Source organism: Methylobacterium platani, assembly GCF_001653715.1.
GTDB lineage: Bacteria > Pseudomonadota > Alphaproteobacteria > Rhizobiales > Beijerinckiaceae > Methylobacterium > Methylobacterium platani.
This window is the reverse complement of sequence record NZ_LWHQ01000018.1, coordinates 1-49043: the sequence shown is the minus strand read 5'-3', so window position 1 is coordinate 49043 and position 49043 is coordinate 1. Positions and strand designations below refer to the sequence as shown.

Sequence of the window (49043 nt, the reverse complement as noted above, 5' to 3'; positions counted from 1 at the left end):
AGGCCGGCCTCCTGCTCGTCGTCCTGGCGCTCGGCCTCGGCGGCATCGCGTGGGTGTTCCGGGCCGTCACCGGGCCGCTCGCCGCCATGACCGCCGCCATGCGCCGGCTGGCCGGCGGCGACACCGGATCGGCGATCCCCGGCAGCGGGCGGCGCGACGAGATCGGTGCCATGGCGGATGCCCTGGCGGTGTTCCGCGACGGCATGATCCGCACCCGCCGGCTGGAGGAGGAGACCGCGCTGGCGCGTGCCTCGGCCGAGGAACAGCGCCGGCTCGGCATGCGCCAGATGGCCGACGGCTTCGAGCAGGCGGTCGGCGGCATCGTCGGGACGGTCTCCGCCGCGGCGGGCGAGCTGCAGGCCACCGCCGGGACGATGAGCACCACCGCCGACGCGACGGCGCGCCGCTCGAGCGGCGCCGCCGTCGCCGCCGACCGGGCGGCCGCCAATGTCGGCACCGTCGCGGTCGCCGCCGAGGAGCTCGGGACCTCGGTGTCCGAGATCGCCCGCCAGGTCACCGACACGTCCGGCCTCGCGCAGGCCGCCGTGGTCGAGGCGAACGCCACCGCGGGGCTGGTGCAGGACCTGGCGCAGGCGGCAAGCCGCATCGGCGACGTGGTGAGCCTGATCTCGTCGATCGCCGAGCAGACCAACCTTCTCGCACTGAACGCTACCATCGAGGCGGCCCGCGCCGGGGCGGCGGGACGCGGCTTCGCGGTCGTCGCCGCCGAGGTCAAGCAGCTCGCCGGCCAGACCGCCCGGGCCACCGAGGAGATCTCCGGCCAGATCGGCCGGATCCAGGGCTCGACCGGCGAGGCGGTCACGGCCATCGCGGGAATCGGGACGCGCATCCGTGAGATCGCCGGCGTCGCGGCCGCGGTCGCCGCCACGGTCGAGCAGCAGGGCGCGGCGACGCAGGAGATCGCCCGCAACGTCGCGGAGGCCGCCGCCGGGACCGGGGCCGTGACGACCTCCATCGTCGGCGTCGCCGGGGCGGCGGAGGAGACGGGTGCGGCGGCGGGCCGGGTGCTGGTCTCGGCCGCCGCGCTGTCGCGCCAGTCCGAGCATCTCGCCGCCGAGGTGCGGCGGTTCCTGGCCGGGGTGCGGGCGGCGTGAGGGGCGCCCGGTCCTGGAACCGATCGGGCGGGATGCTCCCGCTCTCGACGCCTGTTCGACGGGATCAGAGCCTGCTCGAGCGGGGTCGTCTTCCACGAAACAGAAAGCAGCAGGACATACCCTAACCCTCGGCCTCATCCTGAGGGTCTGTTTGAGCGATTTCTTTGTCGATGAAATTTGGATGACCAGGGATATCCTGTCCTTCCACCTCATCCTGAGGCGTCCAGCAGGTACAGCGTTCCCTGAAACCTGCTTTCAAGGTCAGCCGATCACGTCGGATGCGATCCACGATCGCTACCATCTCGAGACCGGGGGACCGGGAGAGGGCGCCGCAGTGCCGCCTCCCCACCTCGCGCCTATTCTTCCTTCGGCAAGTCCCGCACCACCACGCGCCCGCCCTCGGCCGAGAGCGCCAGGCGCCCGGCCTTGAGCGCCAGCGCCTTCTCGCCGAACAGGCCGCGGCGCCAGCCGTGCAGCACCGGCACGTCGGCCGCATCGTCCTCGGCGAGCGCTTCGAGATCGTCGACGGTGGCGATGATCTTGGGTGCCACGCGCTCGTCCTCGCAGACCGCCTTGAGCAGCACCTTGAGCAGTTCGACGAGGGCCCCGTTGCCGCCGCTGCGGGCGCGGCCGCGCTCGGGCGTCGGGACGGTCGAGGGATCGCGCGACAGGCCGCGCTCGACGGCGGCCAGAATGTCGGCGCCGGTGCGCGAGCGCTCGAACCCGGCGGGAATGGTGCGCAGGCGACCGAGCGCCTCGACGTTGCGCGGGGCCGAGGTGGCGAGGTCGATCACCGCCTCGTCCTTCAGGATGCGCCCGCGCGGCACGTTGCGGGTCTGCGCCTCCCGCTCGCGCCAGGCCGCGACCTCCATCAGCACCGCGATCTCGCGGGCCTTGCGCATGCGGGAGCTCAGGCGCCGCCAGGCCTGGTCCGGATCGGCCCGGTAGGTGTCGGGGGAGGTGAGGACCCCCATCTCCTCGTCGAGCCAGGCGCCGCGATCGGTCGCGATCAGCTCGCGGGCGAGCACCTCGTAGACCTTGACCAGGTGGGTGACGTCCGACAGGGCGTAGCTCAGCTGCGCGTCCGAGAGCGGCCGGCGCGACCAGTCGGTGAAGCGCGACGACTTGTCGATCTTCGCCTTGGCGACGTCGTTGACCAGCTGCTCGTACGACACGGAATCGCCGTAGCCGCAGACCATCGCGGCGACCTGGGTGTCGAAGAACGGCTGCGGCAGCAGCCCGCCGAGCAGCCAGATGATCTCGAGGTCCTGTCGCGCCGAGTGGAAGACCTTCAGCACGCCCTCGTCGCCCATGAGCGCGAAGAACGGCGCGAGGTCGATGTCCGGCGCCAGAGGATCGACGAGCGCGGTCGAGCCGTCCGGCGCCGCGATCTGGATCAGGCACAGCTTCGGGTAGTAGGTCGTCTCGCGCATGAACTCCGTGTCGACGGTCACGAAGGGTTGCGTGGCGAAGCGCGCGCAGGCGGAGGCGAGTTCTTCCGTCGAAGTAATCAGCTTCATGACGTCCGGCTATAGCGGAGCCCGCCGCCGAGGGCGAGAGACCGGCGACGTGAGTTGTGGGGATTGGGCGACGCGGTGCACCGGAATCAGGCGGCGCGGGCCCCGCTCCGGCGCCCCGCCCGTCCGGCCGCCCGGCGCATGGCCGCCGCCCGGGCCCGGCGCGTGCCCTCCGCCCGGCGGGTGAGCCAGTCGAGGATGTTGCGCTCGACCCGCTCGCCGGTGTCGCGGTCGGTCAGGCGGTGGATGCGGTCGGCGCGAAAGCCCCGGTAGCCGTCCCGGTCCCGGTCGGTGCCGCCGACGAGCACCCGGCCGGGCCCGATCTTGAGCTCGTGCGCCTGCAGCCGGCGCACGCTCCAGGCGCCGTTGCCGTCCTCGTAGACGATCTCGAACCGGCCCTCGATCGGCAGCACCCTCCAGGCGCCGTCCTGGCGTTCCAGGAACGCATCCCGGCGTTCGACGGACGCGGCCCGACGGCCGGCCGGCATGGCACGGGCCTCCGGGGCGGGTGGCCCGACCGGAACGGAGGCCTCGCCGGGCGGGTCCGGCAGGGTGTCGGGCAGCGCGCCCGGATGGGGCTCGAACGAGCCGAAAAAGCTGTGCTGATCCATGAGGATAATATATGTGTTCGATGTTTGTTCTACAAGCACGAACGCCCCCGTGCAGGCCTGGTTCCAGCGCCTCGCGCTTGACTTCGCGCACCCCCTTCGCGAATGGGTGCCGCACGCTTTCGCGTGGGCGTCTCGCCCGCGCACCCGGCCGGCAGGGCCGGTCGAGACGGCCGAGATCCTGGCAAGAATTCTGGACAGCGAAGACACGCCCATGCACCGCTATCGTTCCCATACCTGCGGGGCGCTCCGCCCGTCCGAGATCGGCGCGACCGTCCGCCTCTCCGGCTGGTGTCACCGCGTCCGCGACCACGGCGGCGTGCTGTTCATCGACCTGCGCGACCATTACGGCATCACGCAATGCGTGATCGATCCCGATTCCGCGGCCTTCAAGGCGGCGGAGGCGGTGCGCTCGGAGTGGGTGATCCGCATCGACGGGCGGGTGCGCCAGCGGCCGGCCGGCACCGAGAACGCGGAACTGCCGACCGGCGCGGTCGAGGTCTACATCACCGACCTCGAGGTGCTCGGCGCCGCCGGCGAGTTGCCGATGCCGGTCTTCGGCGACCAGGAATACCCGGAGGAGACGCGGCTGAAGTACCGCTTCCTCGACCTGCGCCGCGAGAAGCTGCACGCCAACATCATGCGCCGCGGCGCGATCATCGATTCGCTGCGCCGGCGGATGCGCGAGGGCGGGTTCTTCGAGTTCCAGACCCCGATCCTCACCGCCTCCTCGCCGGAGGGCGCGCGCGACTTCCTGGTGCCGTCGCGCCTGCATCCGGGCAAGTTCTACGCCCTGCCGCAGGCCCCGCAGCAGTTCAAGCAGCTGACCATGATCGCCGGCTTCGACCGGTACTTCCAGATCGCACCCTGCTTCCGCGACGAGGACGCCCGGGCCGACCGCTCGCCGGGCGAGTTCTACCAGCTCGACATCGAGATGAGCTTCGTCACCCAGGAGGACGTGTTCCAGGCCGTCGAGCCGGTGCTGCGCTCGGTCTTCGAGGAGTTCGCGGAGGGCAAGCGCGTCTCGCCGAGCTTCGTGCGCATCCCCTACGCCGAGGCGATGCTGAAATACGGCGTCGACAAGCCGGACCTGCGCAACCCGCTCGTCATCGCCGACGTGACGGACGAGTTCCTGCGCGAGGACGTGACCTTCAACGCCTTCAAGAACGCCATCAAGGCCGGCGGCGTGGTCCGCGCCGTGCCGGCCCCGGGTGCGGCGTCGCAGCCGCGCTCGTTCTTCGACAAGCTCAACGACTGGGCCCGCTCCGAGGGCGCGCCCGGCCTCGGCTACATCGTGTTCGAGGAGGAGGGCGGCCAGCTCACCGGGCGCGGGCCGATCGCCAAGTTCGTGCCGGCGGCGGCGCAAGCCGCCATCGCGGCGAAGGCGGGGCTCAAGGCGGGCGACGCGGTGTTCTTCTCCGCCGGGCCCGAGGCCAAGGCGGCGGGGCTCGCCGGCAAGGCCCGCATCCGCGTCGGCGACGAGCTCGCCCTGTGCGACAAGGATCAGTTCGCCTTCTGCTGGATCACCGACTTCCCGATGTACGAGTGGAACGAGGACGAGAAGCGGGTCGATTTCTCGCACAACCCGTTCTCGATGCCGAACTTCGACCACGACGCCTTCATGGCCCTCGACCCGGAGGACCACGCGACGATCCTCGGCATCAAGGCGTTCCAGTACGACATCGTCTGCAACGGCATCGAATTGTCGTCGGGCGCGATCCGCAACCATCGCCCCGAGGTGATGGAGAAGGCCTTCGGCCTCGCCGGCTACCCGAAGGAGGTTCTGGAGGAGAAGTTCGGCGGCATGCTGAACGCGCTCAAGATGGGGGCGCCGCCGCACGGCGGCATCGCGCCGGGCGTCGACCGCATCGTGATGCTGCTCTGCAACGAGCCGAACATCCGCGAGGTGGTGCTGTTCCCGATGAACCAGCGCGCCGAGGACCTGATGATGGGCGCGCCCTCCGAGGTCGGGCTCAAGCAGCTGCGCGAGCTGCACATCCGCCTCAACCTGCCGCAGAAGCAGGGCTGATCGGCGCCGGTGCCCGGTCTCGTCGCGGTCGTCGTCGCGCATGACAGTGCCGGCGTCCTGCCGGCCTGCCTCGCGGCGCTCGCCCGCGAGCACGTGCCGGCGCTCGTCGTCGACAATGCCAGCCGCGACGGCTCGGCGGACCTCGCCGCCGCCTTGGGCGCGCGGGTGCTGCGGCTGCCCCGCAACGAGGGCTACGGCCGGGCGAACAATGCCGGGATCTGGGCGGCGGGGCGGGCCGAGTACGCTCTGATCGTCAATCCGGACGTCGAGCTCCAGCCGGGCGCGGCCGACGCGCTGCTGGCGGCGGCCGCCGCCTACCCGGATGCGGGGCTGTTCGCGCCCCGCATCGTCGAGCCGGACGGGCGCTTCTTCTACCAGCCGCGCTCGCTGCTCGCGCCCTACCTCACCAATCCGGGGGCTAAGCTCCAGCCGCCGGAGGGCGATGCCTGCGCGCCGTTCCTGTCCGGCGCCTGCCTGATGGTGCGGCGCGATCTGTTCCTGTCGCTCGGCGGGTTCGACCCGAACATCTTCCTGTTCTACGAGGACGACGACCTCTGCCGCCGGATCGCCGATGCGGGCCGGGCGCTCGTCCACGTCCACGGCGCGGTGGCTTTGCACGGGCGCGGCGCGTCGAGCGCGCCGGAGCGGGGGAGGGTGCGCCGCTCGCGCTGGCACCAGGCGTGGTCGCGGGGTTACGTCTCGCGCAAGTACGGCCTGCCCGACCCGACGGGGGCGATGCTGGCGAAGAACGGCGCGAAGGCGCTGCTCGCCGCCCTGGCCTTCCGCCGCTCCGGCCTCGAGCGCTACGGCGGCTCGGTCGCCGGCGCCTGGGCGGCCCGGAAAGGCCGGTCCGCCCTGGCGCGGGAAGGGCTGGCCGAGGAAATCCCCGCGGGATCGCCGGAGGCCGGCGCATGACCCGCACCGTCGCCGCCGGCCTCGCGCGGCCCCACAACGCCTTCGGGGCGGTCCGCCTCGCGCTGGCGCTCCTCGTCGTGGTCTCCCACGCCTTCAGCGTCACCACCGGCGCCGTCCTCGACGAGCCTCTGGCGCGCCTGACCGGCTACACGCTGGGCGAGCACGCGGTGAACGGCTTCTTCGCCGTCTCGGGCTTCCTCGTCACCATGAGCCTGATGCGCCGGGGGGCGCGCGACTACGTCGTCGCCCGGGCGCTGCGCATCGCCCCCGGGCTGGTGGCGGCGACGCTCGCCGTGGCGCTCGGCCTCGGCAGCCTGATGACGAGCCTGTCCCTCTCCGCCTACTGGTCCGATCCGGGGCTGTGGCGGTTCATCCAGGGCACCCTTACCACCTTCAAGAGCAACGCCGCCCTGCCGGGGGTCTTTTCGGAGAATCCGTTCCGCTTCCCGATGGGCACGGTCTGGACGCTGAAATACGAGGTCCTGTGCTATCTCGGCCTGCTGGCGGCGGGGCTCCTCGGGACGCTGCGCCGGCGCTGGCTCTGCCCGCTCCTCGTCGCCGGCCTCGCGGTGGCGCTGGCGGCGGCGGGATTGCGGGCGGGCGAGATGCCGAAGGCCCTCGAGACGTCCCTGCGCCTGCCGCTGATCTTCGCCGCCGGCGCCGCGCTGTTCCTCTACGCCGACCGGGCCCCCTTGAGCTGGCCGCTGGCGCTCGCCCTCGTCGCCCTGGCATGGCTCGTCCACGGCACCGCGCTCTATCCGCCGCTGCTGTTCCTCGCCGAGGCCTACGGCGTGCTCTGCCTCGGTCTCGCTCCGCCGGTGCGCCACCCGGCCCTCGACCCGCGGGCCGACCTGTCCTACGGCACCTACCTGTACGGCTGGCCGGTGCAGCAGAGCCTGCACGCGCTGGTCCCAACGGCCTCGGCCTGGTGGCTGCTGGGGCCGTCGCTGGTCCTCACGCTGGCGGTGGCGGCCCTGTCCTGGCGCTTCGTCGAGCGGCCGGCCCTGGGGTGGAAGGCGCGGCTGATCGGGAAGCGGGAGGCGGTGGGATGAGGGCTGCCCGTGGTCTCGCGTCGGGCCGTGCGCTATCATGGACGCATGACCCGCGACGACGCCGTCTCACACCTCGAGGCGCATGCCGACAGCGTGCGGGCCATGGGCGCGACCGCGCTTTACCTGTTCGGATCGACGGTTCGGAACGAGGCCCGAGCTGACAGCGATCTCGATCTCTTCATCGACTACGATTCCGAGAGCCGGTTCAGCGGCTTCGACCTCGTCGGCATCAAGCTCTTCCTCGAGGACCGGTTGGGTACCGCGGTCGACGTGACCACCCGCGACAGCCTGCATCCGCGGTTGCGCGAGCGCATCGAACGCTCGGCGGTTCGCGTTTTCTGACGTCGACGCCAGATCGCGGCTCAACGTTCGCGCTTGGCTTCGTCCGGCAGGGACACAGCCAGTTCGAGCGCACGGCGGATGAACCGCTGGTACGGCATCCCCTCTCGTGAGGCCGACGCCTTGACGGCATCGAGCAGGTCTTTGGGCAAGCGCATGTTGACGCGCTCCGTTTTGGGCGAGAACTCGAACTGGGCCGGCTTGAATTGCGAAAAATCTAGACCGGACAGATCCTGATCGAGAAAAGCTTCGGCCTCCTCATCGGTGGCGAATTCAGGAACCCTGATGCTCATAGGATGCAACCTCCTTACGGTGCATGTAGCGAGCGCTGATCGGACGGATCGATGTCTCATCGCCATACTGCCTGATCGTGAAGGCAACGAAGATCGATCGACCGGCGGGCGTACGTCCGATGGCAATCAGGCGGTGCTCCGTCGCCGAATGCTTCAGATCGGGCGCGATCCGTGGCCGCCCACGCAAGGCGTCCTCGATCTCCGCGATCGAGACACCATGCTTCTGGCATTTCTCGCGATTGCCATCGTCCCACTCGATCCTGACCACCGGCACAGGCTGCTCCCGCCCATGATGCACACAAATGTATGTACAGAGCCAGGGTGGCGCCACAGTTAACGAAATGGGAGATTTCATCAGGCACGACACACGGAGACCCGCGCCCGCCGCTCCGACGCCGGGCGCCCGAGATCACGCCCGAACACCGTCCACGTCACGAGCGTCCATGCCCCCGACCCGCGACCCCGCCCTCGACGACCTCGACCCCAAGAGCGCGCAGAGCCTCCACGCCGCCCTCTCGGCGGAGATCGCGGAGCATGACCGGCGCTATCACGGCGAGGATGCGCCGACGATCTCGGATGCCGAGTACGATGCCCTGCGGCGCCGGCTCGAGGCGATCGAGGCGCGGTTTCCCGATCTCGCCGGCACCGGCGAGGCCTCGGCCAGCGTCGGCGCCAAGGCGTCGGACAAGTTCGCCAAGGTGCGGCACGCCGTGCCGATGCTGTCGCTCGGCAACGCCTTCTCGGACGAGGAGATCGGCGACTTCGTCGAGCGCGTCCGCCGCTTCCTCGGCCTGGCCGCGACCGACCCGGTCGCCTTCACGGCCGAGCCGAAGATCGACGGGCTGTCGCTGTCGCTCCGCTACGAGGGGGGCCGCCTCGTCACCGCGGCGACGCGGGGCGACGGCGAGGTCGGCGAGGACGTGACCGCCAACGTGCGCACCATCCGGGAGATTCCCGAGGTGCTGGCGGGCACGGACTGGCCGGCGATCTGCGAAATTCGCGGCGAGGTCTACCTGTCGCACGCCGATTTCGCCGGCATCAACGCGCGCCAGGAGGCGGCCGGCAAGCCGCTCTTCGCCAACCCGCGCAACGCCGCCGCCGGCTCGCTGCGCCAGCTCGATGCCGGCATCACCGCCTCGCGGCCGCTGCGGTTCTTCGCCTACGCCGCCGGCGAGATGTCCGACCAGCCGGCGGACAGTCAGTACGAGATGATCGAGGCGTTCCGGGACTGGGGCCTGCCGGTGAACCCGTTGACGGTCCTGTGCAGCGGCGCCTCCGAGATGCTGGCGCATTACCGCGCGATCGAGGCCGGTCGCGCCGATCTCGGCTACGACATCGACGGCGTCGTCTACAAGGTGGACTCGTTCGCGCTGCAGCGCCGCCTCGGCTTCGTGGCGCGTGCCCCGCGCTGGGCGCTCGCCCACAAGTTCCCGGCCCAGCGCGCCACGACCGTGGTCGAGGCGATCGACATCAATGTCGGGCGTACCGGCTCGCTCAACCCGCTGGCGCGCCTGAAGCCGGTGACGGTCGGCGGCGTCGTGGTGTCGAACGCCACGCTCCACAACGAGGACTACGTCCACGGCGTCGATGCCGACGGCCAGCCGATCCGCAGCGGCGTTCCGGTCTGGCACGGCCAGTCCTTGCGGGAAGGCGCCGACCTCGCGCAGGGCTCGGACGTCCGCGTCGGCGACACCGTGGTGGTGCTGCGCGCCGGCGACGTGATCCCGAAGGTCGCCGACGTGGTGCTGGAGCGCCGGCCCGCGGATGCCGTGCCCTACCGCTTCCCCGAGACCTGCCCGGCCTGCGGCAGCCACGCGGTGCGCGGCCTCAACCCCCGCACGGGCAAGCTCGACGCGGTGCGCCGCTGCACCGGCGGGCTGATCTGCCCGGCGCAAGGGCAGGAGCGGCTGAAGCACTTCGTCTCGCGCAACGCCTTCGACATCGAGGGCTTCGGCGAGACCTACATCGAGACCCTGTTCGAGGCCGGCCTGGTGCGCCAGCCCGCCGACCTGTTCCGGCTCGACTTCGAGCCCCTGAAGGCCGCCGTGGTGGCGCGGCGCCAGACGCTCTCGGCCGAGCGGGCGCTCGCCGCCGGCAAGGAGGTCAAGAAGGCGGGGAAGAAGAAGGACGACGAGGACAAGGCGATCAAGAACCTGCTCGCCGGGGTCGAGGCGCGCCGACACATCCCGCTCAACCGGTTCATCTTCGCGCTCGGCATCGAGCAGGTCGGCGATGCGACCGCCAAGGCGCTGGCCAAGCATTTCCCCGACATGCCGGCCCTGATGGCGGGCGTCGCGGCGGCCGCCGCCTGCCAGCCCGGGCCGGACTGGATCGCGCTCGAAACCCTGGACCGCGTCGGCGCCACCACCCGCGACCGGCTCGTCGCCGCGGCGGCCGAGGCGCCCGAGGCCGACCTGCTGGCCGGCGGCACCGTCGCGCGCCTGTCGGCGCCCCAGCGCGCCGCCCTGGTCGAGGCCTACGGCGACCCGGCCGGCGTGCGGGCGGCGGTGGAGCGGGCCGCCGCCCAGGTCCCGGGCGACGCCTACCGGGCGCTCGCCGACGACGGCGAGATCGGTGCGGTGACCACCGCCTCGCTGATCCAGTTCTTCTCCGAGGCGCACAACGTCGCGGCGGTGGAGGCGCTGCTCGCCGAGGTCGAGACCGAGCGGGCGGCGGCGCCGGCGCAGGGAGCGGCGTTCGGCGGCAAGACCGTGGTGTTCACCGGCAGCCTGGAGAGGATGACCCGCAGCGAGGCCAAGGCGACGGCCGAGCGCCTCGGCGCCAAGGTCTCGGGCTCGGTCTCGGCGAAGACCGACCTCGTGGTGGCCGGGCCCGGCGCCGGCAGCAAGCTCAAGGATGCCGAGAAGCACGGGGTCAGGGTGATCTCGGAGGAGGAGTGGCTCGCGATGGTGGCCGCCGCCTGAAAAACGGCGCCTTCTCGCGGAACAGGGCCGGCATGACCGGCCTCCGCACCCTCGCGATCGACTTCGAGACCGCCAACGAGCGCCGCGACAGCCCCTGCGCGGTCGGCCTCGCCTGGATCGAGGGCGGCCGCGTGGTAAGACGGGAGACGCGGCTGATCCGCCCGGCCGAGATGCGCTTCTCGCCGGGCAACATCCGGGTCCACGGCATCCGGCCGCGGGACGTGGAGCGGGCCCCGAGCTTCCCGGAGGCGATGGCGCCGTTCCTGCCGGAGATCGCCGGCAGCCTCGTGCTCGCCCACAACGCGAGCTTCGATGTCGGCGTCCTCGCGGCGACGTTGCGCGCCTACGGGCTGCCGCAGCCAGCCTACGCCTCGCTCTGCACGGTGCAGCTCGCCCGGCGGCACTGGCCCGGGGAGGGCGGGCAGGGGCAGGGCACCTACCGGCTCTCCTCGCTCGCCGCCCGCGTCGGCGTGACGTTTCGCCACCACGATGCCGGCGAGGACGCCTATGCCTGTGCGGAGATCGCGCTCGCGGTGATGCGGGAGGCGGGCGCGCCCGACATCGCCAGTCTCGCCCGCCGCCTCGGCCTCGCCCGGGACCGGGCCGGGGAGGGCGCCCGTGCGCCGGACGGCATCGCCGCGAGGGCCCTGCGGGGGGTGGCGCCGAGCCGAGCCCGCGCGCCGGTCCTGCACTTCGTCGTCCGGGGCAGCACGGGCACCCCCTACGACGTGCGGCTGGTCGAGGGCCGCGACGGCCTGCGCCTGCGCTGCTCCTGCGCCGGGGCACGGTTCCGCCCCGATTGCCGCCACGTCCGGGCGCTCGCCAACGGCGAGATCGACGCGCTCCTGTCGGACAATCCGGGTGACGTCGCGGCCCTGGCCGGGCTGCTGCGGGTGGGCTGAGGACCGTCCGGACACGACAAAGGCGGGTCCGCGCTCACGCGCGGCCCGCCTCGTACGATGACGGCGGTCTGGGTGACCTCGCGAGACCTCAGTGGGATTCGCGAAGGGCCACGGCGTTCGGCGTCAGGCCGAAGCGCTCGGCGAGGTGCCAGCGCAGCTCGCGGGACGAGTGATAGCCGTAGCTCTTGTCGATCAAATGGCTGACGTCGATCGGGCTTCTGCCCTCGCCGAAACGGCTGATCTGGTCGACATGAAAGGTAGAACCGTCGTTGAAGACGGTCGGCGCGCCGTCGCGCCGGGTGAACTCGAACAACATGATGTCTTTTCTTCTATCGTTGCGCCGCTCCTGAGCGGAGCGACTGTGCGTGGCAGGCGGCCATGCGGCCGCCGGCGGAGCCGTGGCGAGCCCGCAGGCTCACAACGCTCCAGTGCGGCCGAGGTTCCGTAATCTTAACGGGATTATCGTTAAGGCCACGTAAACCCGGGCCGGAAGGCCGCCTTCAGGCGACCTGCAGGTTCACGGCCGACATCTTCGTGCTGTCGCGCCGGTCGGCCTGCAGCTCGTACGAGACCTTCTGGCCTTCGACGAGGCCGCGCAGGCCGGCCCGCTCCACCGCGGAGATGTGGACGAACACGTCCTTGCCCCCGTTATCCGGCTGGATGAAGCCGAAGCCCTTCTGGTCGTTGAACCACTTGACAGTACCAGTATTCACGCGGTCGTCCTCGTCTCGTTAGAAGTCGCAGCGGACGGCCCTCGCACGAGGGCAGCACGGCGCGACGGCGCCAATTGTCCGGTCGGGGGCTTCGTGTGGTGGGCTCGGAAATCCCTCTCGGGACCCGTCGCCCGAGGCCGCCCGCCCGTTGCCGCTGACACCCATGTAGGAAGCCAGTCTGTCCGGAACAAGGCAGGGCGGCCATCATCGACGCGCGTCGTCCGCGTGTCAGCGGTTCGTGCGCCCGCGCTGGTTGGGATCGATCCCGCCCTGCGCCGTGGTGTCGTTCGCCACGTCGCCCTCGTCGGTGTTGGCCCCGGCCAGGTCCTCCGGGTCGCCGCCGGACATCGTCATGCCCTTCGAGGTGCCGATGCCGGGATTGCCCTTCAGGTCGGCGTCGGTCGGCGTGGTGGTCTTGGGCTGCTTCGAGGTCATGCGGTGCTCCGGGGGAATGATCGCGCTCAACGGTTGAGGGCCTGTTCCAGTTCGCCCCGGCTCATGCGCGAGCGGCCCTTGATGTCGCGGCGCTTCGCCTCGTCGTAGAGCGCGGCGCGGGTCGCATGGGACCGCGTGTCGCGCTCCTTGGCCCGGGTGCGGCGGAAGTTCGACCGGTTGTCGGCCGGGCTCTCCCGGTCCGAGGCGCCGGCCTCGCGCAGCGCGATGGCGATCGCCTGCCGGCGGTCGGTCACCGGCTCGCCGTCGTTGCGCTCCAGCTCGCCCTCCTTGAACTCGTGCATCACCCGGGCGATCGTGCCCTTCTGGGCCTCGGTGGTGGTCTTGCGTGCGGCCATCGGCGTCATCCGCTCCGTCCGGGGCGCGCGCTGCGCCCATGATGACCGGTCAACGCCCGCGACGCCGGGGCGTTTCGGCCGCTGCGGGACGGCCCTGCGTGGAATTCCCTGTCGCGTCCGGCAGATTGCTCCCATATAGGGGCGACATCGTACAGTGTCGGACGCTCCATGGCGGGTATCTCGGTTTCCCTCGAAGGTTCCAACATCCAGCTCTCGTTCCAGAAGGACGATCAGGCCACCGCGGTCATCATGGATGCCAGCGCGGCCCGCGCCCTCGTGCGCGCGGTGGGCCAGCTCCTCACGGTCATGCACGAGCCGGACGAGGGCGAGGCGGACGAGCTCGGCGACGACGAGTCGGCGATGCTCGACGTGACCTCCCCGGCGATCGAGGTCGGCACCGACGAGCAGGGCCAGGCCGTGGTGGCGCTCCAGGCCGGCGGGCTGCCGCCGTTCCAGCTCCGCCTGACCGACGAGGAGGCGCGGCACGTCGCCGCCTCCCTCAACGAGATCCTCAACGCGCCCCGCGACGTGCGCAGCTCGCATGGCGGGCACTGATCCGCGCTTGCGATCGTCGCCAACGAGAAAGGGCGCCCCGGAGGGCGCCCTTTCGTCGTTCTAGAACCGCGTGCCGGGATTGGCCGGGCCGCCCGGCAGGTAATCCGGCTCGGAGCCCGGCCCGGTCGGATCGGTGATGCCGGGATCGTTGACCGGGTAGGGCGAGCGCGGCCCGGTCGGGCCGGTATCGGGCAGCTCGTCGGGAGCGACCGGCGGCGGGATGTCGCCCGGGATGCCGCCGCCCGGGTTCGGCTCGTGGCCGGGCAGGCCTGGATTGGCCAAGCCGAGATCGGCCAAGTCGAGATCGGCCATGTCGTGCCTCCTCTGGGGATGGGATCGTGGGGATTCAACCGGCCCGGCCTGGGGCGGTTCCGTCGCGGCAGGCCCTCGGAACCGGCCTGACCCAGGGTCGTTGCCGGGCATCTCATGCTCTCTCGGAGAACGCTCCCGTGCCCAGCATCAAGACGGCCAGGATCCTCATCATGGCGACCGACGGCTTCGAGCAGGCCGAGCTCGAGGTGCCGAAGGCGAGGCTCGCCGAGGCCGGCGCCCAGGTCACCGTCGCCGCCCCGCAATCGCGGCAGAAGCCCGACAGCATCCGCGGCTGGGACGAGACCGACTGGGGCCGCCCGGTGACGGTCGACGCCGACATCGAGAACATCGACCCGGCCGCCTACGACGCCCTGGTGCTGCCGGGCGGCCAGATCAACCCGGACAAGCTGCGCCTGGAGCCGAAGGCGCTGGAGATCCTGCGCAGCTTCCTTGCCGGCGGCAAGGTCGTCGCCGCGATCTGCCACGCGCCCTGGCTGCTGGTCGAGGTCGGCGCCGCCAAGGGCCGCAAGATGACCTCGTTCGCCTCGATCAAGACCGACGTGATCAACGCCGGCGCCGAGTGGCACGACCTGCCGGTGGTGACCGACAAGGGCATCGTCACGAGCCGCAACCCGGGCGACCTCGACGCCTTCTCGGCCAAGATCATCGAGGAGGTGCAGGAGGGCCGCCACGACCGCGCCGCGGCCTGACCGACGGCGACCCGAAACGGGACAGGCCCGTGCGGCGGGTGCCGCGCGGGCCTGTCTCATGGGTGGAGAGCGTCCGGAGAGAGAGCCTCCCCTGCTACCCGATGTTGCCGGCGCCGAAGGTGGTGTCGCCGAAGCGCTCGCGGCCCTCGACCGCGCCGTATTGCAGGTAGTGCTGCATCGGGTCGATCCTGGCCTGCGCCACGTCGCCGTAGGCCCCGAGATACGCCGTGGTGTCGAAGCCCATCGAGGGATCGCGGCCCTCCTTCCAGCCGTACTGGTCGTAGTGCATCAGCGGGTCGATGCCCGCCGCCTTCACGTCCCCGTAGGCGTCGAGGTAGCCCTTGGTGTCGAACACCGCGTTCGGGTTGCGCCCCTCCTTCCAGCCGTAGGTCCGGTAGTGCTGGTAGGCGAAGGCGTAGGTGTCTCCCCCCGCCGCGCTCGCGGCGCGGGCCACGTCGGGGTTCGACAGCAGGTAGTACTCGGCGTCGAAACCCGGATGCACGGCGAGGTCGGGGGTGCGGCCGATCGCATCGGAGATCGCGCGGCCCTCGCCCTGGCCGTACTCGATGTAGTGCTTGAGCGGATCGATGCCTGCCGCCTTCACGTCCGCGTTGCGGGCGAGGTAGAGCTCGTTGTCGAAACGCGCCGACGGGTCGCGGCCCTCCTTCCAGCCGTACTGGTCGTAATGCTGGAGCGGATCGATGCCGGCGGCGCGCACGTCCGGGTTGGCGGCGAGGTAGCCGGAGGTGGAGAACAGCGCGTTCGGATCGCGGCCCTCCTTCCATCCGTAGGTCGCGTAGTGGGCGTCGGCGTCCTGGCCGGCGGCGAGCACGTCCTTGTTGCCGGCGAGGTAGAACAGGTCGTCGACCAGCGGCGCGCCGTCGCCGGTCACCACCGTCGCGTCGCTGAACAGGTAGCGCTCGAACCCGGTGACCCGGTCCTGGCCCTCCGGCCCGACGATCAGCGTGTAGGCGCCGTCGCGGGTCACGGTGGTGTCGGCGAGGCGGGAGTTGAACACCAGGGTGTCGTTGCCGGTCGGGCCGGTGAGGGACCGGCCGCCGAGCAGGATGTCGTTGCCGGGCGAGTTGACGATGACGTCGTCGCCGGCGCCGCCGCTGATCAGGTCGTCGAAGGCCGTGCCGGTCAGAACGTCGTTGCCGTCGGTGCCGGTCCGGCTGATCCCGCGGTCGAGCACCGTGTCGCCGCGCGCGGCGAGGTTCTGGATCCGGGTATCGCCGGCCGGCGTCGTATCGGCGGTGCCGTAGGGGGTCTTGGTGGTGAAGGCGCGCAGGTACTCGGCCAGCGCGTCCTGCTCGGTGCCCTGCGCGGCGAAGGTCGCGGAGTTCGGCAGCGAGGCGCCCGGCCGGGCGGAGGCCAGCGCCACCTTGTTCTCGCCGTAGGCCGGGAACGGGTAGTTGTCGCCCCCCAAGCCCGGCGCGGTCGCGGTGCCGGTGGCCAGGAAGTCGAGGGTGACGGTGCGGATGCCGCGATTCGGGTCGCCGACGATCTGGCCGTTCTGCACCAGCGTGTCGACGATCCGGCCGGCCTCGTCGACGATCGCCGCGTTGAGGATCCGCTGGCCCTCGCGGGTGACGGAGCCGTTGGCGTCGAGGGTCTGCGAGGTCCGGGTGGCGTCGAAGGAGAAGCTCAGGCCGCCGATCTGCGGGAACTGGCCCGGGGTCGCGCCGGCGGCGGTCGCCGAGACCGCGTGCTCCAGGATCCGCTTCATCTCCAGCGCCGAGACCGTGGTGACGGCGAGCGCGTTGTTGAAGCGCAGCGAGTTGGTGACGTCGAGCTGCGAGATGTCGCCCGCCTGCTTGCCCGCGGACGGGTTCGCCGCCGGGGGCAGCTCGGCGGTCCCGCCGCCGGCGGTCGAGAACGAGCCGATCGAGTCGCGCAGGCCGCCGCCGTTCTTGATCGAGACCGCGACCGAGGAATCGTACTGCTTGGCGTACCAGAGGTTGGCATCCGCCGAGAGGTCGCCGAGGTTGGTCTCCTCGGTGCGGACCTCGCCGCGGCGTCCCTCGAGGTAGACGCTGGTGCGACCGAGGATGTTGCCGTCCTGCTGGCGGATGATGTCGGCGACGCCGGCGGTCTCCTGGACGCCGTCGTTGTTGACGTCGAGACCCTCGATCATCTCACGCGCGAGGAAGCCCTTGGTGCCGGGGGCGAAGGCCGCGGCGGTCGAGCCCCAGAGCTGCGCCACGCTGGTGTCGTCGACCGCGACGGCGCCGGAATTCTGCGGCGTGATCGAGTCGCGGATGATGTTGCCCTGGTCGTCGAAGGTGACGGTCAGGCGGCCGACATACGAGTACTCGGAGGCGGTGTTGACCAGCGCCAGGGTCTGGCCCGAGGCGTTGGTGAAGAACTGGGGGTAGGCCCCGCCCGAGACGTCGCCCGGCAGGAGCCGGTCGTTCGAGTCGGAGAGCAGGGTGTGCGAGCCGCCGCCGATCAGCACGTCGACGTTGCGCAGGAGCGGGGCCAGCGCCTGCTCGTTGGCGAGCTGCTGCAGGTGCGTGCCGACGATCACCTTGTTGAGGCCGGGATTGGCCGCCAGCACCCGGTCGACCTCGGCGTTGATCTGCTGGGCGAGCAGCGCGATCTCGTCGCGGCCGGTGAAACCGTCGAGCGTCACGTTGCCGAGGGTGGTCAGCAGCGGCTCGAGCTGGGTGGTGGCGCCGATGAAGGCGATCTTCTCGCCGTTCTCGACGATGATCGTCGACTTGGCGATCTTGTCGGCGCCGGTGCCGGTCTGGGTCGAGGTCGGGCCGGTCTGCGCGAAGGTGGCGTCGTCGCCGTCCCGGTGGACGAGGCCGGACAGCGCCGAGTCGCGGGAGAAGTTCAGGTTGGTGGACAGGTAGGGGAATTGCGACCCGACCCAGGTGTCGTCGGACGCACCCGCCGCGGAGCCGAGATTGGCGCCGATGATGTTGGCGACCTCGTTGGGGCCTGAGTCGAACTCGTGGTTGCCGAACACCGCGGCCTGGACGCCGATGATGTTCTGGATCGTGATGTCGGCCCGGCCCGGCGAGGCGGTGAGCCGGTTGTAGGCATTGGCGCCCGACAGCCCGTAGAGCTGGTTGTAGACGCCGTTATAGGTCGCGTTCAGCTGCGGGTCGGCGCCGGCGATGAAGAACGGGCTCGGGATCCAGCCGTCGCCGGTCGAGAGCGTGATCGAGTTCGGGGTCGCATCCTCGAGCTTGTCGACGATCGCCGCGAAGTTCGGGGCGCGCTGGGTCGCCAGCAGGCCGGCCTCCCAGTCCGAGGCGTGCAGGATCTGGAGCGTGTAGGTCATCGGGGCGGCCTGCTGGGTGGTGAAGTCGAGCTGGTCCTGCGCGAGGCCCGCGAAGGCGTTGCCGGCCGTGTCGGTGAAGGCGCCCTTCGGCACGATCACGTCGTAGGCGGTGCCGGCCTTGAGATTGGCGCTCGGGTTGATCGTGACGACGTCGCCCGAGATCGCGACCTGCGTGGCGTCGGAGACAGCGATGGTGCGGGTGTCGCCCGCCCCGTCGGTGAGCGTGATCGCACCGGTGCCGGCCTTCACCGCCTCGCTGAAGCGCAAGGTGAGGTCGGCGCCCGGGGCGATCCCGGTGGCGTCGTCGGCGGGCGAGGCGGCGACGAGGGTCGGGGCGGTCTGGTCGAGCTTGAGGCCGACCAGTACCGGGTCGTGGTCGGATTCGCGGGCGGCGACCCGGCCGTCGAAATACGAGGCGGGCCGGTTGAAATCGAGGTTGTAGTCGATCGCGTCGGCCTCGTCGGCGTTGACGTGCCACTCGGTCACGCCGGTCACCTGGCCGTTGAGGCTGCCGTTGGCGAAGGCGTGGTCGAGGGCGCCGTAGGCCCCGTCGAAGACGTAGGAATACGGGTCGGCGAGGCGGTCCTCGGCGAGGTTGGTGAAGCCGCCGGCCTTGATGAGGTCGAGCGCGTCCTCCTTGAGGTAGGCGTTGAAGTCGCCGAGCAGGATCACGTCGGAATCCTGCGTGCCGGTCGGCCTCGTCGCCACCCACCGGGTGAGCGCCTGGGCGGCGAGCTCGCGCTGCTGCTGCCAGGCACCCTGGCCGTCGCCCTGGTCGGCATCGGCCCCGGTGCCGGTGCCGCCCTTCGACTTCAGGTGGTTGATCACCGCCGTGAAGTCCTCGCCCGTGGCGTTCTCCCGGAACGTCACCGCCAGGGACGCGCGGCTGGTATTCGCCCCGTTGAAGACGTGGCCGATCGTGCTCTGCTGCAGCAGCGCCGGATCGATCCGCGCCACGTCCGCGTCGTCGAGCGTCTCGATCGTGGTGTTGAGCGCGACGCCGACCTTGCCCGGCTTGTAGATGAAGCCGACCGCGATGGCGTCGCCGCCGAGGAACTGGCCCCGGTCGAGCTGGTTGCCCGGGTTGACGTAGGCGTAGGTGCCGGCCCCGGCCCGGGCGTTGAGCTGGCCGACGAGGTATTCGAGCGCGTTGCCCGGGTTGCCCGGCTGGAACTGGTTCTCGAGCTCGGTCAGGCCGAGCACGTCGGCGCCGGTGCCGATCAGCGTGGTGACGAGCTTCTCGGTCTGGCGCGCAAGCTCCTCGCTCGTGTTGGCGCCGCGGGGCTGCTGGCCGATCGCCGTCGTCGTGCTCGACGAGGCGGCGAGCGTCGTGAAGTAGTTGAGGACGTTGAGGCTGCCGACCTTCAGCGTGCCGCCGACCGGGTCCGGGGCCGCGGGCCGCGGGTTGGCCCTGGTGAAGGTGTTCGCGCCGTCCTCGATCGACCGGACGCGGAAGGCGTTGGTCGGGCCGAAGCCGAGGGTGCCGGTGAGACCCGTCACGGTATCGCCCATGCGGGGCGCCGTGGCGGTGGAATAGGTCGGGCCGAGCCCGTCGAGATTCTCGACCGGAAGGTTCTGGCTGTTCGACCCGTCGTCGTAGGTGATCGAGCGGGCGGTGGTCTGGGCCAGATACGCGGCGTAGGCTTGGGAATTCGGCTCGAACTCGTTGGTGAAGGTCTCGGGCCGCCCGCCCGCCGCGAGGCGGATCTCGTCGAAGCGGTCGAGGTTGAATTGCTCCGAGATCGCCAGGGTCTGCGGGAACCGGACCAGCATGCCCTCGTAGCGCTCGAGATCGGGCTGCGCCGCGGTGCCGGTGCCGACGACCCCGGCCGCCGGCAGGGTCACGTCGACGGCCTGCGCCTTGACCTCGGCGGCCGAGAGCGCGCCGGCCTGGACGACCTGGATGCCGGAGGCGGCGTTGACGGTGAGCTGCGTCTCGCCGTTGAACTCGGTGACCGTGCCGGTGACCCGGACCCGGTCGCCCTCGGCGACGTCGACGAGGCGGTTGCCGGTGCCCTCGTAGACGAACACGCCCTCCGAGGTCAGCGGGTTGCCGTCCTGGTCGGCCTTCTCCTCCTGGAGGGTGAAGCCGCCGAGGTTGCGCTTGCCGTCCGCGTCGCCGTTCTGGAAGTCGCCGACGACGATCGCCTCGATCGTGACCGTCCGGCCGACGAGCGGGCTCGCGCCGCCGGTGCCCTGCACCGCCGAGATCAGGGTGACGTCGTCGTTGACGATGGTGCCGGTGGCGGTGGCGTTGCTCGCGCTCACGCTGGCGGTGATGCCGGCCTGGTCCGAGCCGGCGCCGAGGAGCTTCAGCGCGAAGGTCTCGTTCGCCTCCGGCACCGCGTCGCCCTGCACGGTGACGGTGACCACCGCCGACGATGCGCCGGCCGGGATCGTGCCGGCGAGGGTCAGCGGCAGAGCCGGGCTGCCGGCGAAGTCGGCCGGGTTGGCCGGGTTCGTGCCGGTGCCGGTCAGCTCGGCCGTGAAGGCGACGGCGCCGAGCGTGCCGTTCGAGCGCTGGACCGTGAAGCTGAAGGTCGTGGTGCCGCTGTCGCCCTCGGACCGGCTGAGCTTGAGCGAACCGGGCGCGAAGGAGATCTCCTGCATCGTGCCCTGCGGCAGCGCGGCGTACAGGGTCGCACCGCCATTCGCCACCTCGTTGGCCGAGACCACGAGGTTGGTGCCGGTCGGGTTGCGGTCGGCGGGGATGAAGGTCAGCACCTCGGGGCCGAGATCCGCGGCCGAACCGGCGAGCGGCGGCACGTAGGAGACGTAACTGGCGTTCGCCGGGTCGGTCACGTCGTAGACCAGGATGCCGCTCTGGCGCTCCAGGCCGACGAAGGCGTAAATGCGCCCGTTGACCGTGCCGACGGTGATGCCCTCCGGCTCCGGCCCCTTGTTGTCGGAGCGGTCGTCGGGCGTGGCGGCGACGGTCTGGTCGTTGTTGAACCGTTCCGGCGCGATCCGGGCGAAGATCTTCTCGAATTCGCCGCCGGTCTCGCGCACCTTGGTGATCGTGCCGTCGGCGTTCTGGCGGAAGATCGAGATGCCGCGGCCGCCGAGCGTGGTGAGCCGGTCGATCACCCCGTCGCCGTCGGTGTCGCCGGTGCGCAGCAGCACGTTGAGGCGGGCATAGGCCGGATCGGACTTGAGCTGCTGGAGCGCCGGGGTCAGGCGGCTGTTCGGCACCGCGCTCAGGCGCGACACGTCGTTCGCGTCGTCGGCGCCGCCGATCACCCGCTGGTCGCCCTCGTTGGCGGTCACGAAGTAGGTCGCGCCGCCGGTGGAGAAGGAGGCGATGCTGTCGGGCTGGAGCAGGCCGTAGATCGGCGTGCCGGCGGGCGTCGCCGCGATGCGGATCGCGGGACCGCCATTGGCCCCGTCGCGATCGGAGGCGTCGAACTCGTTGCCGGGAAGCGCGTGGTCGACCGCGCCGAGCGGCTGGATCGCGATCGGCGCCGTGCCGGGATTGGTGAGGTCGATCACCGCGACGCCGTTCACCTCCTGCAGGGTGACGTAGGCGAAGCGGTTGTCGGGCGAGATCGCGATGTATTCCGGCTCGATGTCGGCGGACGCGGCCTTGCCGGGCGTGATCGCGAGGCCGCGGGCGCGCAAGGTGGCCTCGGCGCCGTTCAGCCCCTCGAACCCGACCGTCGCGACGACCGAGGCGCCGGCCGCCCCGGCCGAGACGTCGATGATCGAGACGCCGCCGACCGGGTTGCTGGCGGCGCTCGCCTGCTCGCCCTCGTTGGCGACGAGGAGGCGGGTGCCGTCGCGGTTGAAGACCAGCTGGTCGGGCCCGACCCCGACGGCGAGGGAGCGCTGAAGCACGCCGGCGGCGTTGAACAGGGCGACGCGGCCGGGCGCATCGCCGGTCGCATTGGCATACGCCACCGCCACGAGGCCGTTGAACACGGCGACCGAATTGACCGCGCCGTACTGCTCGAGGCCGGAGAGCAGGATCTCGCCCGACTTGGCGAGAGAGCCGGCGGCATCGAGGGTGACGATCTCGATCCGGTTCTCGTTGGTGTTCTGGACGTAGAGCCGGCTCGTCGACGAATCGTAGGCCACCACCTCGGCGTTCGGCGCGATCGACGTCGCGGCGTCGTTGGTGGTCGCGTAGGCGCCGAGCCGCACGAGCTGGAGCGCGTTCGTCGCCGTCGGCGGCGTCGTGGCGGTGGCGCCCGACAGGCCCTGGAGCGAGGGCGCCGCGTCGAAGATCGCGGTGCCGTTGACGAGCGTCGTGGCCATGGGTTCCAGAGTCTCCGGGCGCGCGGGAACGGCGGCGGCGCGAGAGACGGGCGCCGCCTTTCAGCGCGAAGCTGTTAGGTCTTGAAAGGGCTGGAAGGCGCGCGCCGGCACCGGGCGCGCCTGCGATCGTTCGACGTGTCGGGCCGGTGGGGCGAGGTTGCCGTGTTACGGCATGTTTCGGACTGTGTTCACTCTGTATGAGCGGTTTGCGACAGTGCTGTGAAGGTCGATCCGCGCGGGAATTCCGATCTGTTTCCGGCCCGCATTGACTAGCGATGGTTGCATCGTTTCCCGGCGAAACAGTTTTCCGGGACTCCGACGTCGTGACGGCATCGCCATACGAGAGCGCCCCGCCGTCGCTCTCGCGACGGCGGGGCGCTCTGGCCCGTCGGATCGGTGGAACCGGCCGGGGAGGGCCGCCTACTGCGTCCCGCCCTTCGCCTCCTTCTGGAACTCCTCGATCACGTCCTTGCCGACGCGCTTCGTCATGTCGGCGGTAACCGGCTCCAGGGCCGCCTTCCAGGCCGCCTTCTCGTCGGCGGTCAGGGTGATGAGCGTGGTCTTGCCCGACTTCTTCATCTCGTCGAGCGCCTCGGCATTGTCCTTATCGGCGACCTCGTTGGCGTAGACCGTCGCCTCCGTCATCGCCTTGTCGAGCTCGGCCCGGATCTCGGCCGGCAGGCCGTCCCAGAACTTCTTGTTGGTGATCACCGCGTAGCCGATATAGCCGTGATCGGACAAGGTGATGTACTTCTGCACCTCGTGGTGCTTCTGGGTGTACATGTTCGAGGGCGTGTTCTCCGAGCCGTCGACCACGCCGGTCTGCATGCCCTGGTAGACCTCCGAGAAGGCCATCACCTGCGGGATCGCGCCGAGCGCGCGGAACTCGGCCTCCAGCACCTTCGAGGACTGGATTCGCATCTTCAGACCGCGGAAGTCGGCGGGCATCCGCAACGGCTTGTTGGCGCTCATCACCTTGAAGCCGTTGTCCCAGTAGGCGAGCCCGGTGATGCCCTTCGTCTGCAGCTTGTCGAACAGGCGCTTGCCGAGCGCCCCGTCGGTGACCCGGCGCAGGGCCGCCTTGTCGGGCAGGATGTAGGGCAGGTCGAAGACCTCGAACTCCTTGGCGCCGAGCGGGCCGAACTTCGCCAGCGACGGCGCCAGCATCTGCACCGCACCGAGCTGCAGCGCCTCGACCTCCTCCTTGTCCTTGAACAGCTGCGAGTTCGGGTAGACCTCGACCTTGACCCGGCCAGCCGTGTACTTCTCGGCCAGCTCCTTGAACTTGTCGGCGCCGCGGCCCTTCGGCGTGTCCGGCGCGACCACGTGGCTGAACTTGATCACGATCGGCGCCTGCGCCAGCGCCGCCCCCGACAGGAGCATGAGGGCGGTACCGGCCGCGAGGGCGCGGCGGGTCAGGGTGAGCATGGCGTTTCCTCGTCGTTGTTCTCGGGTTTGGTCGTCAGGCTGACAGTTCGGGTCCGCCGGCGCAATGCGCCGATCGCCTAACCCTCCGCCTCCATCCTCAAGGCTCGGCCTCCGCCTCCATCCTCAAGCCTCGGCTTCCGCCTCCATGTGGACGCGGCCGTCGATCGCCGTCCAGGCGCGGAACCCCTCCCCCTCGCGCTGTCCCGCCACCGCGAAGCGCGATCCGGCGATCATCGGCGCGACGCCGCGATAGCGGAACCGAGCCGGCACCCGGCCGAGACGGCTGGCGGCGAGGTTGAGGAGCAGGCTCGCCTGCATCGGCCCGTGCACCACCAGGCCGGCATAGCCCTCGACCTGCGTCGCGTAGGGGTGGTCGTAGTGGAAGCGGTGACCGTTGAAGGTCATGGCCGAGTAGCGGAACAGCAGCACCGGATTCGCCTCGACCGACCACGCGGCCTCGTCCCCGGCGGGCACCGGCTTTTGCGCCGGCGCGGCGTCGCCCGGCCGGCTCGCCTCGCGGTAGACGATGTCCTGCCGGTCGCGGATCGCGATCCCGCGCGGCGTCTCGTACTCGTGCCGGACGGTGACGAAGCAGAGCGTGCCGGTGCGCCCGGTCTTGACCGCCAGGTCGGCGACGGTCTCGCGCCGCACCACCCGGTCGCCGACGCGCAGGGGGGCGAGGGTCTCGACCTCGCCGCCGGCCCACATCCGCCGCGGCAGCGGCACCGGCGGCAGGAACCCGCCCTTCGCCGCGTGGCCGTCGGGGCCCAGCGTCTCGGCGGCCGGGGTCTCGGGGGCGAGGCACCAGTGGAGCGCCAGCGGCGCCTCGCCCGAGGCCACCGGGGCGAGCCGGGGGGCGAGCGTCGCCCGGTACTCGGCCACAAGGCGCGGCGTCACGAAGTCCTCGACCTCCCGGGTGCGGCCGATCCAGCCGCGCAAGTGGTCGATGTCGATCTCGGGCATCGGGTGCGTCCCTGGTCCTGCCGCCCGCCGTGCCGGGCCTGTCGGCCATATAACGGCCTGCCTTCGCGCCTGCACACCTGCGGCCTGGACCGCGCATCGGCCCGGTGCTTAACTCCCTGTCAACAAAGACAGGGTGGAGACGTCACGTGGCTGCGCAGCACAGGTGCATCGCGATCGTCGGTCCGTTCCAGAGCGGCAAGACCGCCCTGCTCGAGGCCATCCTCCATCGCACCGGCGCGATCGACCGGCCGGGGCGCGCCGGCGCCCGCGCCGGCGACACCTCGCCCGAGGCGCGGGCGCACGGCATGAGCGTCGAGCCCGCCTTCGCCACGACGCGCTTCCTCGGCGACGCCTTCACCTTCGTCGATTGTCCCGGCTCGATCGAGTTCGGGCACGACCTCAAGGCGGTCCTGCCGGCATGCGACGCCGCCATCGTGGTCTGCGAGGCCGACGAGCGGAAAGTGCCGGCCCTGGAGCTGACCCTGCGCGAGCTCGAATCCGCCGGCATCCCGCACCTGCTCTTCATCAACAAGGCCGAGACCGCGCCGGGCTCGCTGCGCGACGCGCTCGCGCTGCTGCAACCCGCCTCGCGGGTGCCGCTGCTGATGCGCCAGATCCCGCTGATCGAGGGCGAGACGGCGGTGGGCTTCATCGACCTGGCGCTGGAACGCGCCTTCATCTGGCGCGAGCAGGCTCCGAGCGAGGTCGTGGCCCTGCCCGACGGCGAGCTGCCGCGGGAGAAGACCGAGCGCTACACGATGCTGGAGCGCCTGGCCGACCACGACGACGCCCTGATGGAGGACCTGATCGGCGAGATCGAGCCGCGGGCCGACCGGGTCTTCGCCGATCTCGCGAGCGAGCTGCGCCGGGGCCAGGTGGTCTCGGTGCTGTTCGGCTCGGCCGAGCACGGCCACGGCATCACCCGCCTGCTGAAGGCGCTCCGGCACGAGGCGCCGGGCCTGCCCGAGACCTGCGCCCGCCTCGGCGTCGCCGCGGAAGGGGCGCCGCTCGCGCAGGTGATGAAGACCCTGCATACCGGCTTCGGCGGCAAGCTCTCGGTCGCCCGGGTGCTGCGGGGTGCGATCCGCGAGGGCGAGGCGGCGACGGGGTCGGGCGGCGGCACCGCCCGGGTGGCGGCGCTCACCCATCTCGCCGGCGCCTCCGGCCACCGCGTGCCGGAGGTGCGGGCGGGCGAGGTCGCGGGCTTCGCCAAGCTCGAGAGCATCGCCACCGCCGAGACCATGGCCACCGGGGGCGAGGCGCCCGAGGCGCTGGCGGCCCTGCCGCCGCCCGAGCCCGTCCACGCCCTGGCGCTCCGGGTGCGCGACCGCAAGGACGACGTGCGCCTCTCGGCGGCGCTGACGAAGCTCGCCGAGGAGGATCCGGCGCTCCGGGTCGAGCACCGCGCCGAGCTCGGCGACCTGCGCCTGTCGGGCCAGGGCGAGATGCACCTGCGGGTCGCGGTGGAGCGATTGAGCTCGCGCTTCGGCATCGGGGGCGAGACCGAGCCGGCGCGGGTCGCCTATCGCGAGACGATCCGGGGCGCGGCCGAGGCGCGGGCGCGGCACAAGAAGCAGACCGGCGGCCACGGCCAGTTCGCCGACGTGGCGCTCGCGGTGCGGCCGCTGCCGCGGGGCGAGGGGTTCCTGTTCGAGGACGAGGTGGTCGGCGGTGCGGTGCCGCGCCCGTACATCGCCTCGGTCGAGGCCGGCGCCCGGGCCTTCACCGCCAAGGGGCCGCTCGGCTTTCCGGTCGTCGACATCGTCGTGACCCTGAAGGACGGCGCGGCGCACGCCGTCGATTCCTCGGACGCCGCGTTCCAGGCCGCGACGCGGCTGGCGATGGAGGAGGCGCTGGCCAAGGCGGGCCCGGTGCTGCTGGAGCCGATCCTGGCGGTGTCGATGGCGGTGCCGGGCGGTGCCACCGCGAAGGCCACCGGCCTCGTCACCGCCCGCCGCGGCCAGATCCTCGGCTTCGACGCCCGCCCCGGCTGGGCCGGCTGGGACGTGGTCGAGGCGCTGATCCCCGAGGCCGAGATGACCGACCTGATCGTCGAGTTGCGCTCGGCCACCGCCGGGATCGGCACCTTCACCACCCGCTTCGACCACCGGGCCGAGCTGACCGGCCGCGCCGCCGACGCGGTGCTGGCGCGCCAGCCGGTGCGCAAGGCGGGGTGACGGCCCCTACACCACGTGGTCCGGCGCGAGCGCGCAGGCCGGGCCGCCGGCCAGCTCGACCTGCAGCGTGACGTGGGCGATGCCGAAGCGCCGCCGCAGCAGGCCGGCGCAGTCGCCGAGGAAGGCGTTGCCGGGATGGCCCTCGGGCATCACCAGGTGGGCGGTGAGCGCCGTCTCGGTGGTGCTCATCGGCCAGACGTGGAGGTCGTGGACCTCCGCCACGCCCGGCCGCTCGGCGAGGCAGGCCCGCACGTCGGCCGGGTCGATGCCGGGAGGCACGGCGTCGAGCGACAGCACGACACTGTCGCGCAGGAGCCCCCAGGTGCCGGCGATGATCACCGCCACGATGACGAGGCTGGTGACCGGATCGACCCAGGTCCAGCCGGTCCACAGAATGACGAGGCCGGCCACCACGACGCCGGCCGACACCGCGGCATCCGCCAGCATGTGCAGGTAGGCGCCGCGCACGTTGAGGTCGCCCTTGCGGCCCGACGCGAACAGCCAGGCGGTGACCCCGTTCACCGCGATGCCGATCAGCGCCACGATCGTGACGGTCAGGCCCGGAACCGGCGCGGGTTCGCTGAAGCGCTGCACCGCCTCGAGCGCGATGGCGCCGACCGCGACCAGCAGGAACACCGCGTTGAACAAAGCCGCCAGGATCGACGACGAGCGCAGGCCGTAGGTGAACCGCGCCGTCGGCTGGCGCCGGCCGAGCGTCGCCGCCGCCCAGGCGACGACGAGGCCGAGCACGTCGGACAGGTTGTGGCCGGCATCGGCCAGGAGCGCCACCGAATCGGTGAGGAAGCCGTAAGTCCCCTCGATCAGCACGAAGCCGGTATTGAGCGCGATGCCGATCGCGAAGGCGCGGCCGAAATTCGCCGGGGCGTGGACGTGGCCGGGGCCGTGACGATGCCCGTGTCCATGGGCGTGATCGTGCCCATGGTCATGGTCGTCATGATCGTGCGCGTGGTCGTGGTGCTGGCCCATGCCCGGTTCCTGGTTCCTCGCCCGGGCCGCCCTCGGGGCCCAGGCGGTTGTCGCGGCGGCGTTAGCTTTAGGGCGGGAGGGGCGGGGCGGCGAGCCCCGCGAGATGCCGGATCAGCCCGTCGTCAGCCGCACCACCGCCTCGGTCAGCGCCCCGTCCGGCCGGATCATCTGGTCGAGCACGGTGAAATGGTCGTCGCCCGGAAGCGGCAGGAGGTCGCCGGGAAGGCCGGTCCCGGCCCAGGCGGCCTGGTAGACCTGCGATTGCCGGCACAGCTCCGGCAGCTCGTTCGCCCCGTAGGCCACCGTGAGGGGGCCGGCCTGGGCCGGCAGGTGCCGGATCGGCGAGAGCGCGACGACCTCGTCCTCGGTGAGGTGAAGCGCGTCGTCGAGCGCCGTGCGGCGGATCGGCGCGAGGTCGAAGACGCCGGAGATCGCCAAGCCGGCATCGACCTCCGGGCAGGCCATGGCGAGCGCCGCGAGGTGGCCGCCGGCCGACCAGCCCGAGACGACGAGGCGCGGCGGGGCGGCGTGGGCGCGCAGGGCGGAGAGCGCCGCCGGGATCTCGGCGCAGAGCGCCGTCATCGTCGCCTCGGGGCAGAGGGTGTAGCCGATCATCGCGACGTCGAGGCCGCGGGCGAGCGGGCCCGCCGCCAGCGCGGCGAAGCCGTCCTTGGCGTTGCGCTGCCAGTAGCCGCCATGGATGAAGGCGAGGAGCGGCGCGCCGGCCCGGCCGCAGCGATAGAGATCGACGCGCTGGCGCGCGCCCTCGCCGTAGGGCAGGTCGAGCTCGCCCGGATGCGCCTCCCGGACGGCCGCGCTGCGCTCGCGCAGGGCCGCCATCAGCGTGCTGCTGCCGGCGACCGCGCCGGAATTGTCGTAGGCCCTGGTCAGAGCCGCGCGGTCCATCCCGCGCCAGTCGCCGCCCGCCATCGTGGTCTCCCGAGAGAATGTCGCCGCGACGATAACCCGGAAAACCAAAGGGGCGGCCCCGCGCCGTGCGCAGGGCCGCCCCCATCGTAAGCCGGAGCCGTACGGCCCCGGATCGTGTCCTACTCGGCGGCCTGGAGGGCCGGAACCGGGACGATGTCTTCCAGCGGCATCGGGTTGCCGTCGAGGGCGGCCTTCAGGCGGTCCATGTCGACCTCACCCTCCCAGCGGGCGACCACGATGCAGGCCACCGCGTTGCCGATGAAGTTGGTGAGCGCGCGGCACTCCGACATGAAGCGGTCGATGCCGAGGATCAGCGCCATGCCGACGACCGGCACGGAGGGGACCACCGCCAGCGTCGCGGCCAGCGTGATGAAGCCCGAGCCGGTGACGCCGGCCGCGCCCTTCGAGGAGAGCATGGCGACGAGGAGCAGCAGCGCCTGCTCGCCGTAGGTCAGCGGCGTGTCCGTCGCCTGGGCGATGAACAGGGCCGCCATGGTCATGTAGATGTTGGTGCCGTCGAGGTTGAACGAGTAGCCGGTCGGGACCACGAGGCCGACGACGGGCTTCGAGCAGCCGGCGCGCTCCATCTTCTCGAGCAGCGAGGGCAGGGCCGACTCGGAGGACGAGGTGCCGAGCACCAGCAGCAGCTCCTCCTTGATGTAGCGGATCAGCTTGACGATCGAGAAGCCGTTGTAGCGGGCGACGAGGCCGAGCACGCCGAAGACGAAGATCGCCGAGGTCAGGTAGAACGCGCCGACGAGGTAGGCGAGGTTGGCGAGCGAGGCGATGCCGTACTTGCCGATGGTGAAGGCCATCGCGCCGAAGGCGCCGATGGGAGCGACCTTCATGATGATGTGGACGACGCCGAAGATCGCCTCGGACAGGATCTTGATGAAGTCGAGGACTGGCTTGCCGCGCTCGCCGAGGAACGCGAGGCCGAAGCCGAACAGCACCGAGAAGAACAGGACCTGCAGTATCTCGCCGCCCGAGAACGCACCCACCGCCGTCGACGGGATGATGTTCATCAGGAAGTCGGTGATCGTCTGCGTCTTCGCCTTCTCGGCGTACATCGCGATCTGCTTGGGATCGAGCGACTTCGGATCGATGTGCATGCCTGCGCCCGGCTGGACGAGGTTCGCGATGATCAGGCCGACGATCAGCGCCAGCGTCGAGAAGGTGAGGAAGTAGATCAGCGCCTTGCCGCCGACCCGGCCGACCTTCTCGAGGTTGGTCATGCCGGCGATGCCGGAGACCACGGTGAGGAAGATCACCGGCGCGATGATCATCTTGACGAGCTTGATGAAGGCGTCGCCGAGCGGCTTCATGTCGGCGCCGAGCTGCGGGTAGAAATGCCCGAGCGTGATGCCGATCGCGACGGCGACCAGGACCTGGAAGTAGAGGGTCTTGTAGAGCGGCTTCGGCTTCGGGGGCGCGTGCGGCGCGGTCAGCGGCGACGGGACGGTGGTGGCCATTGGACGTTCTCCCTGCATGGCTCGTGACGGGACGGCGTTGGCGGCGGCAGCCGCCGTGGCGCTCTTGCTCTTGGCCGCGAGGCGGACGCCTCGTGGCGGGTATCGACCTTTTCGCAGGCCTGCCGCGCACCGGCGGGCCGCGGACGGAGACACGATGGCAACCGGCGTGCCAGCCGGCGAAAGACCGAAATTTTTTGTTAAGTGCATACGAATAAAAGATTTTTTCAGACAGACGAGGAGACGCCCCGGTGGGACCGTCCGGCGCGCCGCAAAGCGGACCGGGAAACCGTGCGGAAATCCGCAAAGCCCCGGACGCCCCCCCGCCGCCCCGCCGGGCCGCCGGGGGCCTCTGGCGCGCCTGGGCGGGATCCCCGGCCCTGCCCTGGCTCCTGAGCCTCGCGGCGGTGCTGGCCGCCGCGCTGATCGCCGGCCGCATCGCCGAGCGGGCGGCGATCGGCGATCTGCGGCGCTCGGCCGCCGCGACCCTGGCGCTTCAGGTCGCCGCCTTCCGCACCGAGATCCAGAAGCAGGGCTCGCTGCCGCTGGCGCTGGCCAGCGATCCGGAGATCGCCGCTTCGGTGGGTCCCTCGCCGGATCCGGCCCTGATCGGCCGCGTCGACGAGCGCCTCGCCGAGATCGCCCGCGCCTCGGGCGCGGCGGTCATCTACGTCATCCGCCAGGACGGCAAGGCGGTGGCGGCGAGCAATGCCGGCGAGCCGGGCAGCTTCGTCGGCGCGGTCTATGCGTTCCGGCCCTACTTCCAGCAGGCGCTCGCCGAGGGGGCGGGGCGGCAATTCGCGCTGGGCACCGTCAGCGGCCGCGCCGGCCTCTATCTCAGCCGCCGGGTCGCGGGCCCCGGGGGCCGGGCCGGGGTGGTGGTGGTCAAGGTCGAGTTCGACGCCATCGAGGAGGCGTGGCGCAAGGCCGGGCGGGAGGGGGCCGAGACCGTGATGGTCACCGATCCCCGCGGCATCGTCCTGATGGCGAGCGAGCCGGCCTGGCGCTTCGGCACCCTGCAGCCGGTGCCGGACGAGGAGCGCCGACTGGTCCGCGAGCGGCTCGAATTCGGCGCCGCCCCCCTGGCGCCGCTGCCGCTCCACCCGGCCGCGGACGGGTACGGCCTGGTGCGGGTCGGCAGCGGCGCCCTGCCGGCGCGCCTCGCGCTGCCCCTCGACGCCGCCATTCCCGGCACGACCTGGCGGCTCCACACCCTGACGCGGATCGGCGTGGCCGTCGCGCGCGAGCGGGTGCAGGCCCAGGTCATCGCCGGCCTCGCGGTCGGCCTCGCCTGCCTCGGCCTCGCCGAGATCGTCGGCCGGCGCCGGCGCCTGCGGGCGAGCCTCGCCGAGGCGGCGGCGCGGCGCAGCGAGCTGGAGGAGCGGGTGCGGGCACGCACGCAGGCCCTCACCGAGGCCAACCGGCAGTTGAAGGCCGAGATCGCCGAGCGGCAGCGGACGGAGGCCGAGCGCCAGCGCCTCGGGCGCGAGCTCGCCCATGCCGGGCGCCTCGCCGCGCTCGGCCAGTTCGCCGCCAGCATGGCGCACGAGATCAACCAGCCGCTCGCGGCGATCCGCTCCTACGCCGACAATGCCGGCATCCTGATCCAGCGCGAGCGCTTCCCCGAGGCGACCGAGAACCTCGCCGCGGTCGGCCGCCTGACCGAGCGCATCGCCGGGCTGACGCGCCAGCTCAAGGGCTTCGCCCGCAAGGCCTCCGGGCGGCGCGACCCGGTGGCGCTGGACCAGGTGGTGCGGGCGAGCCTCGAGGTGGTGGAGGGGCGGCTGTCCGGGATCGACCTCGCCCTCGCGCTTCCCGAGCCGTCGCCTTATGTCCTGGGGGAGGGGCCGCGGCTGGAGCAGGTCGTGGTCAACCTGGTGCAGAACGCCCTCGACGCGGTCGGGAGCGTGAAGAATCCCCGCATCGCCGTGACGGTGCGGGTCACGGGGGAGCGCGCGGTGCTGGAGGTGGGCGACAACGGCGGCGGGCTGCCGGACGGGGGCGGGCAAGTCTTCGACGCATTCTTCACCACCAAGGCCAACGGCCTCGGCCTCGGCCTCGCGATCTCCCGCGGCATCGTCGAGGAGTGCGGCGGCACCCTCTCGGCCGGCGCCTCGCCCGAGGGCGGCGCCCTGTTCCGGGTCGAGCTGCCGCTGGCCCCCGCCGGGCAGGGAGCCGCCGCATGAGCGCCGCCTCGAACCGCGTGGTCTTCGTCGACGACGAGGAGGAGGTGCGCCGGGCCAACGGCCAGAGCCTCGACCTCGCCGGCTTCACCGTCGAGACCCATGCCGACGCCGAATCGGCCCTGCGGGCGATCCTCGCCGACCCGCCGGGCGTGGTCGTCACCGACGTGCGCCTGCCGGGGCTCGACGGGCTCGGCCTGTTCTCGGCCCTGCAGGAGGCCGATCCCGAATTGCCGGTGATCCTGATCACCGGTCACGGCGACATCACCATGGCGGTGCGGGCGATGCGCGCCGGCGCCTACGACTTCCTGGCCAAGCCCTATCCGGCCGAGACGCTGGTCGCCTCGGTGCGCCGTGCCCTGGAGCGCCGCCGGCTGGTCCAGGAGAACCGCAGCTTGCGCGCCCGCCTCGACGCCGCGGTGGCGGAGGACCCGGCCTTCCTCGGCGTCTCGCCGGCGATCACCCGCCTGCGCCTCTTCGTGCGCGAGGTGGCGCAGGCCGATGTCGACGTGCTGGTGCTCGGCGAGACCGGTTCGGGCAAGGAGGTGGTGGCGAGCGCGCTCCACCGCTGGAGCCGCCGGGCCAAGGGCCATTTCGTCGCGATGAATTGCGGGGCGCTCCCCGACACGGTGGTGGAGAGCGAGCTGTTCGGCCACGAGGCCGGCGCCTTCACCGGGGCGCTCAAGAAGCGGGTCGGGCGCATCGCGCATGCCGACGGCGGCACGCTGTTCCTCGACGAGATCGAGAGCATGGCGCTCACCATCCAGGTCAAGCTCCTGCGGGTACTGCAGGAGCGGGTGGTCGAGCCGCTCGGCACCAACGCGATCCAGCCCGTCGACATGCGGGTGGTGGCGGCCACCAAGATCGACCTCGGCCAGGCCGCCGCGCAGGGCACGTTCCGCGACGACCTGTACTACCGGCTGAACGTCGTCTCGGTGGCGATCCCGCCCCTGCGCGACCGGCGCGAGGACGTGGCGCTCCTGTTCGAGCATTTCCTGCGCAAGGCCGCCGCCCGCTTCAACCGCGAGCCGCCGCCGGTGACGCCGGCGATGCGCGAGCACCTGAGCCGGCACGACTGGCCCGGCAACGTGCGCGAGCTCGGCCACTTCGCCGAGCGCTGCGCGCTCGGCCTCTCGCCCACCGGCCCGGCCGTGCCCGAGCCCGCCAAACCCGCGACGCTCGCCGAGCAGATGGACCGCCACGAGCGCGGCCTGATTCGCGACGAGCTGATCATGGCCGGCGGCGACGTGCGGGTGGCGGCCGAGGCTCTCGGCACCCCGCGCAAGACCCTCTACGACAAGATCGCCCGCCACGGCCTCGACCCGAACGATTACCGGTAGACGGCAATCCGCCGTCTCGACGGGATCGAAACTCTCGCGGTCATCCCGGCACTCGGCATGGAGCCTGCTCGAGCGGTCCGTCTATCGATGAAATCTGGATAGCCAGGGAAGCTCGACGCACTCACCTCATCCGGAGGCGTTGGCCGATCACAGATCGACCGACCTCGAACAAGGACTCCAGATATCGGCGCAATCTCCGAAGCCCTCCACAGAGGCGTCCGCCGCGCTTCGGCACCTCAGGACGAGGTTGAGGGTTAGGATATATCCTGCCGTTTTGGGCTTCATGAAAGAAGAATCGGCTCGAAGAGGCTCTCACGACGACGCGGCGGATGATCGAAATCGTCGAGCCGGGCGCCAGACGCATCCACCATCCTGGCGGATACCCGCCGGAAGGTTGCCCCCAAACGCGAAGAGCCCGGCCGTGAGGCCGGGCTCCGCTCCGTCGAGAAGACGGAAGGTCGGATCTTAGTACGAGCCGAACTTGTAGTTCAGGCCGGCGCGGACGACCGCGAACTCGGTCTCGCGACGGTACAGGTTGGCCGGGCCGACCGACACGACGCCCGGCGAGAACACCGAGTACTGCGTGCCGTTGGCGGTCTGCGCGAACACGCCGTTGTTGCGGTTGCCCTGATCCAGGTTCACGTACAGGCCTTCGACCTTGAGGGTCACGGCCGACGAACGGAAGAAGTTCAGGAACGAGTCGGTGGGCAGAGCGTACTCGACGCCGCCGCCGACGACCCAGCCGGTCTGGAAGTTGTCGCGCGAGCTGTTGGTCAGGCCGAAGTCGCGACCGCCGCCCGAGCCGTAGGCGAAGCCGCCGGTGGCGTACACGAGGGTGCGGTCCCAGGCGTAGCCGAGGCGGCCGCGCACGGTGCCGAAGTAGTCCAGGCCCGAGATGCCGTTCGGGTTGAACACCAGGGTGCCGGGAACGATGCCGCCGCCGGCCGCGGTGGCGAAGGCGTAGCGGTTACGGCTGCGGCCGAAGTCGACGTACTGGGCGTCGGCCTCGATGCCGACGACCACGCCCGAGCCCGGGGTGAACTGGTAGTTGTAGCCGATCTGGCCGCCGCCGACGAAGCCGTCGTTGCTGTTGCGGTTGCCGAAGGCGAGCACGCCGGTGGTCGGCACGCCGGCGGCGGTCACGAACACGCTGCTGGCGGCGTTCACGCCGGCCGGCACGCCGACGACGGTCGGGGCGCGGGTGTCAGCGGTGTTGAAGCCGTAGCCGGCGTTGAAACCGGCGTAGAAGCCCGTCCAGGTGAAGACCGGCACCGGCGTGAAGACCGGCGGCGGGGCGACGCGACGCGGCAGATCGGCAGCCGAAGCGGCGGCGGTCAGCGCGGTGAAGGCAGCGAAAGCACTCAGGAGTTTCTTCATGATGGTCCCCAGCAGGTTCCCCGATCGAGAGGAAGCTAGACCATTTCCGCCGGGTACGATGTAGCAGTTCAGCCACATCGGTGCGGCAACGACACGAACCCCGCTAGCGACGACGGGAGAATGTCAAGCCTGCCGGCAAAGGATCCAGCGGATCCCACAGGCGGCCCCGGCGCCGTTTCGGGCAGCGACCGGCGCCCGTTCGGGCTTGCCCGGCGACGTGGAACGAGTCCGTCCGGGGGCGCTGGGCATCAGACCGGCGGGGTGCCGTTGGCGGCGAGGACGGCCCCGGCGAGGTAGAGCGAGCCGCAGATCAGCACCCGGGGCGGGCGCTCCCAGGCCCGGTCGCGCAGGGATGTCAGGGCCGCTTCGAGGCTCGGCGCCGTCGCGGCCGACAGGCCCACCCGCCCGGCGATCTCGGCGACCTCCTCGGCCGGCCGCGCCGCCATCTGGCCGGGCAGCGGCACCGCCACCAGGAAGCGGGCGAGGCCGGAGAAGTTGGCGAGGAAGCCCTCCGCGTCCTTGGTGCCGAGCAGCGCGGAGACCAGCACCAGGGGCGCGTCGCCGCGCTCCTGCAGGTCGGCCATCGCGGCGGAGAGGATGCGACCGCCGTCGATGTTGTGGCCGCCGTCGAGCCAGAGCTCCGAGCCCGGCGGGACGAGGCCGGCGAGCCGCCCCTGGCGCAGGCGCTGCAGCCGGCCCGGCCACTCGATGGCCGCGAGCCCGGCCTCGAACGCATCCGTCCCGATGTCGCCGAAGCCCGCGGCCCTGAGCGCCGCGATCGCCGTGCCGGCATTGACGATCTGGTGGCGCCCGGCGAGCTTCGGCCGGGGCAGGTCGAGGAGCCCGTCCTCGTCCTGGTAGACCAGCCGGCCGCGCTCCTCGTGGGCGGAGAAATCCTGGTTGCCGACCAGGATCGGCCCGGCCCCGACCGCCTCGGCCCGGGCGCAGAGCACCGCGTCGGCCTGGGCGTAGTCCTGCGGGGCGATCACTGCCGGGCAGCCGCGCTTGAAGATGCCGGCCTTCTCGCCGGCCACCGCCTCGACGGTGTCGCCGAGATATTCCGCGTGGTCGCGGCCGATCGGCGTCACCACGGCGCAGGCCGGGCGGTCGATCACGTTGGTGGCGTCGACCCGGCCGCCTAAGCCCACCTCGAGCAGCAGCACGTCGGCGGGGGCCTCGGAGAACAGCAGCAGGGCCGCCGCGGTGGTGATCTCGAACACCGTGATCGGCGCCCCGGCATTGACCGCCTCGCAGCGGGCGAAGGCCTCGGCCAGCCGCTCCTCCGGCACGAAGCGGCCGCCGCCGACGGCGCCGAGGCGGATGCGCTCGTGGAAGCGCACCAGGTGGGGCGAGGTGTAGACGTGGGCCGCGAGCCCGCCGGCCTCGAGGATCGCCCGCATCGTGGCGATGGTCGAGCCTTTGCCGTTGGTGCCCGCCACGTGGATCACCGGCGGCAGGCGCCGCTCGGGATGGCCGAGCGCCGCGAGGAGCCGCTCGATCCGGCCGAGCGAGAGGTCGATGGTGCGCGGGTGCAGCGCCAGGAAGCGCGCCATCAGGGCGTCGGAGGATTCCATCGGGGCGTTTTCCGTCGGTGCCCGCCGCCGGTCGTTCGACGGCGGGACGCGGGAGGGGTTCGGAGGCGGGCCCGCGCAGCAGGACCGTCAGGCCGGGATGGGCCTGGCCTCCGGCTTGTCGTCCGTCCGCTTGGTCTCCGTCCGGGTCTCCGCCGGGGCCGCCTCGGCCGCCGGGCCCTCCGCCGGCACCTGCATCAGCAGGCCGCACAGGCGCGCGATGGTGCCCTTGAGGTCGCGCCGGTGCACGACCTGGTCGACCATGCCGTGCTCCTTCAGGTACTCGGCGCGCTGGAAGCCGTCCGGCAGCTTCTCGCGGATCGTCTGCTCGATCACCCGCGGGCCGGCAAAGCCGATCAGCGCGCCCGGCTCGGCGAGGTGCACGTCGCCGAGCATCGCGTAGGAGGCGGTGACGCCGCCGGTGGTCGGGTTCGTCAGCACGACGACGTAGGGCAGGCGGGCGGCGTTGAGCCGGCGCACCGCCACCGTGGTGCGGGGCATCTGCATCAGCGACAGGATGCCCTCCTGCATCCGCGCCCCGCCGGAGGCCGCGAACAGCACGTAGGGGGTGCGCTTCTCCAGCGCCGTCTCGGCGCCGCGCACGAAGGCCTCGCCGGCCGCCATGCCGAGCGAGCCGCCCATGAAGCCGAAATCCTGCACCGCCAGCGTCATCGGCAGGCCGGCGACGCGGCCGAACCCGACCTTGAACGCATCGGTCATCCCGGTCTTGGCGCGGGCGTCCTTGAGCCGGTCGGCGTAGCGCTTCTCGTCGCGGAACTTCAGGGGATCGGCCGGCGCGTCGGGCAGCGGCACGTCGAGCCAGGTGCCCTGGTCGAACATCAGCTTCAGGCGCTGCTGCGCGGTGATGCGCAGGTGGTGCTCCGAGCCCGGGATCACCCAGCCGTTGGCCTCCACCTCCTTGTGGAACACCATCTGGCCGGTCTCCGGGCATTTCACCCAGAGGTTCTCCGGCGTCTCGCGCTTGAACAGCGTCTTGATCTTCGGGCGCACGACCTCGGAGATCCAGTTCATCGCCTCGACCATGATCGCTCCTCGGCCGTCGCTTCTCGATGGGGTCTATATGGGGGTGGTCAGCGGGCGCGGACGCCGGCGGCGAGCTCGCGCACCAGCCCGGTCACCGCCTCGACCGAGCCCGCGCCGGCCCGGCCCGCGCCGTCGAGGGAGCGGGCGAGCGCGTCGACGATCGCCGAGCCGACCACCACGCCGTCGGCGCCCCGGGCGATCGCCGCGGCGTGCGCCCCGGTCTTGACCCCGAAGCCGACCACCACGGGCAGGTCGGTGTGGCGGCGGATGCGCTCGACCGCGCCGGCGACGACGCCGAAATCCGGGGTCGCCGTGCCGGTGATGCCGGTGATCGAGACGTAGTAGACGAAGCCCGTGGTGTTCGCGAGCACGGCCGGCAGGCGCGCCTCGTCGGTGGTCGGGGTGGCGAGCCGGATGAAGGCGAGGCCGGCCTGGAGCGTCGGCAGGCAGAGCTCGTCGTCCTCCTCCGGCGGCAGGTCGACGACGATCAGCCCGTCGATGCCGATGGCCTTCGCCTCCTCCAGGAAGCGGGCGACGCCGTAGGTGTAGATCGGGTTGTAGTAGCCCATCAGGATCACCGGCGTGCCGGTATTCTCCTCGCGGAAGCGGCGCACCAGCTCCAGGGTACGGGCGAGGGTCTGGCCGCCCTTGAGCGCCCGCAGGCCCGCCGCCTGGATCGCCGGCCCGTCCGCCATCGGGTCGGTGAAGGGCAGGCCGAACTCGACGATGTCGGCCCCGGCCTCCGGCAGCGCGCGCAGCACCTGCAGCGAGGTCTCGGGATCGGGGTCGCCCGCCATCACGTAGGTGACGAGGGCGGCGCGTTCTTCCGCGCGGCAGCGGGCGAAGGTGTCGGCGAGGCGGGTGGACATCGGGGGCGACCTCGGGGGCGGCGTCGCGCGTCCGGAAAACGGCGCGCGTGCCGCGGACGGGCGGAACGGATCGCCGCGCCTACACCATCGGGGGCCGCAGATAAAGTTTCAGGCCGGCGACGGCCCGCCCGCCGCCGCGCGCAAGCCTGCGAGCGTCACCGAGCCGTCGCCGAGGCCGACCCGCTCGTGCCCGCTCGCGAGCATCAGCGCCAGCGCGTCCTTGAGCGAGGCATCGGCGCGCAGGCGCGGCGCGTCGCCGGCGGGGTCGGGCCCGGCATGGTCGCGGGCCGGCAGCAGCGAGAGGCGGCGCAGGAGCCGGTCGCCGCCGACGAACTCCGCCGCGAAGGCGTCGGCGGGGGCGGCGAGCAGGGTCGCGGGCGAAGCGACCTGGACGAGGCGCCCCTCGCGCATCAGCGCGATCGCGTCGCCCATCCGCACCGCCTCGTCGATGTCGTGGGTGACCATCAGCACGGTCTTCTTCAGGCGGCCGAGGATCCCCCGGACCTCGTCCTGCAGGCGGTTCCGCGCGACGGGATCGACGGCGCCGAACGGCTCGTCCATCAGCAGCACCGGCGGATCGGCGGCGAGCGCCCGGGCGACGCCGACGCGCTGGCGCTGCCCGCCCGACAGGGCGTCCGGCCGCCGGTCGCGGAACTCGCGCGGATCGAGGCCGACGAGGTCGAGCATCGCGTCGACCCGCTCCCGGATCCGGGCTCGGTCCCAGCCGAGGAGGCCCGGCACCGTGGCGACGTTCTGGGCCACGCTCCGGTGCGGAAACAGCCCGACGCCCTGGAGCACGTAGCCGATGCCCCGGCGCAGGGCGATCGGGTCGAGCCCGGCGACGTCGCGCCCCTCGATCCACACGCGGCCGGCGCTCGGCACGACCAGACGGTTGACCATCTGCAACGCCGTCGACTTGCCGCATCCCGACGGGCCGATCAGCACGCAGGTGGTACCGGCCTCGACCGTCAGGTCGAAGGCGTCGAGCGCCGGCCTTGCCTGGCCGGGATAGGTCTTCCCCGCGCCCTCGAAGCGGATCATCGGCGCGCCCTTCGCGACCGTCAGCAGCCGTGGCAGATCGACCCGAGGGTGCGCTTCATCCGGGCGTCCCAGGCCTTGTCGCGGGCCGCGGTGGCGGCCTGGGCCTTGCGGAGGGCGTCGCCCGAATCCGCCTTGGCCGGCGCGGGCTTCGCCGCAGCCTGCGCCCCGTCGACCCGGCGCGGCTGGCGCCGGCCGGCGGGCGCCGCCTCCGGCGCGGTCACGCCCGCGGACGGGGTGCCGAGCGGGGCGGGGGTCTCGGTCTGCGCCGAGGCGGCGCCGGCGGCGAGGACGAGAAGGGTGGCGGCGAGGAGAGGGCGCATGGCGGAGGGGTCTCGGGGCCGCCGGCGGGGTCGCGGGGGCCGAAAAAGAGTGTTCGCGCGCACCTTTGCATTTTTCGGCCCGGAGGGACACCGGCGCGGATCGGCGCAGCCGGGCCGGCGGAGCGGCAGGGAGTCCGGTCGATGCGGCCTTCGCGGCCCCGGATTGACGCGGATTGCCGACGTTCGTCGCCCGCCCTGCCGCGACGGCACCGCGATCGGTCGCATCCGCCTCAAAAGTGAGGTAGCTTGGAGAGACGAAGACGCCGATCGGTACGAGCGGTCGGCGTGCATGAGAACCGGATGCAGCGTCGATGAAGCTCGCCGACCCAGACGAATTGCGAACGATCGTAAGTTCCATCGTGAGCAGATCGGCTCATGCGAGCCTGTTCAACGGAGCAGATATCGACGCCGACAATGACAGCGACGACGGGGATTTTATCAGAATTGTCATTCATTTTAACAATCTCGACGATCTTTCCGAAGACGACGTCGATACGATCGTCTCGTCTATCGAGAATGCCGTTATAAGGAAAGACGATCGTTTTCCCAGCGTTCGATTTTCAGAGCCTTGATGTCTGATTTGTCAGACGATCTCCTGTCTGCCTCGAAACAGCTCATCGAGAGGAAGGCGGGCCAGAAAGGCCCTCTGAAGGCGGCCTTCATCAGGCGCAGCATATCGACGACGTATTACGCATTATTCCATTTTTGCTTGGACGAAACAGCCTTGCGCCTCGTCGGCACGAGCAGCGATCTTCGCCCGATGCGCAGGGCCTATATCAGAACGTTCACGCATACGGGATTGACGACCGCCTTCGGGAAACTCAAAGGCGCCAGCCTCGACCCGTCGATCGACATCTTGTTTCGTCGCCCGGCAACCCCTCCCGGGCCGATCGCAACGCCGGCTTTCATTCGGCAAATCGCCACGGCCTACCTCGATGCGAAGGCCAAGCGCGAGGATGCAGACTACAACCTCAACGAGCCGTTGAGCGCAACGGACGCCAGTCAGCTGCACCGCAGGGTCCGACTGGCCATGCAGGCCTGGGAGCAAGCCACGACGCCGGCAGACCGCGATACCAAACACGCCCTGGCTCTCCTGCTCTCGTTGAAAGGCCAGATCCGCAAGGATCAACAATGACGTCATACGCCGTCCGGCTCTCTTCCTCCGCCGACGGCGATGCACCCGCCGCCAACATCACGGCCGCTGCCCACCGGCCAGCCCCGGGGGTGACAGAACAACCCCGCTCCGGCAGGGTCCCCCTCCTGTCCGCGTCGAGACCGCCGATGACCCGCCCCGATCCGCGCCCGTCCGCTCCCCCGACGCGCCGCGAGGCCGTGGCGGCGGCGCTGTCCCGCCTCGCCCCCCGGGTGCCGGACTTCGAGGCGGAGGCGATCGTCGACCGGGCGCTGGCGAGCACCGGCCTGCGGGGCGCCGCCCCCGAGACCGCCGCCTGGCTCGGCATGGTGTCGTATGCCCGCCACGTCTTCACCGAGTACGATTCCCTCCTGGAGGAGGGCTACGACCAGGACAGCGCCCGCCACTTCGTCCTCGACGACCTCAACGCGGTGCTCGCCGAATGGGGCGTGCGCCGGCGGATCGGCGAGGACGAGGAGGCGTGAGCGCCGCGGCGTGGCCGTTCCTATATACGGGCTCACGCACCGCCCGATGCCGAAGTCCCGATGACCGCCCCGATCGCCGACGTCCTGATCCCGCTCGCCCTCGACCAGGCCTACAGCTACGCCGTGCCGCCCGAGCTCGCCCTCCAGGAGGGCGACGTGGTGCAGGTGCCGCTCGGGCCGCGGGAGACCGTCGGGGTGGTGTGGGCCCTGCGCGACGGCGCCGGGTCCAACCTGCGTCGCGTCAGCGGGCGGATCGGCGTCGAGGCGCTCAGTCCTGCGCTGCGCCGCCTCGTCGAGTGGATCGCCCGCTACACCCTGGCGCCGAAGGGCTCGGCGCTCGCCATGGCGCTCCGCCTGCCGGAGGAGAGCCGCACCGAGACCGCCAAGGTCGGCGTGCGCGCGACCGGGATGCCGCCGAGCCGGATGACCCCGGCCCGGGGCAAGGTGGTGGCGGTGGCGGCCGACGGCGCGGTGCGGGGCAAGCGGGCGCTGGCGCTCGAGGCCGGCGTCAGCGCCGGGGTGATCGACGGGCTGATCGACGACGGGGTGCTGGAGACCGTGGCGCTCGCCCCCGACCGCGTCGCCGAGCCGCCGGACCCCGACCACCCGCACGATCCCCTCTCCGGGCCCCAGGCCGAGGCGGCACGCGCGCTCATCGCCACGCTCACCGCGCCCCCGGCCGCGGGCGGGGAGGCCGGGGAGGGCGGCGTGACCCTCCTCGAGGGCGTCACCGGATCGGGCAAGACGGAGGTCTATTTCGAGGTCGTGGCCGAGGCCCTGCGCCGGGGCATGCAGTCGCTCGTGCTGATGCCCGAGATCGCGCTCACCGCCCAGTTCCTCGACCGCTTCGCCAAGCGCTTCGGCGTCAGGCCCGCCGCCTGGCATTCCGGAATCGGCGGGCGCCGGCGCGAGAAGATCCGGGCCGGCGTGGCGTCGGGCGAGGTGCAGGTGGTGGTGGGCGCCCGCTCGGCCCTGTTCCTGCCGTTCGCCAAGCTCGGCCTCATCGTCGTCGACGAGGAGCACGAGGGCGCCTACAAGCAGGATGACGGCGTCTGCTACCACGCCCGCGACATGGCGGTGGTGCGCGGCAAGCTCGAGCACGCCGCCGTGGTGCTGGCCTCCGCCACGCCCGCGATCGAGACCCGGGTCAATGCCGAGCGCGGCCGCTACCGCCGGGTGGTGATGCCCGAGCGCTTCGGCGGACGGCGCCTGCCGGAGATCCGCGCCATCGACATGCGGGGCGAGAAGGTGCCGCGCGGGCGCTACCTGTCGCCGAGCCTGGTCGCGGCCATCGCCGAGACCAACGGGCGGGGCGAGCAGGCGCTGCTGTTCCTCAACCGCCGCGGCTACGCCCCGCTGACGCTCTGCCGCGCCTGCGGCCACCGCTACCAATGCCCGAACTGCTCGACCTGGCTCGTCGAGCACCGCTTCCGCCGGGCGCTCGTCTGCCACCATTGCGGCCATGCCGAGCGGCGCCCCGAGGCCTGCACCGAGTGCGGCACCTTCGACAACCTCACCGCCTGCGGGCCGGGGGTCGAGCGGATCGCCGAGGAGGTCGCCGCCACCTTCCCGGACAAGCGCGTGATCGTGCTGTCGAGCGACTTTCCCGGCGGGGCCGAGCGGCTGCGGGCGGAGCTCCAGACCGTGGCCGACGGCGGCTGCGACATCGTCGTCGGCACCCAGCTCGTCGCCAAGGGCCACAACTTCCCGCACCTGACCCTCGTCGGCGTGCTCGACGCCGATATCGGGCTCACCTCGGGCGATCCCCGCGCCGCCGAGCGCACCTTCCAGCTGCTGCAGCAGGTGACCGGCCGGGCCGGGCGCGGCGAGAAGCCGGGTCGGGCGCTGGTCCAGACCTTCCAGCCCGAGCACCCGGTGATCGCCGCGCTCATCTCCGGCGATGCCGAGCGCTTCTACGCCGAGGAGACCGCCGCCCGCGAGGTCGCCGGCCTGCCGCCCTTCGGGCGCCTCGCGGCCCTCGTCATCTCCTGCACCGATCGCGAGGCGGCGGAGGCCCACGGCCGGGCGCTCGCCCGCGTCGCCGAGCCGCCGCCGGGCGTGATGGTGCTCGGCCCCGCCGAGGCGCCCCTGGCGCTGGTGCGCGGCCGCTACCGCTTCCGCCTGCTGGTCAAGACCGAGCGCGAGATCGACCTCCAGGGCTACCTGCGCGACTGGCTCGCGCGGGGGCCCAAGGTCCGGGGCAATCTCAGGGTCGGGATCGACGTCGATCCGCAGAGCTTCCTGTAGTCGCCGCCGCGCTCAGGCCACCCGCTGCGAGGCCGGGATCCCGGTGCGGCCGTGCGCGCATCCGAACAGCTCGTTGAGCTCGGCCCCGACCGCGCGGGCGATGCGGGTCGAGGCCGCGCCCTCGGCCCGGTCGGCGACGATGGTTCGCAGCGCGTCCGCGGTGCGCTTCTCGACGGCGTAGAACAGGCTCTCGGCCGCCTTGGCGTTGGCGCTCAAGAGCACCGCGGCGAGGTCGCGATAGGCCTCCCGCAGAAGGTGATGGGCCAGGTGCTCGGCCGCCCGCTCCTCCGTCAGCGCTTCATCGCCCATGGCTTGAAACCTCCTGCCTATGATCGCACAGCGTGCAGCATCGGGATTGCGCGGAGCTTGCCCGGCAAAAATCGAAACGATGTGTTTCGATCGTTTCCATTCTCAACCCGTCGATACGGTCGCACAGTACGGGTGGCGATGTCGGCCGGCCCGGGCGGGTCCGGCCGCGCCGCGGGCGAGGAAGGAGCAAGAGCGATGAGCTGGCACAGTGCCGACGATCCGGTCCCGGGCGACCGCTTCAGCTGCGACGCGATCCAGAGCCTGATCGTGCCGCGCTCGCGCGACCTCGGCTCCTTCGCGGTCCGGCGGGCGCTGCCCTCGACCGAGTGCCGGATGGTCGGCCCGTTCATCTTCTTCGACCAGATGGGGCCGTCGGAATTCCTGCTCGGCCAGGGCATGGACGTGCGGCCGCACCCGCATATCGGGCTGTCCACCGTCACCTACCTGTTCGACGGCGAGATCATGCACCGCGACAGCCTCGGCACCGCGCTGCCGATCCGGCCGGGCGAGCTGAACTGGATGACCGCGGGGCGCGGGATCACCCATTCGGAGCGCACCGGCGACACCCTGCGCCAGACCGGCTCGCGGTTGTTCGGCCTCCAGAGCTGGGTCGCCCTGTCGGCGCGGGACGAGGAGACCGCGCCGGCCTTCGAGCATTACGACGCCGCGTCGCTGCCGATCGTCTCGGGCGAGGGCAAGACCGTGCGGCTGATCGCCGGCGAGGCCTACGGCGCACGCTCGCCGGTGCGGACCTCGACCCCGATGGTCTATGCCGACGTGGCGCTCGAGGCAGGCGCGGTCCTGCCGCTCGATCCGGCCTACGACGAGCGCGCCATCTACACCGTGTCGGGGGCGATCGAGATCGCCGGCGACGGGTTCGGCCCCGGCCAGCTCCTGGTCTTCCGCCCCGGCGACCGCCTCAGCGTGCGGGCGACGCAGGATGCCCGCTTCATGGTGCTGGGCGGCGAGCCGATGGACGGGCCGCGGCACCTGTGGTGGAACTTCGTCTCCTCGCGGCCCGAGCGGATCGCCCAGGCCAAGGAGGATTGGCGCCAGGGCCGGTTCGACACGGTGCCGAACGACGCCGAGTTCATCCCGCTGCCCGAGGATCCCCCGCCGGTGCGCTACCCGTGACAGGGACGTGCCGCCGGGGAGGGGATCACCGGCGGCGGCGGGTCACGCCGCCTGGATGTCGTGCAGGAAGCCGTCGACCTCGTGCTTGAGGCTGAGCGACTGCGTCGCGAGCTCGGCGGCCGCCGCGAGCACCTGGCCGGCGGCGTTCCCGGTCTCTCCGGCCGAGGCCAGCACGCGGGCGACGTTCTCCGACACGTCCCGGGTGCCGTGCGCCGCCTCGCTCGCGTTGCGGGAGATTTCGCTCGTCGCCGCCGCCTGCTGGGTCACCGTCGAGGCGATGGCGGCGCTGATCTCGGTCATCCCGGCGATCGTGCGCCCGACCTGCCGCAGCGCCTGCGCCGCCCGGCCGGTCGCGGCCTGGATCGACGCGATCTGGCCGCCGATCTCGTCGGTCGCGCGGCTCGTCTGGCCGGCGAGCTGCTTGACCTCGGCGGCCACGACCGCGAAGCCGCGGCCCGATTCGCCGGCCCGCGCCGCCTCGATCGTGGCGTTGAGCGCCAGCAGGTTCGTCTGCGCGGCGATCGACGAGATGGTGGTGACGGCGGCCCCGATCTGCTCGGCGGCGGTGCTGAGGCCCGCCATCGCGTCGCCGGTCGCCTCGGCCTCCTGCAGGGCGAGGCCCGCGACGTCGTTCGAGCGCAGCACCTGGCGCTCGATCTCCTGCAGCGACGAGACCATCTCCTCGGCCGCCGCCGCCACGGTCTGGACGTTGACCGCCGTCTGCTCGGCCGCGGCGCTCGAGGCCGTCGCCTGGCCGCTGGTGTCGTCGGCGACCCGGGTCATCGCCCGGGCGGTGGCGTCGAGCTCCGTCGCCGCCGAGGTGACGATGCCGAGCGAGCCGGCGATCCGCTGCTCGAAGCCGCGCACGAGCTGGTCGACCCGGGCCGCGCGCGCCGCCCGGCGGTGCTGCTCGGCCTCCTGCTCGCCCGTCAGCGTGTCGGCCCGATGGGCCTTGTCGCGGAAGACCGTCAGGGCCGCGTTGATCCGCCCGATCTCGTCGGACCGCGCGGTGTCGTCGATCGCGACGTCGTAGCGGCGCTCGATCAGCGCCTCGATCGTCGCCAGGCACCGCTCCAGGGGCGCCTTGATCAGGCCGCGCGACGCGGCGAAAAGCACCCCGATCAGCACCGTCAGGATGACGAACCCGGCCAGCGCGGTCTCCAGGATGCGCGCGTAGATCGGCCGGGTGAAAGCCTGCGCCGGCACGTCCATGACGAGCGCCCAGGTCGCGTTCATGCCGGGCTGGGTAAAGGGATAGACGAGGCGGACCGAGCCGTCCGGGCTGCCGCTCAGGACGCGGGTGCGCCGATCCGAGAGGGCCGCCTTGATCTCCGCCGGGTCGATGCCGTCGTAATCCTTCATCAGCAGGTCGTTTCGCGGCGGGACGATCCACTTGCCGGCCTGCGACAGCATCATGACGCGCCCCCCCTCGAAGGGACGCATCGCCGACAGCATGTCGGCGAGCCAGGTCAGGCGGATGTCGACGCCGGCAAGCCCGACGACGGCGCCGTCCACCGTGAGGGGAACGGAGACCGAGGTGACGAGCTGCCCCTGGCTGGTGACGTAGGGCTCGACGAGCAGGCTTGTTCCAGAAGCGATCGGATCGCGGTACCAGGCCTGGTTCGCGTCGATCGGGAAGGTCGCGAAAGCCAGCTTGCCGTCGTCCTGCTTGGTCCAGTACGGCGTGAACACGCCCGCCGCATTGGCGGCTCCGGTGCCGGTCAGGTACCGCTCGGTGCGCCTGTCCGTCGTGTCCGACATCCAGGCGCCGAACAGGTTCGGATAGTGCTGGAGCACGGACCTGACCGCGGCGACCGTATCGGTCTTCCGGACCGGCCCGCTGCCCATGAAGCCGGAGAGCGTGCTGGCCAGTGCGTTGCCGGCCGAGACGGCATCGACGATCTGGATCGAGGTCTGTGCCGTAGCGCTCGACGCCTTCTCGCCGGCGATCTCGAGAATCTGCTCACGGGCGAGTTGGGCGGCATTCCAACCGGAAATGCCGACGAAGCCGAACAACGTCATGCCGATCGCCGAACCTGCGATCAGCATGAGCTTGTTGGCCAGATTCCACCGAATGCCCACGCGCAACACCTATGAATTTAATCCATCAATATTTTTTTATAAAAACCTTAACGCTTAGTAAATAAGATCGAGAGATTGAATTTGCAGCGACTTCTCCTCGGTCACCGCGAGGGTAGATTACCGTAACACCAAGATCCCAACGATCGGGTGCAGCGTCGCAGCGGCGACCCGCCTACGAGGCGAGATCCTGTACCGCGGCCCCTTCGAACCGACATGTTCGAGGGGGCCCGGCGAAGCGGTATCGACGAACCGGTTTCGCGGGCCGCCGCCGGTGGGGGAGCCGCGTTGTGCGTTGTCGCTCGTCGCCCCGAGCGAGAACGATCAGTCGGGGAGGCGACGGGCGACGCCCCCGAAGCCCGGCGGTCACCGGGCTCCGGCGGGCCCGTCCGGCGTCAGGCGTAGATCGGGAAGCGATCGGTGAGGGCGTGGACCTCGCGCTTGGCTTGGCTCTCGGCCGCCGCATCCCCGGCCTCGCCGGCCCGGTGCAGGCCGTCGAGCACCTGCACGATCAGCGCGCCTACCGCCTTGAACTCCGCGACCCCGAAGCCCCGCGACGTCGCCGCCGGCGTGCCCAGCCGGATGCCCGAGGTCACCGTCGGCTTCTGCGGGTCGAACGGCACGCCGTTCTTGTTGCAGGTGATGCCCGCCCGCGTCAGCGCCGCCTCCGCCGCCTTGCCGGTCAGGGCCTTGGCGCGGAGATCCACCAGCATCAGGTGGTTGTCGGTCCCCCCCGACGTGATGTCGTACCCGCCCGAGATGATCGTCTCGGCCAAAGCCTTGGCGTTCTCCACCACCTGCCGGGCGTAGAGCTTGAACTCCGGCGTCAGCGCCTCGCCGAACGCCACCGCCTTGCCGGCGATCACGTGCATCAGCGGACCGCCCTGCAGCCCGGGGAAGATCGCCGAGTTCAGCTTCTTGGCCAGCGCCTCGTCGTCGGTCAGGATCATGCCGCCGCGCGGGCCGCGCAGGGTCTTGTGGGTGGTCGTCGTCACCACGTGGGCGTGCGGGAACGGCGAGGGATGCACCCCGCCCGCCACCAGGCCGGCGAAGTGGGCCATGTCGACGAAGAACACCGCGCCGACGCTGTCGGCGATCGCGCGGAACCCGGCGAAGTCCCAGTGGCGCGGGTAGCCCGAGCCGCCCGCGATGATGACCTTGGGCTTGTGCTCGTGGGCGAGGCGCTCGACCTGCTCCATGTCGATGCGCTGGTCGTCGCGGCGCACGGTGTAGGAGACCGGCTTGAACCACTTGCCCGAGACGTTGGGGGGCGCGCCGTGGGTGAGGTGGCCGCCGGCGGCGAGGTCGAGGCCCAGGAAGGTGTCGCCCGGCTGCATGGTGGCCATGAACACGGCCTGGTTGGCCTGGGAGCCGGAATTGGGCTGGACGTTGGCGAAGCCGCAGCCGAACAGGCGCTTGGCGCGCTCGATGGCGAGGGTCTCGGCGACGTCGACGAACTCGCAGCCGCCGTAGTAGCGCCGGCCGGGATAGCCTTCGGCGTACTTGTTGGTCAGCACCGAGCCCTGCGCCTCGAGCACGGCGCGCGAGACGATGTTCTCCGAGGCGATCAGCTCGATCTCGTGCTGCTGGCGCCCGAGTTCCTGCGCCACCGCCCGGGCGATCTCGGGATCGGC

The 49043-nt window shown here is 71.5% G+C and carries 41 protein-coding genes; 17 read left to right on the top strand and 24 right to left on the bottom strand.

The features are described from left to right. Positions 1–1115 (top strand): methyl-accepting chemotaxis protein (locus tag A5481_RS11175; protein WP_064503950.1); only part of this gene is annotated, 1115 nt, incomplete at its 5' end. Between the two features lie 356 nt (positions 1116–1471). On the opposite strand, the gene rnd is transcribed toward A5481_RS11175, so the two are convergent. After that, positions 1472–2635 (bottom strand): ribonuclease D, encoded by a 1164-nt coding sequence (gene rnd / locus A5481_RS11170; protein WP_048434783.1) that lies wholly within the window; start codon positions 2633–2635, stop codon positions 1472–1474. 86 nt (positions 2636–2721) lie between these two features. Continuing rightward, positions 2722–3243 (bottom strand): hypothetical protein, encoded by a 522-nt coding sequence (locus A5481_RS11165; protein ID WP_425339744.1) that lies wholly within the window; start codon positions 3241–3243, stop codon positions 2722–2724. Positions 3244–3454: 211 nt separating this feature from the next. Here A5481_RS11165 and aspS point away from each other — a divergent pair, with 211 nt between their 5' ends. Genes aspS through A5481_RS11145 form a run of 4 tightly spaced genes read left to right on the top strand, consistent with a single transcriptional unit; the run spans position 3455 to position 7578 of the window. Continuing rightward, positions 3455–5269, top strand: coding sequence for an aspartate--tRNA ligase (aspS, locus tag A5481_RS11160; RefSeq protein ID WP_048434784.1), 1815 nt, complete (start codon positions 3455–3457; stop codon positions 5267–5269). A gap of 9 nt (positions 5270–5278) precedes the next feature. After that, positions 5279–6184, top strand: coding sequence for a glycosyltransferase family 2 protein (locus tag A5481_RS11155; RefSeq protein WP_048434785.1), 906 nt, complete (start codon positions 5279–5281; stop codon positions 6182–6184). After that, complete coding sequence (locus A5481_RS11150) at positions 6181–7236, top strand: acyltransferase family protein (RefSeq protein WP_048434786.1); 1056 nt, start codon at positions 6181–6183, stop codon at positions 7234–7236. The genes A5481_RS11155 and A5481_RS11150 overlap by 4 nt, the downstream gene beginning before the upstream one ends. 45 nt (positions 7237–7281) lie before the next feature. Continuing rightward, positions 7282–7578 (top strand): nucleotidyltransferase family protein, encoded by a 297-nt coding sequence (locus A5481_RS11145; protein ID WP_048434787.1) that lies wholly within the window; start codon positions 7282–7284, stop codon positions 7576–7578. A gap of 20 nt (positions 7579–7598) precedes the next feature. Here the strand turns inward: A5481_RS11145 and A5481_RS11140 are convergent, their stop codons facing one another. Continuing rightward, the gene (locus A5481_RS11140) at positions 7599–7868 is read right to left on the bottom strand and encodes a CopG family antitoxin (RefSeq protein ID WP_048434788.1); all 270 of its coding nucleotides are present in this window, start codon (positions 7866–7868) and stop codon (positions 7599–7601) included. Then, positions 7849–8136, bottom strand: a complete 288-nt coding sequence (locus A5481_RS11135) for a BrnT family toxin (RefSeq protein ID WP_245238909.1) — start codon at positions 8134–8136, stop codon at positions 7849–7851. The genes A5481_RS11140 and A5481_RS11135 overlap by 20 nt, the downstream gene beginning before the upstream one ends. Before the next feature lie 175 nt (positions 8137–8311). Here A5481_RS11135 and ligA point away from each other — a divergent pair, with 175 nt between their 5' ends. Together ligA and A5481_RS11125 are read left to right on the top strand one after the other, a co-directional pair. Further along, complete coding sequence (ligA, locus tag A5481_RS11130; RefSeq protein WP_048434790.1) at positions 8312–10792, top strand: NAD-dependent DNA ligase LigA; 2481 nt, start codon at positions 8312–8314, stop codon at positions 10790–10792. Positions 10793–10824: 32 nt separating this feature from the next. Beyond that, positions 10825–11694 (top strand): 3'-5' exonuclease, encoded by an 870-nt coding sequence (locus tag A5481_RS11125; RefSeq protein ID WP_048434791.1) that lies wholly within the window; start codon positions 10825–10827, stop codon positions 11692–11694. Between the two features lie 88 nt (positions 11695–11782). Here A5481_RS11125 and A5481_RS11120 read toward each other — a convergent pair whose 3' ends face one another. The 4 genes from A5481_RS11120 to A5481_RS11105 all read right to left on the bottom strand — a co-directional run bounded on the left by A5481_RS11120 (position 11783) and on the right by A5481_RS11105 (position 13198). Beyond that, a complete protein-coding gene (locus A5481_RS11120; RefSeq protein WP_048434792.1) occupies positions 11783–12010 on the bottom strand; it encodes a hypothetical protein in 228 nt (75 codons plus the stop codon). 184 nt (positions 12011–12194) lie between these two features. Further along, on the bottom strand, positions 12195–12407 hold the full coding sequence (locus A5481_RS11115; protein WP_048429112.1) for a cold-shock protein: 213 nt from the start codon (positions 12405–12407) through the stop codon (positions 12195–12197). 228 nt (positions 12408–12635) lie between these two features. Further along, positions 12636–12842, bottom strand: a complete 207-nt coding sequence (locus A5481_RS11110) for a hypothetical protein (protein ID WP_048434793.1) — start codon at positions 12840–12842, stop codon at positions 12636–12638. 26 nt (positions 12843–12868) lie between these two features. After that, entirely contained in the window at positions 12869–13198 is a 330-nt protein-coding gene (locus A5481_RS11105) for a DUF6496 domain-containing protein (RefSeq protein ID WP_048434800.1), read from the bottom strand. 168 nt (positions 13199–13366) lie between these two features. Here A5481_RS11105 and A5481_RS11100 point away from each other — a divergent pair, with 168 nt between their 5' ends. Further along, positions 13367–13753: a hypothetical protein gene (locus A5481_RS11100; protein WP_048434794.1), complete on the top strand. Its 387-nt coding sequence runs from the start codon at positions 13367–13369 to the stop codon at positions 13751–13753. 60 nt (positions 13754–13813) lie between these two features. On the opposite strand, the gene A5481_RS11095 is transcribed toward A5481_RS11100, so the two are convergent. Beyond that, positions 13814–14035, bottom strand: a complete 222-nt coding sequence (locus A5481_RS11095) for a hypothetical protein (protein WP_048434801.1) — start codon at positions 14033–14035, stop codon at positions 13814–13816. A gap of 167 nt (positions 14036–14202) precedes the next feature. On the opposite strand from A5481_RS11095, the gene A5481_RS11090 reads away from it, so the two are divergent. Continuing rightward, on the top strand, positions 14203–14775 hold the full coding sequence (locus A5481_RS11090) for a type 1 glutamine amidotransferase domain-containing protein (RefSeq protein WP_048434795.1): 573 nt from the start codon (positions 14203–14205) through the stop codon (positions 14773–14775). A gap of 94 nt (positions 14776–14869) precedes the next feature. On the opposite strand, the gene A5481_RS11085 is transcribed toward A5481_RS11090, so the two are convergent. The 3 genes from A5481_RS11085 to A5481_RS11075 all read right to left on the bottom strand — a co-directional run bounded on the left by A5481_RS11085 (position 14870) and on the right by A5481_RS11075 (position 24715). Continuing rightward, a complete protein-coding gene (locus A5481_RS11085; RefSeq protein ID WP_425350166.1) occupies positions 14870–22264 on the bottom strand; it encodes an ExeM/NucH family extracellular endonuclease in 7395 nt (2464 codons plus the stop codon). A gap of 480 nt (positions 22265–22744) precedes the next feature. Further along, a complete protein-coding gene (locus tag A5481_RS11080) occupies positions 22745–23752 on the bottom strand; it encodes a TRAP transporter substrate-binding protein (protein ID WP_064503949.1) in 1008 nt (335 codons plus the stop codon). Positions 23753–23875: 123 nt separating this feature from the next. Then, positions 23876–24715 (bottom strand): HTD2 family dehydratase, encoded by an 840-nt coding sequence (locus A5481_RS11075; protein ID WP_048434796.1) that lies wholly within the window; start codon positions 24713–24715, stop codon positions 23876–23878. A 146-nt stretch (positions 24716–24861) separates the two neighbouring features. Here A5481_RS11075 and A5481_RS11070 point away from each other — a divergent pair, with 146 nt between their 5' ends. Next, positions 24862–26892, top strand: a complete 2031-nt coding sequence (locus tag A5481_RS11070) for an elongation factor G (protein ID WP_048434797.1) — start codon at positions 24862–24864, stop codon at positions 26890–26892. Positions 26893–26898: 6 nt separating this feature from the next. Here A5481_RS11070 and A5481_RS11065 read toward each other — a convergent pair whose 3' ends face one another. The 3 genes from A5481_RS11065 to A5481_RS11055 all read right to left on the bottom strand — a co-directional run bounded on the left by A5481_RS11065 (position 26899) and on the right by A5481_RS11055 (position 30281). Beyond that, positions 26899–27879, bottom strand: a complete 981-nt coding sequence (locus A5481_RS11065; protein WP_064503948.1) for a cation diffusion facilitator family transporter — start codon at positions 27877–27879, stop codon at positions 26899–26901. Between the two features lie 111 nt (positions 27880–27990). Beyond that, positions 27991–28809 carry an alpha/beta hydrolase gene (locus tag A5481_RS11060; protein ID WP_064503947.1) on the bottom strand — a complete coding sequence of 273 codons (819 nt, stop codon included), beginning with the start codon at positions 28807–28809 and terminating at the stop codon, positions 27991–27993. A 119-nt stretch (positions 28810–28928) separates the two neighbouring features. Further along, positions 28929–30281 (bottom strand): dicarboxylate/amino acid:cation symporter, encoded by a 1353-nt coding sequence (locus A5481_RS11055; RefSeq protein ID WP_048437149.1) that lies wholly within the window; start codon positions 30279–30281, stop codon positions 28929–28931. A 377-nt stretch (positions 30282–30658) separates the two neighbouring features. Between A5481_RS11055 and A5481_RS11050 the strand changes: the two genes are divergently transcribed. Together A5481_RS11050 and A5481_RS11045 are read left to right on the top strand one after the other, a co-directional pair. Next, positions 30659–32464, top strand: a complete 1806-nt coding sequence (locus A5481_RS11050) for a sensor histidine kinase (protein ID WP_048437151.1) — start codon at positions 30659–30661, stop codon at positions 32462–32464. Then, positions 32461–33801 carry a sigma-54-dependent transcriptional regulator gene (locus A5481_RS11045; protein ID WP_048437148.1) on the top strand — a complete coding sequence of 447 codons (1341 nt, stop codon included), beginning with the start codon at positions 32461–32463 and terminating at the stop codon, positions 33799–33801. Before A5481_RS11050 ends, A5481_RS11045 begins: the two co-directional genes overlap by 4 nt. A 465-nt stretch (positions 33802–34266) precedes the next feature. On the opposite strand, the gene A5481_RS11040 is transcribed toward A5481_RS11045, so the two are convergent. The 6 genes from A5481_RS11040 to A5481_RS11015 form a co-directional block, all read right to left on the bottom strand. Next, a complete protein-coding gene (locus A5481_RS11040) occupies positions 34267–35178 on the bottom strand; it encodes an outer membrane protein (protein ID WP_064503946.1) in 912 nt (303 codons plus the stop codon). A gap of 248 nt (positions 35179–35426) precedes the next feature. Further along, positions 35427–36752, bottom strand: a complete 1326-nt coding sequence (locus A5481_RS11035; protein WP_048436164.1) for a bifunctional folylpolyglutamate synthase/dihydrofolate synthase — start codon at positions 36750–36752, stop codon at positions 35427–35429. A gap of 87 nt (positions 36753–36839) precedes the next feature. Further along, positions 36840–37793 carry an acetyl-CoA carboxylase, carboxyltransferase subunit beta gene (gene accD, locus A5481_RS11030; RefSeq protein ID WP_245239082.1) on the bottom strand — a complete coding sequence of 318 codons (954 nt, stop codon included), beginning with the start codon at positions 37791–37793 and terminating at the stop codon, positions 36840–36842. A gap of 47 nt (positions 37794–37840) precedes the next feature. Next, a complete protein-coding gene (gene trpA / locus A5481_RS11025) occupies positions 37841–38662 on the bottom strand; it encodes a tryptophan synthase subunit alpha (protein WP_048436163.1) in 822 nt (273 codons plus the stop codon). A gap of 108 nt (positions 38663–38770) precedes the next feature. After that, the gene (locus A5481_RS11020; protein ID WP_048436162.1) at positions 38771–39703 is read right to left on the bottom strand and encodes an ABC transporter ATP-binding protein; all 933 of its coding nucleotides are present in this window, start codon (positions 39701–39703) and stop codon (positions 38771–38773) included. 20 nt (positions 39704–39723) lie between these two features. Further along, complete coding sequence (locus tag A5481_RS11015; RefSeq protein WP_048436161.1) at positions 39724–40023, bottom strand: hypothetical protein; 300 nt, start codon at positions 40021–40023, stop codon at positions 39724–39726. Between the two features lie 311 nt (positions 40024–40334). Between A5481_RS11015 and A5481_RS33420 the strand changes: the two genes are divergently transcribed. From A5481_RS33420 to A5481_RS11000, 4 genes are all read left to right on the top strand, one after another. Next, positions 40335–40595, top strand: a complete 261-nt coding sequence (locus A5481_RS33420; protein WP_156312034.1) for a hypothetical protein — start codon at positions 40335–40337, stop codon at positions 40593–40595. Further along, positions 40595–41158: a hypothetical protein gene (locus tag A5481_RS11010; protein ID WP_048436160.1), complete on the top strand. Its 564-nt coding sequence runs from the start codon at positions 40595–40597 to the stop codon at positions 41156–41158. The genes A5481_RS33420 and A5481_RS11010 overlap by 1 nt, the downstream gene beginning before the upstream one ends. A gap of 146 nt (positions 41159–41304) precedes the next feature. Then, positions 41305–41640 (top strand): DUF2293 domain-containing protein, encoded by a 336-nt coding sequence (locus tag A5481_RS11005; protein WP_048436159.1) that lies wholly within the window; start codon positions 41305–41307, stop codon positions 41638–41640. 60 nt (positions 41641–41700) lie between these two features. Next, the gene (locus tag A5481_RS11000) at positions 41701–43887 is read left to right on the top strand and encodes a primosomal protein N' (protein ID WP_048436158.1); all 2187 of its coding nucleotides are present in this window, start codon (positions 41701–41703) and stop codon (positions 43885–43887) included. Between the two features lie 12 nt (positions 43888–43899). Here the strand turns inward: A5481_RS11000 and A5481_RS10995 are convergent, their stop codons facing one another. After that, positions 43900–44196 (bottom strand): hypothetical protein, encoded by a 297-nt coding sequence (locus tag A5481_RS10995; protein WP_048436157.1) that lies wholly within the window; start codon positions 44194–44196, stop codon positions 43900–43902. Between the two features lie 195 nt (positions 44197–44391). On the opposite strand from A5481_RS10995, the gene A5481_RS10990 reads away from it, so the two are divergent. Next, positions 44392–45330, top strand: coding sequence for a pirin family protein (locus A5481_RS10990; RefSeq protein ID WP_048436156.1), 939 nt, complete (start codon positions 44392–44394; stop codon positions 45328–45330). A 42-nt stretch (positions 45331–45372) separates the two neighbouring features. Here A5481_RS10990 and A5481_RS32310 read toward each other — a convergent pair whose 3' ends face one another. Both A5481_RS32310 and glyA read right to left on the bottom strand, forming a co-directional pair. After that, positions 45373–47379 (bottom strand): methyl-accepting chemotaxis protein, encoded by a 2007-nt coding sequence (locus tag A5481_RS32310; protein ID WP_082173399.1) that lies wholly within the window; start codon positions 47377–47379, stop codon positions 45373–45375. 425 nt (positions 47380–47804) lie between these two features. Then, on the bottom strand, positions 47805–49043 hold a 1239-nt coding region (gene glyA / locus A5481_RS10980; protein WP_064503945.1), incomplete at its 5' end, for a serine hydroxymethyltransferase.

Bases quoted from the DNA above. Each gene is read 5' to 3' on its own strand.
- accD (WP_245239082.1), bottom strand. From the start codon at position 37,793: ATGGTCGAGGCGATGAACTGGATCTCCGAGGTCGTGCGCCCGAAGATC.
- ligA (WP_048434790.1), top strand. From the start codon at position 8,312: ATGCCCCCGACCCGCGACCCCGCCCTCGACGACCTCGACCCCAAGAGC.
- A5481_RS32310 (WP_082173399.1), bottom strand. From the start codon at position 47,379: ATGCTGATCGCAGGTTCGGCGATCGGCATGACGTTGTTCGGCTTCGTC.
- A5481_RS11040 (WP_064503946.1), bottom strand. From the start codon at position 35,178: ATGAAGAAACTCCTGAGTGCTTTCGCTGCCTTCACCGCGCTGACCGCC.
- aspS (WP_048434784.1), top strand. From the start codon at position 3,455: ATGCACCGCTATCGTTCCCATACCTGCGGGGCGCTCCGCCCGTCCGAG.
- A5481_RS11060 (WP_064503947.1), bottom strand. From the start codon at position 28,809: ATGGCGGGCGGCGACTGGCGCGGGATGGACCGCGCGGCTCTGACCAGG.
- A5481_RS11015 (WP_048436161.1), bottom strand. From the start codon at position 40,023: ATGCGCCCTCTCCTCGCCGCCACCCTTCTCGTCCTCGCCGCCGGCGCC.
- A5481_RS10990 (WP_048436156.1), top strand. From the start codon at position 44,392: ATGAGCTGGCACAGTGCCGACGATCCGGTCCCGGGCGACCGCTTCAGC.
- A5481_RS11150 (WP_048434786.1), top strand. From the start codon at position 6,181: ATGACCCGCACCGTCGCCGCCGGCCTCGCGCGGCCCCACAACGCCTTC.
- A5481_RS11020 (WP_048436162.1), bottom strand. From the start codon at position 39,703: ATGATCCGCTTCGAGGGCGCGGGGAAGACCTATCCCGGCCAGGCAAGG.
- A5481_RS33420 (WP_156312034.1), top strand. From the start codon at position 40,335: ATGAAGCTCGCCGACCCAGACGAATTGCGAACGATCGTAAGTTCCATC.
- A5481_RS11055 (WP_048437149.1), bottom strand. From the start codon at position 30,281: ATGGCCACCACCGTCCCGTCGCCGCTGACCGCGCCGCACGCGCCCCCG.
- A5481_RS11035 (WP_048436164.1), bottom strand. From the start codon at position 36,752: ATGGAATCCTCCGACGCCCTGATGGCGCGCTTCCTGGCGCTGCACCCG.
- A5481_RS11075 (WP_048434796.1), bottom strand. From the start codon at position 24,715: ATGCCCGAGATCGACATCGACCACTTGCGCGGCTGGATCGGCCGCACC.
- A5481_RS11080 (WP_064503949.1), bottom strand. From the start codon at position 23,752: ATGCTCACCCTGACCCGCCGCGCCCTCGCGGCCGGTACCGCCCTCATG.
- A5481_RS11010 (WP_048436160.1), top strand. From the start codon at position 40,595: ATGTCTGATTTGTCAGACGATCTCCTGTCTGCCTCGAAACAGCTCATC.
- A5481_RS11000 (WP_048436158.1), top strand. From the start codon at position 41,701: ATGACCGCCCCGATCGCCGACGTCCTGATCCCGCTCGCCCTCGACCAG.
- A5481_RS11100 (WP_048434794.1), top strand. From the start codon at position 13,367: ATGGCGGGTATCTCGGTTTCCCTCGAAGGTTCCAACATCCAGCTCTCG.
- A5481_RS11120 (WP_048434792.1), bottom strand. From the start codon at position 12,010: ATGTTGTTCGAGTTCACCCGGCGCGACGGCGCGCCGACCGTCTTCAAC.
- A5481_RS11140 (WP_048434788.1), bottom strand. From the start codon at position 7,868: ATGAGCATCAGGGTTCCTGAATTCGCCACCGATGAGGAGGCCGAAGCT.
- A5481_RS11110 (WP_048434793.1), bottom strand. From the start codon at position 12,842: ATGACCTCGAAGCAGCCCAAGACCACCACGCCGACCGACGCCGACCTG.
- A5481_RS11065 (WP_064503948.1), bottom strand. From the start codon at position 27,879: ATGGGCCAGCACCACGACCACGCGCACGATCATGACGACCATGACCAT.
- A5481_RS11145 (WP_048434787.1), top strand. From the start codon at position 7,282: ATGACCCGCGACGACGCCGTCTCACACCTCGAGGCGCATGCCGACAGC.
- A5481_RS11045 (WP_048437148.1), top strand. From the start codon at position 32,461: ATGAGCGCCGCCTCGAACCGCGTGGTCTTCGTCGACGACGAGGAGGAG.
- trpA (WP_048436163.1), bottom strand. From the start codon at position 38,662: ATGTCCACCCGCCTCGCCGACACCTTCGCCCGCTGCCGCGCGGAAGAA.
- A5481_RS11005 (WP_048436159.1), top strand. From the start codon at position 41,305: ATGACCCGCCCCGATCCGCGCCCGTCCGCTCCCCCGACGCGCCGCGAG.
- A5481_RS11125 (WP_048434791.1), top strand. From the start codon at position 10,825: ATGACCGGCCTCCGCACCCTCGCGATCGACTTCGAGACCGCCAACGAG.
- A5481_RS11165 (WP_425339744.1), bottom strand. From the start codon at position 3,243: ATGGATCAGCACAGCTTTTTCGGCTCGTTCGAGCCCCATCCGGGCGCG.
- A5481_RS10995 (WP_048436157.1), bottom strand. From the start codon at position 44,196: ATGGGCGATGAAGCGCTGACGGAGGAGCGGGCGGCCGAGCACCTGGCC.
- rnd (WP_048434783.1), bottom strand. From the start codon at position 2,635: ATGAAGCTGATTACTTCGACGGAAGAACTCGCCTCCGCCTGCGCGCGC.
- A5481_RS11105 (WP_048434800.1), bottom strand. From the start codon at position 13,198: ATGGCCGCACGCAAGACCACCACCGAGGCCCAGAAGGGCACGATCGCC.